The sequence below is a fragment of the Lactobacillus juensis genome (genome assembly GCF_036246285.1).
Lineage (GTDB): Bacteria > Bacillota > Bacilli > Lactobacillales > Lactobacillaceae > Lactobacillus > Lactobacillus juensis.
The window spans coordinates 1-57671 of record NZ_BTTS01000001.1; the positions used below are offsets into that span (position 1 = coordinate 1).

Here is a 57671-nt window from a genome sequence, read left to right on the forward strand (position 1 = left end):
AGAAAAAGTACGGTGGCAAGAGCAAGAAGGAAACACCTGTAACCATGCCGAACACAGCAGTTAAGCTTCTTCACGCCGAGAGTAGTTGGTGGGAGACTGCCTGCGAGGGTAGGACGCTGCCGTGCTTTTTAGTATTCCGGCTTAGCTCAGTTGGTAGAGCGCTTGACTGTTAATCAAGATGTCGTCAGTTCGAGTCTGACAGCCGGAGTTTAAACTGGAGTGTTGTCCGAGTGGCTTAAGGAGCATGATTGGAAATCATGTATATGGGTTAATCCTGTATCGAGAGTTCAAATCTCTCACACTCCGCTAATAGTAATAAGAAGCTTGTAATATCAATTGTTACAAGCTTTTATTATGCTTTCGCACGGCATAAAAGTATAAAAAATAAAAAGCTAAATATTTAATTCCCTAATTGAATTAGTGACATCAATTTTATTTTGATCATTTAGATGAGTATAAATGTCTAAAGTCATCTTAATATCTTCATGTCCCATTAGCATTTGAACTGTTTTTGGTTTTATGTCCTAAAACTAAGTCGAACTCCCAGTGGCCGAATTTGCGCCGCTGGCTAAGGCTCGACCTGCACAGGCATCAAGCGAGCAGCCTTGCTTGAAGAAGTGCGTTTCAACGTACTTAATGAAGCGGGTTTTAGCTAGAAAAGCTTGTTTACGGTCGCAGTTTAAGCGCCTTATCTGGTAGCGTCTTTGCGCTGCCTGGGCATCGTAGCGGTACCGTTTGCCGTGATACAAAGAAATTTGGCCGCGTTCAAGCTCGTACTTGACCCTGGTGGGCGAACAGTTGAGGGCACGGGCAATTTGACGCAGGGACTGGCCTTGGCTGCGTAAAACTTGGATAATTACGCGGTCTTGCAAAGCAAGATGTTGGCCCTTTTGGTGACTAGATATGGAAGAATTAAGCGAGTTCATTGGAGACTTCTTTCTAGAATTAGGTTGGTAATTACATTCTATCAGAGAAGTCCAATGGACTTTTTTCATTTTCTAATCAGCGCAAGTGTTCAACTTCATTTTACAATTTACCTTCAAGAAAAATAATAACTATGATTATGCAACACGAAGTAGGAAGGAAGCGGAGTAAAATTGAAGGCTAGTGAGAAAGAAGCAATTAATGTTTTAAAGAGAGCATTTAAATCTAAAGATCTTTATATATATACATTTACCATTCAAGATTATTTTGCAGATGAAACAGATCAACTAGCAATAGATAATCCTAGTATGGAAGACGATTTAAATGACGTAATTCCTGAATTTACAGAAGCATACGATGAGACGAAAAAAGATATCTGGCTCAACGATTTGAAAAAGATTATTAAAAAAGCAGAATTATTGATAAAAAATGAGTAGCAAATTTAATATTGCTATTAAAAGAATACAGATTTCAATTCTTCTGTGAATATTGAGTAAAATTGGTATTTTATTACAAGAAAATAATAGGAATATTTTTTCATTTAAAAACCTGGTAGCAGCTTTTCGATTAGATAAATTAGAGAGCATTGAGATTGCAAAACTTAAAACCAATTTTTTATAAAAAGGCTTGTTGATTTTTATTATTGCTTAATTTCATGTCCTTTAATTCCTACTTTTTCAAAAGGTAAAAAAGTATCACATATTAACAGATTTAGCTTTTGCCTAAACACTATATACTTGTTCCGTCCAAATAAACGGCATACATTTTGTGACATAGGCTGGAAATTTTATTTTATAAAAAGAAAAAAATTTTCTATCTATAAAATAAGCTAACAAGAAAGAATATAGATGCAGATTAAAATATTGTATTTTTTGCATAAACTGTATAAAAAATTCTATCGCAAATTTAACTAAATATTTCATGGAAAGTCTCTTTTGGGAGGAGCTATTTCATATTGAGTCTATTCAGAAATAACGTTATTCTGTGAATTTTTAAAAACGAAAATTGCAATTTTAAGTTGCACTTTCTTGCTTGTTTGACAGATTTCAAAAGAAAATAGAACTAAAATTATATAAAATCAATATGGAGGTTAATCATGGATCCGCACAAAATGACTTTACCAGAAATAATTGCCAATTTTCGTGCAAGAAATGTTACATTTACACTTAAAGATGGGAGTAAGAAAACTATTTTTGTTGAAGAAATCGAGAATGAAGATGATGACCAGCCGGAACTGATCTTTATGGCTGCAGGTGATAATCCTCAAGATATATGGATTTCAGATGTAGTAAGTGCAGAGCCGGAGTAGACTAAACATATAGTAACTGATTTGGATGAAATTAAATAATTTAAGTAAACCGTATTTGGTTTTATAGTGAGCTAAAGGAATTAAATCTTTTTAGGATAAAGTGAAGCCTTGCTTTAATAATAAAAATTAAATTACAGATAGTTGTTATTAAGTTCAAACTAATAAACCATTTTTAAATAACATATTTATAGGTATTAAAATTTTAATTATTGAACTAATCAAGCAAAAATTTCAAAAAAATGTAGACATAAATAGAAACTTATGCTAAATTATTAAGAGTGGTCGAGAGATGACAACAAAATGGAGGATTAGCTCAGCTGGGAGAGCATCTGCCTTACAAGCAGGAGGTCACAGGTTCGAGCCCTGTATCCTCCATAATGATGGTGGTGTGAAGGGAAGTTCGCGCCGCCATTATTTATTGATTTAATAAATTGAATCCTTGCATTTTCTTTCAGAATAGGTATACTATTGAATGTGCTTTGATTCAGAATAATGACCCGTTGGTCAAGTGGTTAAGACATCGCCCTTTCACGGCGGTAACATGGGTTCAAATCCCGTACGGGTCACTTTGGAGGATTAGCTCAGCTGGGAGAGCATCTGCCTTACAAGCAGGAGGTCACAGGTTCGAGCCCTGTATCCTCCATCGTTCTATGGCTACCGAACATGCGGTAGCTTTTTTTATTATCAATGTATATATAAGAACATAGAACGAAAATTTTAAAAAATCGGTTCAAGTCCTGAGAGGATCCTTAAGTGGAGATGCCTTGTAACCGAATAGCTATTGTCTATAGGGGGACTAATATGGAAAAACGTTTGTTTACTTCAGAATCTGTTTCTGAAGGTCATCCAGACAAGATTGCTGATCAGATTTCTGATGCAATTTTGGATGCTATTATTGCCAAAGACCCTCAAGCTCATGTAGCTTGTGAGACCATCGTCAATACTGGTATTGTCTATGTCTTTGGTGAAATATCAACTAGTGCTTATGTTGATATTCAAGGAATTGTTCGCAAGACAGTTTTGAGAATTGGCTATGATAAACCAGAACTTGGCTTTGATGGCAATAATTGCGCTGTCTTAATTGATATTGATGAACAATCACCTGATATTGCTCAAGGCGTTGATCATTCTCTTGAAACGCGTGAAAATCAATCTGACGAAGATCAGCTTGATCAAATCGGGGCGGGAGATCAAGGCTTAATGTTTGGTTTTGCAATCAATGAAACGCCTGAATTAATGCCTCTGCCTATTTCGCTTGCTCATCGCTTGATGAGACAGGTTGCTAAGCTACGCAAAGATGGTACTTTAACTTGGCTTAGACCCGATGCTAAGGCAGAAGTGACTGTTGAATATGATGAAAAACAAAAACCAACACGTGTAGATACCGTTGTTATTTCAACACAGACCGATGATCAGGTTTCAAACGAAGAGATTCGCCAAGCTATGATAGATTTGGCAATTAAAAAGGTAATACCTGCTAAATACCTTGATGAAAAGACCAAGTTTCTGATTAACCCATCAGGTCGCTTTGTTATTGGTGGACCTAAGGGTGATTCAGGACTGACTGGACGTAAAATTATTGTTGATACTTACGGTGGCTATGCTCGCCACGGTGGTGGTGCATTTTCTGGAAAGGATCCGACAAAGGTTGACCGCAGTGCCAGTTATGCTGCCAGATATGTGGCTAAAAATATTGTTGCTGCAGGCTTGGCTGATCGCTGTGAAGTTCAATTAGCTTATGCAATTGGTGTTGCTCATCCAGTTTCAGTTATGGTTGATACTGCCGGAACAGGTAAAGCAAGTGACGAACTCTTAACAAAAGCAGTACGTAAAGTCTTTGACTTGCGCCCCGCGGGAATAATTAAAATGCTTAATTTAAGGCGGCCAATTTATGAGCAAACAGCAGCTTACGGACACTTTGGCAGAACAGATATTGATTTACCATGGGAGAAAACTGATAAAGTTCAAGATCTTTTAAATTTTGTTCATGAAAATAAATAATTTTAGCAGCTAATGAAGGAGTTGTAATTGTGAAGAAGACAAATGTACGAGTAGTGATGATTGCGATTTTTATGACGACATTTATGACTGCCATCGAAGGTACAATCGTTTCTACTGCAATGCCGACAATTGTTTCTGATCTGAACGGATTGGAAATTATGAATTGGGTTGTTTCCATTTTTTTGTTTATGACTGCTGTATCAACTCCTTTATATGGCAAATTAGCTGACAGCTTTGGGCGTAAACCAATTTTTCTATTTGGAATAGCTCTTTTTGTGATTGGATCTGCTCTTTGCGGTCAGGCTCAGAATATGGTTGAATTAATTTTATTCCGTGTTATTCAGGGTCTGGGTTCTGGAGCCGTTCAACCGGTGGCTATGACCATAATTGCAGATTTATACAGTCTGGAAAAAAGAACAAAAATGCTGGGTCTAAATTCTGGTTTTTGGGGCGTAGCTTCAGTCATTGCTCCATTACTCGGTGGCTTTATCGTACAAAATCTTTCTTGGCATTGGGTTTTCTACATTAATGTGCCAATTGGTATCATTGCACTTTTATTAGTTGTCTTTTTCTTAAATGAACCAAAGAATAAGCAAAAGACAAAGCTTGATGTTAAAGGAACATTTTGGTTAGTTGTTTTGCTTTTAACCTTAATGTTTACACTACAAGATTTAGGTACTCTTAATCCTTTTATGCTTATTGCTTTAATTGTACTAATCATAGTCAGCGCAATTATCTTTTATCATGAAGAAAAGCGCGCGGATGATCCGATTATGCCACTGTCAATGCTCAAGGGCAAAGAGTTCTTGGCTGTTAATATGATTACCCTGCTTGTTGCCGGAGTAGTTATTGGCTTTGAATTTTATATTCCAACCTGGATGCAGGGGATTAATGGTACTTCTGCTACTATTGCAGGTTTTGCCGTAACTCCAAGCTCTGTTATGTGGGTTGTGGGTTCATTTTTGATCGGTGGCATGTTGAGTCGCTGGGGTGTAAGAAAAACCTTCTTTGGATTGCTTACAATCCTGCTGATTGCTGACTGCATGTTATTGCTTGTTCCTATTCATACTCCGTTTTGGGTCTTTTGTGTCATAGCAACTCTTAATGGCTTTTCCTTTGGTGGAGTTCTAACCGCTTCGCAAGTCAGGTCACAGGTTTTAGTTTCTAAAGAAAATATTGGTGTTGCCACTTCCTTTAACACTCTAATGAGGTATTTAGGTCAAACTATGATGGTTTCCATTTTTGGTATTACTTTTAATACTGTCGTGGCACATCAACTTGCAAAACATCCGAATTTGACACAAGGCATGATGAACAAAATAGTTTCATCAGCTAAAGCCCAAGAACTATCTGCGAACTTAATTCCACAATTGAGACAAGTACTTTTTAGTGCTTTAAAAGGCGTTTACTTCGTTTCGCTTGTTGCTATAATAATATCTGTTATTTTTAACTGTATTTATAAAAGCAAAGAGAATACTAATTAATATTTAAATTTATAACAGACCTGCCGGTTTATTTGCCAGCAGGTTTTTTATTTTAAAAATTTTTCATTAGTAGAAATATTTTGCCTTAAAAATTATAATAAGCAATATTAAACTTAATAAATAACTGGAGTAGAAAAATGGCAAGGGAAATTACTAATTGGCGTTCCTTAGGTGGTTACACTGGATTTGCAGAAAGAAAAGTAAAAGACGGTTTACTTTTTCGCTGTGGGCAATTGTATAACTTGACTCCTTATCAAAAAGAACAAGTACAAGATAAATATCAAATTAAGAGAGTTTTTGATTTTAGGGGCGAGGAAGAAAGAAAACAATTTCCGGATTATTTATGGTCCGGATTAGATTACGTTGTAATTGATGTTTTAAAAGATGCTCAGGTTAATCAAGCCAGTGTTGATGAAATTGTTTCTGGTAATAATCAGGCTGAAGAAGATATGCTTACCACCTATGAAGAATTAGCATTACAGAAATCTGCTCAAAATGGCTACCATCAATTTTTAATGACTATCGTAGATGATCCGGTTCCGACAGCATTTCATTGTTTTGCAGGCAAAGATCGCACAGGAGTGGCAGCAGCTTTAATTTTGAAAAGCCTGGGAGTAAGTAATGATCAAATCTTAACGGATTATCTAAAAACTATTGAAGCGCGCAAGCAGGAAAATCAGGAAATTTTGGACTACCTAAGAGACCAATTAACAAGTTCACAATTAAAAGATGTTGCTGTAGCTTTAACGGTTCAAAAGTCATATTTAGAACGGTATTTTTCTGCCATTAGGCAAAATTATGGGGATTTTGATAATTACCTGATTAATGGACTGAATTTACCGAGTGATTTTAAGAGCAAAATGAGGCAAATTTATTTAGTCTAAAATTTAAATAAACAAAAAGATGATATGTTCCTTGAATTTTGGCACCATACCACTTTTTAAGTTTTAGACTTCCTTCACTACTAATTTTGAATAATAGTTTCATACCAATATAAAGAATGTACAATATTAGTTTCAATAGAGATTGTTTACGTATAAAAAATTTTAGCTGACAAGCTGACAATAAAGACAAAGTGAGCTAAATTTATAATAAAGGAATTTAATTATTCGACATTTATTAAGGAGAAAAAATGCAAAGAGACGACTATATCAAAAATTTAAATCTTGAACCTCATCAAGAAGGTGGCTGGTTCAGGCAAGTTTATACTAGTGATGAACAGTTTTATGATGAAGACAGCAATGGGAATCGATTTTATTACACTTCAATATACTTTTTGCTTGATGATACGAGTTGTTCTCATTTTCACCGACTGAACCATGATGAAATGTGGTATTACCACGATGGAGAAGCGATTACTATTCATTGTATTTCTCCAGATGGTAAATATTCAGCTGTTAAGTTAGGCAAAAATGTTTCAGCTGGAGAATGTATGCAGTTTAAAGTTCCCAAACACACCATTTTTGCATCTGAAGTTACTAAACCAAACAGTTTTTGTTTAGTAAGTTGTGTTGTTTCACCAGGATTTGATTATCATGACTTTGAGATGCTTAAAAAAGCAGACTTATTAAAACAGTACCCCGGATATCAAGAGGTCATTGATCGCTTAGCAATTGACTGAGCTAAATTCTAAATTGAGGTAGCAAAAAAGAGTTCGAATTATCACTAATTGATAAGAACTCTTTTTTACTTAATAAATAGTACTTTGTGCTCTTTGATTTTCTAAATAATAATGGTAAAGGAAGGAATAGCCAATTAAAAGAAATGCAATTCCTTCTAAAAACCCGCCAACTACGTCAGAGGGGTAGTGAACATGGTTGAAAATCCTTGTATAACCAATTAATATTGGAAAGCAGGCCCAAATGATGCACAATACAGTTTTTATGGCTTTATTTTTAATTAATAAAATTGTTAAAACAATTAAAATTCCAAATAATGTGGCACTGCCAACGGAATGTCCTGATGGAAAACTGTAGCCGTGAGCGGCCACAAGGTGTTGGGTAAGCGGTCTGTGACGAGCTATTGCGTGTTTGATGATCCAGTTGTAACCATTAGCCGCAATCATTGTTCCAGCAGTAAAAAATGCATAAGCAAATTTTTTGCAAAATGCCAAAACAATTACCAAGATGATCGTTTCAATCATAATCACGTTAGTATTACCTAAATTGGTAAATGTAGTTGCAAATTTGATTGCGGCAGGATTGTTGTTGCAAATAATATTTATGACAGTTTGATCAAATTTTTGGATAAACTGATTTTCGGAAGCAACCAAAATTGCCCACGCTGCATAAGTAATCAAGAAGATTGTAGCAGGTACTATGGTGTCTCTTTTTGTTTGAATTGTTTTGTTCAAAAACTTTCTCCCCTTGTTTTTTTTATTCATTGTGGTAAATTATAATCATTATTGGTCAAAAAATAAAGATCAGGAACTAGTAGCAATTTTGTTTTTCTATAGAGAAGAGTCGGAAGGTGCAAGACTTGAAAAATAGATTGTGAACTGAGCCTGGAACAAATCTAACGTTTGCTATCCGCGTTAAGGGGCAAGAGGTGTCGCATCTTTGGTGCGGAACTTAGGTGGTACCGCGATTATTCGTCCTATGAAAAAAATTTCATAGGACTTTTTTTATGAGGTAAAAATATGTACAATCACAAAGTTGTTGAAAAGAAATGGCAGGATTACTGGGAAAAAAATCAAACATTTAAAACCGGTAATGACCCGAAAAAGAAAAATTATTATGTTTTAGATATGTTTCCTTTTCCATCTGGTAAAGGACTGCATGTGGGACACCCAGAAGGATACACAGCAACCGATATTGTTGCACGAATGAAACGTAGTCAAGGCTATAATGTGCTTCATCCAATGGGCTGGGATGCTTTTGGTCTGCCAACCGAGCAATATGCTCTTCAAACTGGACAAGACCCCGCTGTTGTTACTACTGAAAATATTGCTAATTTTAAACGGCAGCTCAATACTTTGGGTTTCTCCTATGATTGGAACAGGGAACTTGCCACTTGTGATCCAAAATATTACAAATGGACGCAATGGACTTTTGAGCAAATGTATAAAAATGGTTTGGCCTATGAGGCGGAAGCACCGGTTAACTGGTCACCTGATTTAGGTACAGTTGTTGCCAATGAAGATATTGTTGACGGTAAGACTGAACGTGGCGGCTACCCAATATATCGCCGTAACATGAAACAATGGATGTTGAGAATTACCAAATATGCTGATCGTCTTCTTGCAGGCTTGGACAATCTTGATTGGCCAGAAAACATTAAGGAAATGCAGCGGAACTGGATTGGTCGTTCAGTAGGTGCACAAATTACTTTTAAGGTTAAGAATTCCAATGAGACTTTTGACGTCTTTAGTACACGGCCAGACACTTTATTTGGTGCTACCTATGCTGTTTTAGCGCCTGAAAATAAATTAGTTCAGAAAATAATGACTGACGGTCATAAAGATGAAGTTAACGCCTATATTAAGCAAATTGAATCTAAGTCCGACCTTGAAAGGACAGATTTAAATAAAACTAAAACTGGAGTCTTTACAGGTGCCTATGCCATTAACCCTGTAAACAACCAAGAAATTCCTATTTGGATTGCCGATTACGTTCTTGGCAGTTATGGTACTGGTGCCGTAATGGCTGTTCCAGCTCATGACACTCGTGATTATGAGTTCGCTCAGAAATTCAATTTACCAATTAAGGCTGTAATAAAGGGTGGAGACATCTCAAAAGAGGCATATACAGGTGATGGTCCACATATTGAATCAGAGTTTTTAAATGGACTCAATATTGCAGATGCTAAAGAGAAAATTGTTGCCTGGCTCACTGAGCATCATGCTGGAGAGAAAAAAGTTAATTACAAGTTACGTGATTGGGAATTTAGTCGGCAGCGCTATTGGGGGGAGCCAATTCCAGTAATTCACTGGGAAGATGGAGAAACTACTTTAGTTCCTGAAGATGAATTGCCACTGGTTTTACCACACGCAACTGATATTAAGCCGTCAGGCACACCTGAAAGTCCTTTAGTAAACTTGAAAGACTGGGTTAATGTAGTTGATAAAAACGGCCGTAAGGGTAAACGTGAAACTAATACTATGCCTAACTGGGCAGGTTCTTCATGGTACTTCCTGCGCTTTGTTGACCCGCACAATGATAATAAATTAGCCGATTATGAAATGCTAAAGAAATGGATGCCAGTTGATCTTTATATTGGTGGCGCAGAACATGCTGTGCGGCATCTGCTTTATGCTAGATTTTGGAATATGGTTCTGTATGACTTAGGCGTTGTTCCAAATGAAGAGCCGTTCCAAAGATTATTCAATCAGGGATTAATCCTGAAAGATCATGATAAAATGTCCAAGTCGAAGGGTAATGTGGTTAACCCAGATGACGTGATCGATGAATATGGTGCAGACAGTCTAAGAATGTACGAAATGTTCATGGGACCTCTTGATGCTTCTATTGACTGGGATGATAATGGCCCTGCTTCAACCAAGAAGTTTTTAGACAGAGTTTGGCGCTTATTTGTTAACGATCTGGATCTCAAAGCTATTCCTCAAGAAAACATCGTAGAGGAGAACGACGGTACTTTAGATAAAATTTATAATGAAACTGTTAAAAAAGTAACTGAAGATTTTGATGATTTACACTTTAATACCGCAATTTCTCAATTAATGGTCTTTGTTAATGCCGCACAAAAAGCTAAAACTATTCCAAGAAAATATGCAGAAGGTTTCATTACCCTCTTGGCTCCAATTGCTCCTCATATGATGGAAGAAATTTGGCAAATATTTGGTCATGATGAATCTGTGACGTTTGCAAAATGGCCAGCCTATGACCCAGCTAAATTAGTTGAGTCGACTGTTGAAATTATGGTACAAGTTAATGGCAAATTGCGTGGGAATTTCACAGCTGCTGTTGATTTGGATAAAGATGAAGTTCAAAAGCAGGCACTGGCTCTGCCACACGTACAGAAGTTTTTGCAAGGCAAAGATGTAAAAAAGGTCATTGTTGTACCGAATAAAATTGTCAATATTGTAGCTAAATAAAGTTAATTTTTCCTAAAGTGCAAAGTATATTTGTTGTTAATTGCCTTTTTTCATTCACAATAATATAGTTAGTAAACTAGATTTAGGGAATATTAATGAGAGAAAATAATTTATCTGAAAAAAATACACAAAATACCTTCATTAAGGGCAGTGCATGGATGACTTTTGGCTCTATTACGTCACGTATTTTAGGAGCACTCTATATTATTCCATGGTTTTATTGGATGTCACCTTACGGCAATATTGCCAATGCATTAACTGCTAGAAGTTATAATATCTATAGTATTTTTATTTTAATATCTACAGCAGGTATTCCTGGTGCCGTTGCGAAACAGGTGGCAAAATATAATGCGCTTAATGAGTATGGTGTAGGACGTAAACTTTTTCATCGTGGTCTGATTTTGATGGTAATTTTGGGCATAATTTCTGCGACAATTATGTACTTTGCTTCGCCTTTTTTGGCTTCTAACGGCTCACAGATTGATCCCAGGCAGGTAAAAGTGATGCGTAGTCTGTCCTATGCTATCTTGATTATTCCTGTGTTAAGCATCATGAGAGGATATTTTCAGGGCTATGAGGATATGATGCCATCGGCCATGTCTCAGTTTGTGGAACAGTTGGCGCGAGTTATCTGGATGTTGTTAACTGCTTATGTAATTATGCAGGTGCAACACGGTAACTTTGTTGATGCTGTTGTGCAGTCAAATTTAGCTGCAGCCATCGGAGCAGTTTTTGGTATAGGTATTCTAGCCTGGTTCTTATTTTCAAGGCGTAACAAGCTTAATGAATTAGTTGAAAATTCTAATAATGAAATACAAGTTTCAACATCTGCACTTTTTGCAGAAATTATTGCTCAAGCAGTTCCGTTTATTATTATTGATGCTGGTATCCAGCTTTTTTATCTGGTGGATCAATATACCTTTCATCCTATGATTGCTAATTTAATTAATGCCTCTAATAATACAATTGAGACTTGGTATGCACTTTTTGCTCTTAATGCTAACAAACTGATTATGATTATTGTTTCTCTTGCCAGCGCGATGGCAGTGACAGCAATTCCTTTATTATCAGCAGCCCACACGAAGCACGACTTTAAAGGTATTTCTGATCAAATAGGCAATACTTTAGATCTATTTCTATTTGTCATGATTCCTGCCTCCTTTGGTATGGCAGCAATTTCTACACCAGTTTATACCATTTTTTATGGTTACGATAAATTAGGTTCAAATGTTTTATACCTTTCATCATTTACAGCAATTAGTTTAGGTTTATTCACTGTATTGATGGCGATTTTACAAGGCCTATCAGAAAATGGTCTTGCAATTAAATATTTAGTATTAGGACTAATTATTAAAATTTTGATGCAATATCCAATGATCTATTTGTTTAAGGTTTTTGGGCCCCTGATTGCTACTAATTTAGGGATGTTCGTTATTATCTTTATGGCCTTAAAACACCTTAAAGTTGGCTATAATTTCAACCAAGATCGAACAAGAAGACGTTTTATCGGAATTACTGCGTTTTCTGTAACCATGTTTTTAATTGTTTTGGCAGTAGAAAAAGGACTTGAATTGTTCTTGAATCCTGCAAGTAGTTTGCAGTCGCTAGTAATCGTTATTGTTGCTGTTGTTATAGGCTGTTTGTTCTACGGTTTTGCAGCAATTAAATCTGACCTGGCACAAAAGATACTGGGCGATAAAATTATTCCTATCTTAGAAAAATTGCATATTCATGCATAAGCAAAAAGCTAATACTAAAACTTGGTACCGTAGTAAAAACGGTATCAAGTTTTTTCTTTGGGCAAAATACATTTAGAACAATTTTATTAATGAACTTAAAAGTTAAATAAAAAACTCTTCGCTAACGGAATTAAAACTCAGTAAGCAAAGAGTTTATTAATTTAAACCTAAATATAATATTTATTTTATTGGCTTGAATTTTAGGCATGCAATTATTTATAATTCAAAGTATAGTCTACACAGTCAATAATCTTCTGCATACCTTCAAATAAAGCATCTTTTTCGGTAGATAGGGAAATTCTAAAGTATCTGTCTGAGTATTCCAAATCACTACCTTTGGCGACAATTACATGAAAGTGGTCTTCTAATAGCTTATAGTATAAATCAACATCTTTGATTTCATCGGGAATTTTAATAAAGATATACAGGCCTCCCAGATACTTAGAGGAAGCAAAATACTTACTTGTAGAAAGCAAATTAGTTAGTTTTTTACCTCTTTTTCCAATCTCTTCAATATGACGGGTATATTGATCTGGTTCTTCTAAAATTATTTCACCAATGAATTGACTAATAGTTGGGGCACTAAAAGTGATTCCCTCATTATAATAACCGTCACGCTCAATAATATCGGCAGGTGCAATCACATAGCCTAGACGTATTCCTGGGATAGCAAAAGTCTTGGAAAAACTGCTGACTAATATTTGATGAGAAATGTCAGTTGAGACTGGTTGATATTTGTAGGTGCTCGGATAGTCGCTATAAACATGATCATCAACTAGAAAAATGTTGTTTTCCTCACATAGTTTATTCAAGAAGTTACGGTCTGATTCTGATAAACTTGCGCCTGTAGGGTTATTAGGATAGTTAATGATAATAGCCTTAGTGTTTTGGTTTACTGCGTTTTTGATTTGGTCTTTTGGTAGTGCAAAATCGGGAGCCTCTGATTTCACTATCACTGGCTTTGCTCCCACTCCTGCAATTAAATTTAAATACGAAGGGAAAAAGGGGGCAATGACTATAATTTCATCACTTTGAGATTTGATGATTGACTTTAAGGATAAAAATGCACCATGTAAGCATGACACTGTGATTTGGATGTTATCTACATCAATATCTTTTATACCGTAATTCTCTTTGTAATACGAAATAATTTCTTTTCTAAGTTTTGGCAGGCCCATACCCGGAGTGTATCCATTGCCTTCTTTTTCAACCCGTTTCACCAGTCTGTCAATTATTCTTTTGTTTATTCCAGAACGAAAATCCCCAATAGATAAGTCAATGTAATCCGATGGGAGTATATTAACGTCTAAGCTCATAATATATTAACCTTTCTTTAAGTAAATTATTGTATAAATCATATTATTTAATTCGAAAAAGGTCAAATTGCATAAAAAATTCAAGTTTAATTCAGGCACAAATATGTAACAAATTAAACTTGAATTTTGAACAACGCAAATAAATTTATATTTTTAAAATCTAGTACTTATGAAATTCACCGTCAGGAGTGTCATTACCGTGATCCTTTTCAGGCATAACAATTGCAGCAATAATATATAAAAGTATACCTGTAAAGAATGAAAACAATATTAAGGCTCCGCCGCCAATTCTGGTCCATGCTTTATCCCAGCCAAAATATTCTGCGACTCCGCCAAAGACACCGGAGACAATCTTATCCTCCGATTTTGTTAAACGTTTTTGCATGACAATACCTCCTTTTACTATAATTTTAATACAAAAAAATCATTTAAGTACAACTGAAAACATATTTTTAAAAATAATATGTAGTTAGATCTAAGATTTTTGTAAATCACTTGCATATTATTAAGGCATTTAACAAATTTCTAAAAAATACCATTGATACTATTTTAATATTAATATAAGCTGTTAATTTTTACTAATTCTTAATTAAATTAGCTGTTGCTGCCAAGAAATCACTGCCAGTGTCAATTAGTAAGTTTTGCATAATACACTAGTAATAAGGAAAAATAGAAAACAAAAATCGTAAAATAATTGAACAAGAGGAATTAAATAAATATTTAGGAAAAAGCAAAAGAGCTAGATCCTTAATGGACTAGCTCTTACTATCTTAATATGATGCCCCGAAAAAGATTCGAACTTTCACTTAGTTACCTAAACAGCGACCTGAACGCTGCGCGTCTGCCAATTCCGCCATCGGGGCTTATTATTTTTAGCACAGTAATAATCATACCAAAAATTTGGTAAAATGTAAGCATAAAACGTAAAATAATCCAAAAAATATCAGGGAAGGGAGAATCATACTTGAAAAAGAAAGCAAAAACCATCATTCTATTTTTTATCAGCTTTTTATTACTGGCACTTCCAGTTGATGTGAATGCTGCTTCAAAATTGCCTGATAATTTTGATCAAGATAAAGTAGCTATCGATGCTAAAGCAGCAATAGCAATTGATAGTGAGACTGGCCAATTATTGTATGGCAAAAATATTAATCAGCCATTGCCCATAGCTTCAATGACAAAGCTGGTAACCGCATATTTAACCCTGAAGGCAATTGATCAGGAAAAAATCAATTGGAACACTAAGGTTACGCCTACCCGGCAAATTTTTGCCGTTGCCAGTAACAGAGAGTATTCAAACGTTCCCTTGCGTATGAAGCACACGTATACGATTAGACAATTGTATCAAGCAACTTTAATTGAATCTGCTAACGGAGCCGCAATGATGTTAGCAGAAGCAATTAGTGGTTCTCAGGTTGCGTTCGTTAAGCAAATGAGACAGCAGTTGCAAAAATGGGGCATCAAAGATGCTCGTATTTATACGACTTGTGGTTTGCCTAATAAAAGCGTAGGTAAAGATGCTTATCCTGGGGCAGGTAGAAATGATGAGAACATGTTGTCTGCCAAGGATATGGCTATTGTAGGTCAGAAATTAATACAGGATTATCCTGATGTACTTAAGACGACCAAAATTGCTAAAATGGACTTTATTGATCAAAATATGGCAACACCAATGAGCAATTTTAACTGGATGCTAAAAGGGATGCCGCAATATCATAAAAATCTAAAAATCGATGGTTTGAAAACAGGAACTACTGACGCTGCAGGTGCTTGTTTTATTGCAACAGCTCCTCACCGTGGTGGAAGAATCATCACTGTAATCATGGGAGCAAAACATGTTACTAACACTGATCCTGCCCGTTTTATTCAAACAGCTAAACTGCTCAATTATGTTTATCAAAAATACGAGCCCTTAGTTTTTCAGCGTAATGAAGTAATTATTGGTCACACTAATATGGCAGTTCATAATGGACAAGCAAGGCAGATAAATATTGGCATCAAAAATAAAAGTTTAATTTGGATACCACGAAATAGTTCTAAATTTCAGGTGGGTTTAACAGCTGAAACTGTTGAAGCTCCTGTAGAAAAAGGGCAAAAAATTAACTCTTATTACTTTAAGACTGGTAAAAATAAAATTATTTCATTGCAAAGTCCTAATGGCCTATTGTTGACCGCCCAGGCTTTAGAATCAACTAATAGAGTAAACATTTTTGTAAGGTTTTGGCGCTGGCTATTTGGAGGCTAATATGGCGGTAATTACAGAAGATATTTTGAGAAAAGTAATTAAAAAAAGACCAAGTGACTCCCATAAGGGCAATTACGGCAGGGTCTTATTAATAGGTGGCAGTGAAAACTACGGTGGTGCAATTATCATGGCAGCCGAGGCTGCACTTAATAGTGGTGCTGGACTTATTTCAGTGGCTACCCATGCAGTGAACCTTGATGCACTGCATGCTCGTAATCCTGAGATCATGTTTATTGACTGGCGTGACCGGAATTTGGTAGATTTAATGAAAAAGATGGATGTTATTGTATGTGGACCAGGTTTAGGGACTGGCACTGTTGCTCAGCAATTGTTAGCAACAGTTAGTCAAAATGTTTCTCACAATCAAATCTTAATATTAGATGCAAGTGCTTTGGACATGATGGGTCAAGATAAAAATTTGATTCCCAAACATGCCAGTTTAGTTATTTTAACTCCGCATCAAATGGAGTGGCAGCGTTTGAGTCAGATTAGAATCCCATTTCAGACTGACAGTGCGAATTTAGATGCTTTAAAAAAGATTTTCCCTACACAAAATGCTATTTTGGTTTTAAAATCAAATCACACTCATATTTATACTAGTGCCGATCAGATTTTTGTGAATCCTCTAGGCAATCCTGGCATGGCCACGGGTGGCATGGGAGATACATTAGCAGGTATTATTGGCGGCTTTACAGCTCAATTTGGTGATAATTTAGATTCTGTTCTGGCTGCGGTTTTTATTCATTCTTTGGCAGGTGATAAAATTGCTGAAAATAATTATGTGGTGCGACCGACAAAAATTAGCGCTTTGCTACCACAGCTGATGAAAGAATTTGCCAGTTGATAATTTTTAGTCGAGTTTAAATCTTTTGGGAGAAGAATAATTTTATGAAAAATAGTTTGTTAAAAACCCTTACTGCTTTTTGTGTTTTATTAATTTGTGCAATCAGTTTAGCGCGGGTTTCTATGCCTTCTCAGCAAAAAGAAGTGAATAAAACTAAAGATGCTAGAAAAACAGCTGTTATTAAAACAGCTGCTTCATACCGCCCATATCGAGATCCAAAAGATTTGCGCGCTCCTTTTAATTGGAAAAAGCCAAGTGAGACAATGCCTTATCCTAAAATTAAGCATCTCGAAAATGACTTAACAATTAGAGTCTCCCTCAAGGGTAATAGAGTTTACATCTTGCGGGGTAATAAACGAGTGTACACCATGCTGGCAAGTGCTGGTTTGTTTAAAAAAGGCAAGTCATTGACACCAACAGGAAATTATAAAATTAAAAATGGTCGTGGTGACTCTTTTTATAATCCTGAATTAAATGAAGGTGCTAATAACTGGACTAGCTGGGATCAAGAAAATGTTTATCTTTTCCATTCTGTTCCTACGAAAGGTAATGGCAAATACAATATTAAAGAGGCTGAAAAGCTAGGCGTCAAGCCTGCCTCTCATGGCTGTATCAGATTAAGCGTACCTGATTCACGCTGGTTGGCTGAAAATATTCCAGTAGGTACCAAAGTAATTATCAAAAATAACTAAAAAATTTGGCTCAGCTTTCATTTCCTGTTATAATCATTTGATGAAAGTGGTTAGAAGTAGTAAACATTTTTTCAAAAAAGCGAGCTTGAGTTGGTGTAAGTCAGGCTGAAGAAATGGATGAAAGCGTGTCTAACTAAAAATTTAGCAAATTTAATAAGCGGATACTTTGTATCAAATAGAGTGGTACCGCGGGTTATAACTCGTCTCTTCTTCAAATAATGAGGAAGAGACTTTTTTTGGCATTTAGGAGGAAAAATGGATTTTAAAGATAAGGTAGTTGACTTAATCGCTAGTCAGGTTGACCTTCCCAAAGATCAAATCAATTCATTAATTGAAAGACCAAAAAATGAAAAAATGGGTGACTATGCTTTTCCAGCCTTTGCATTGGCAAAAGTGCTGCATCAAAATCCTGTAGTTATTGCGCAAAATATTGCAGACAAACTAAAAAGCAGCGATTTTGCTTTAATTAAAGCTGTTGGACCCTACGTTAATTTTTCTATTAATCATAGCAAGTTGATTTCACAAACTCTCGCAGAAATCTTGCAACAAAAAGAACATTATGGTGACCAAAAATTGGGAGAGGGGAATGTTCCTATTGATATGTCTAGCCCCAACATTGCAAAACCAATGTCGATGGGGCACTTAAGGTCAACAGTAATTGGCAATTCAATTGCCAAGACCCTGCAAAAAGTTGGTTACACACCAATTAAAATCAACTATTTAGGTGATTACGGCACACAATTTGGTAAATTAATAGCGGCCTACAAGCACTGGGGTGTGGAAGAAGACGTTAAAAAAGACCCGATCATGAATTTATTTAAATATTACGTCAAGTTCCATAAAGAAGCTGAAAAGCACCCTGAGCTTGAAGATGAAGGTCGCGCGTGGTTTAAGAAATTAGAAGAGGGTGATCCAGAAGCAGTTAAATTATGGCAATGGTTCCGGGATGTTTCCTTGGCTGATTTCAACCGTATTTACAAAGAATTGGGTGTCACTTTTGATTCGTATAAAGGTGAGGCTTTCTTTAACGATAAAATGCAACCCGTAATTGATGAGCTGAAAGAAAAAGGACTTTTGCATGAGTCTCGTGGTGCACAAGTGGTTGACATGGGTGAAGATGAAAATCCAGCTTTGATTGTTAAATCAGATGGTACTAGCATCTACTTGACACGTGATCTGGCAGCTGCGATTTATCGTATGAAGACTTATCATTTTGTCAAAATGCTTTACGTAGTTGGTAATGAGCAGGCTCAGCACTTTGTGGAATTAAAAACTGTTTTGAAAAAAATGGGTTATGATTGGGCTGACGAGATTTACCATGTTCCTTTTGGCTTGATTACTCAAAATGGTAAAAAGCTATCTACTAGAAAAGGCAATGTGGTTTTTCTTGATCAAGTTTTACAAGATGCCGTTAAACTAGCACAAAAACAAATTGAAGAGAAGAATCCTGATTTGGCCAATAAAGATCAAGTTGCTCATGACGTTGGTGTTGGTGCAGTTATTTTTCATGATTTAAAGAATGAAAGAACCGAAAACTTTGACTTTGACCTGGATGAAGTTGTCCGTTTTGAAGGTGACACTGGTCCATATGTGCAGTATACAAATGCACGGGCTCAAAGTGTTTTGCGCAAGGCTGCTGCTCAAGGTCACGAACCGCAATTAACAGATATAAATATTGATGATGATTGGTCCTTTGGCGTTGCCAAGTCTTTAGCAGATTTCCCACGGATTATTGCACGCAGTAGTGCTAAATTCGAACCATCTGTTATTGCAAAGTATGCTCTTGATTTAGCAAAGAAGTTTAATAAATATTATGCTAATGTCAAAGTTTTAGTTGAAGATGATCAAATAGGCTCTCGGTTAGCACTAGTCCAAGCAACTTCAATCGTTTTAACCGAGGGTTTGCGACTTTTGGGTGTCAATGCTCCTAAAGAAATGTAAAAATTTTAAATAATAACGTTTACATCAAATAAAAGATTGTTCAATGTTTAATTAATACGATACAATATGACTGTAAGTTTAATAGGAGGTATATTTAATGGCATATTTAGATAATGGTAATCAAATCTTTAGAGATGCTCGTAAAAACCATTATGCAGTAGGTGCTTATAACACTAACAACTTGGAATGGACACGTGCAATTTTGCAAGCAGCTGAGGAAACAAGAACCCCAGTTTTAATTCAGGTGTCAATGGGTGCGGCTAAGTATATGGGTGGCTATAAAGTTGCCAAGGACTTAGTTGAAGACGAAATTGATGCAATGGATATCTCTGTTCCAGTTGTATTGAACTTAGATCATGGTAGCTTTGAAGCTGCTAAAGAATGTATTGCTCTTGGTTATTCATCAGTTATGTTTGATGGACATGCTTTACCAACTGAAGAGAACTTAGCTCAAACTAAGGAAATTGTTAAGTTAGCCCATGAACGCGGTATTTCAGTTGAGGCCGAAATCGGTAAAATTGGTGAAAATCAAGGCGCTGACGGCGGTGAACTTGCATCTGTCGAAGATGCAAAGACTTTCGTAGCCGCAGGTGTTGACAAACTTGCTTGTGGTATTGGTAATATCCATGGTGTTTACCCAGAAGGCTGGAAAGGCTTAAACTTTGATCGTTTGAAGGAAATTGCTGATGCAGTTTCTGTTCCATTGGTATTACACGGTGGTTCAGGTATTCCTGAAGACCAAGTTAAGAAGGCTATTTCTCTTGGAATTTCTAAAGTTAACATTAACACTGAATTCCAATTAGCTTTCCAAGCTGCTACTCGTAAGTACTTTGAAGCCCACAAGGATGAAGACAAGGACAACAAGGGTTACGATCCTCGTAAGCTTCTTCTTCCGGGTACAGAAGCAATTACAGCTTCAATGAAGGAAATGATCACTTGGCTTGGTACCCCATCAATTGATGACAAGATTAAGTCAGCTGGTTTTGACAAGAGTTCATTGAATTTAGAATAAATTGAAAATTATGTAAAAGGGAGATCAACTTTTTAGGCTGATCTCCCTTTTTGTTTTAGCAGCTAGGATTAAATATTGACTGCAAATGAAAAATGCCATCGTCATATTCGTACTTTAAGACTGCACAATTTTTAATGTGATCTTTGCGTTTAAACGTATTATATTTTTCCCATTTCCTATAAAAATTAGCTATAGCACCACCATGGGAAACGATTAAAATTTGTTTATGAGAGGAAGCTTCTGCAATATCTGTAATCGCTTTATTGATTCTTGCGACTACCTGTTTTTGAGATTCGCCACCAAATTGAACAAAAAAGTCGTTATAAGGTAGTGGCGGATTTAAGTGTTCACCTTCTCCTTCGTATGCGCCGAAATTCCACTCACGTAAATCTTTATGCGTTTCAAAAGGTAGATCGGTCACTATTTTTAAAGTATCTATTGCCCTTTCAGAAGTTGAACAATGCGCCTCTTCTAGATTGATTTTCTCATGTTCAAAATATTCTTTTTTCGTTGCTTTTGCTTGTTTAATTCCTAATGAAGTTAAAGGTGAATCACAAAATCCCTGGATCTTATGTTGGACATTAAACAAAGTTTGTCCGTGACGCATTAGATAAATATATTTCATATTTTTACCTTCTTTGATATATGTACATTTAATTGTAAACAAAAAGATCATAAAAATCTAAATGAAATAAATTGACTTAAAGTCCAATTTAAGCGTTATACTCAAGAAAAGAAGTATGGAGGGATAAACATGATTTTTGAAGAAACATTTACACTTAATAATGGGGTAAAAATCCCTAAACTAGCATTAGGAACCTGGAAAATTCCAGATACCGAAGTGGCTTCACCAGTCGCAACCGCCTTAAAGATGGGATATCGGCATCTTGATACTGCTCAAGCCTACCATAACGAAAGAGGAGTGGGTCAGGGCATCAAAGATTCTGGTATTAGCCGTGACCAGATTTTTGTTAACTCAAAAGTAGAGGCCGAAATTAAAGACTATCAAAAAGCTAAAAAATCTATTGATGAAACCCTTGCTCGCATGGATTTGGATTATTTAGACATGATGATTATTCATAATCCTCAACCCTGGAATGAAGTTAACCAGTCAGACGATCGCCATTTTGAAGGCAATCTTGAAACTTGGCGCGCTTTAGAAGATGCTATGAGAGAAGGGAAATTACGCGCAATTGGCGTTTCCAGTTTTCAGCCGGAAGATTTGCAGAATTTAATTGACAATAGTGATGTTAAACCAATGGTAAATCAAATTTTGTGTCATATTGGTGCAACACCAAAAAAGTTGATTGATTTTTGTCAAGAACATGACATTGTAGTGGAGTCATTTTCGCCAGTTGCTCATGGTGAGGCTTTAACGAATACCACTATTAAGAGTATGGCAAAAAAATATCACGTTTCAGTTGCCCAGTTATGTATTCGCTATGATTGGCAGCTTAATACAGTGGTTTTACCAAAGTCAGTCAATCCAAAACACATGAAGCAAAATGCAGAATTGAACTTTGAAATAAGTGATGTTGACATGGCTAATTTGGAAGAAATTAATAGTTTTAATTATGGGTCTTCTAGTCATTTTCCTGTATTTGGTGGAAAAAGATAAAATTATATGAGGGTATAGATCCTTGGCGAGCAGATAAAATCTAGCTAAAAACTAAATTGTTACATAAAAAGTTGTAGACTTTTTATATACAATTCAACACTCAATATATTGTATTGGTGTACAAACGTAAAGTTAACAGTATAATGTATCTTGTAACGGATGAATAATAATATATTTTTGAGGTGATATTAAAATTGCGCGAAGAAATAAAATTTTTAAAATGTGTTGATCATGAGGTGCCAATGCAAATTGATCTTCCAGATGAACGTGGCAAATTTCCGGCCGTTTTAATGATTCATGGCTTCATGTCTTCTAAGAACAATGATAATCATATGTTAGCCAGAATTAGCAAAAAAATTGTAGAAGCCGGAATCGTTACGGCAAGAATTGACTTATGCAGCATGGGTGAAAACCTTTATTCAAGAGAAAATTATGGCATGAAAGTAATGACTGATGAGGTTAAAGCGAGTTTTAAATATTTGCAGTCTTTACCATATGTTGAAGAAAATAATGTTGGACTTTTAGGTCATAGCCTTGGTGGACGTTTAGCGTTTACTTGTTCGACCTTACCTGCAAAGATTATAGTTTCTTTAAATGGCGCTATTAATACATCTGAGCCTCTTGAAATGACCTATGATAAATTTGAAATGGCTAATTTAGGTTACTGCATTGTTCATACTAGTAGCGGCGGTGTTGAACTGGTTTACCGCAGATTCTTTGATGAGTTGCAGACAACTTTGAATGACAACATTAAAAACTTTAAAAATCCGATTTTAGTTGAAGTATGTACCAGCGATCCTACTTTGGATCCAAATATCAGTTTGAATTTTATTAAAAACTGTCACATGGATAACGTAGATTCGTTTACCGTTGAAAATGCGAACCATACTTACAATGTTGAAACTGGTGATTTTACCAAACTTAATGAAGTTATTAGTAAAGTCGTTCCTTGGATTAATTCACACATCAAATAAAAACCAGCTTAATTAAAGCCGGTTTTATAAATATTATTTTGAGCTTAGCTTTAATCATAAAAGCTAAGTTTTTTATTATAACTTTGTAAAGGTAGTTGCTTCTTTAAGTGCACGCTCTGTCCAAAGCAAAACTTGATTTTGATGAATTTCAATTGGTAAAAGCTCATGCTGATATAATCTTTCTTCCACAAACATTTTACCTTGTTCATTAACAATAACTGGGTAATCCCATTTGCCAATTGTAACTGTTAAATTACCATCTTTTTCATTTAGCGTAATCAAGCCGTAACCTGGGTTTTGGTAATCACCCAAAAGGTTATCCTTAGCCGCAACATTTTGGGGTGAATTTCCTTTAAGTTCAGCAATTTTTGCTTCTCGTGTTGCTGCTTTTTGATCAACAATCTGTTTGATTTTACTTGTCCAATCAGTATCTGAAATGCCCATAGCTTCATCAATGGTCTGGTAGGCTAAAGCGAATATTGCATCTGTTGAATCCATGTTTGTGGTTGAAACGAATGCTAAATCAAGATCTGGAACAAAGCCCATGAAAGAGCAGTAGCCAATGTATGAACCACTGTGGTAGAAGTATTTATGTCCGCGGTAGTCTTCCATCATCATGCCTAAACCATAAGCGCCAAAATTAGCGCCACCGTATGCACGACTTGGAGGCATGATAGATTGAGGCAAAAAGTGTTCAGCCATGGCATTGCCTTGGTTTTCTTTTTGCAATTTTAACTGGTATTTGGCCCAAGTGAGCAAATCCGAAATACTTGCGAGCATACTGCTGGCTCCGCCAACTTTACCTGGTGCAATAAAGGGAACTTCTTTAGTGACTTCATTGTCCCTGATATAAGGCTTAACTATTTTCTCTCTTGGTGCTTCATGGTGGTTAATATAAGTGTTTTTTAAGTTAAGTGGTTCTAGTAAGTGTTGGCGTTCATAAGTACCATACTCTGCACCAATTGCTTGTTCAAAAGCATAAGTGGCTAATGCAAAAACTAGGTTACTGTATTGCATTTTATAACGCAGTTCATGGTTGGGTTTTAAATACCCCACGTGCTCTGCTTTTTCTTTTAAAGAAAGGTCATGCTTATTCATATTAGTAAAGCGCATCAGATCGTGAGCTGGTAAGCCACTTTGATGACTAAGAGCATCCCGCCATGTTAAATGGTCTTCGGCATACTTATCTTCAAGTTTAAGTTCAGGCCAGTATTTTTTTAAAGGATCATCTAAATTTATTTTACCTGCATCAGCTAATTGACAAACAGCAGTAGCAAAAAATGTTTTGGAAATTGATGCTAAAGGATAAAGATTATCCTGTTCAGCTTGACCAAAAACGTGGCTGTAGCTTTCTCCTTTACGATAAACACCAATTCCTAAACTGGGTAAATTAAAAGTAGCAATAGCTTTTTGAGCTAAATCGGCAATTTTTTGCTTGTTCATATTCACTTTCTAACTCTTTCTATATTTTTTTCCATAATAAAATTATACAGAAGCACTTGCTATTTTACACTAAATAAAAATCTTTTTAAATGCTCCTTTAAAATATATGATGATACTATTTGACATAAATGGCAAATTTATTAATAATATGAGTAAAACATAATGAAATGAGTGATTTTTATGAAAAAAAGAAGTAAGCTTGCTTCTGCTGGCATTTTGAGTCTAGCCGCTCTAACACTGGCAGCCTGTGGTAAAAGTGCTAACAGCAGTGATGACACTAAGACAGTAAAAAAGTTTCCTGTTGAAACTCCTGAAAAGAATGTGAAAAATGGTGGAACTGTGAAAGTTGCAGTTGTCACTGATACTCCATTTTCAGGTATTTTTTCACAAGAACTTTCATCTGAAGATGTAGACTCTATGGTTGCAGCTCCCGGTCAAGAGACTCTATTTGATAGTGATGATCAGTATGGTGTCACTGATAAAGGGCCAGCCACACGTAAATTAGACCCTAAGAAAAAGACGATCACTATCAATATTAAAAAGGGCGTTAGATGGTCTGACGGTAAACAGGTCGTTGCCAAAGATTTCGAATATGCGTATGAGATTTTAGCTAACAAAGATACAGCTTGTCCGCGGTATAGCAGTCAGTTTGAAGTCATAAAGGGCTTAAAAGAATATCACGAAGGTAAAGCTAAAACTATCTCCGGCATTGAAATGCCTGATGGAGAAAATGGCCGTAAAATTGTTTTGCATTGCTCAGCTTTAAATCCAAGTATGTCAAATGCAGGCAGTCGTTCACTTTGGGAAGCAGTTGAACCCTATCATTATTTGAAAGATATTCCTTTTGCAAAGTTAAAATCTTCTGATAGGATCAGGAAAAATCCGTTATTTTTCGGACCGTTTAAGATTGAAAAACTAGTTAGAGGACAATCTGCAACTTGGGTACCGAACAAATATTATTGGCGAGGGAAACCAAAATTAGATAAAGTTGTTATTTCTGTGGTATCTCCTAATTCTGCTTCTCAAGCAATAAAAAGTCATAAATTTGACATTATTCCTGTAATTAATACTCAGTGGCCACAAGTTAAAAATACTAAAAATGTGAACTTTATTGCCCAAATTCCAATCGCATATCATTATTTGGGTTTTAAAGTAGGAAAATGGGATGCTGACAAGAGCAAGAATGTTATGAATCCTAATGCTAAGATGAATAATAAGGCTTTAAGGCAGGCAATAGGTTATGCCATGAATGTTGATGCGGTTAATAAGCGTTATACATATGGTTTAACGTTTAGGGTAAAAACTTTGGTTCCAGAAAAGTTTGGTGACTACTTTGATAAAACTGAAAAAGGATATAATTACAACTTAAAAAAGGCAAATCAGATTCTGGATAAAGCGGGTTACAAGAAGAAAGGAAAGTGGCGCGTTCAGCCAAATGGCAAACCTTTGGTAATTCATTTTGCAGCTATGAGTGGAGATACTACTCAGGAGCCAATTGTGCAAAATTACTTGCAACAATGGCACAAAGTTGGACTTAATGTCCAATTAGCCACGGGGCGTTTAATTGAACACAATTCTTTCTATGATAAATTGCAACATGATAATAAAGGCGTCGACATGTATCTGGCCGGTTGGTCAACACCTACTGAACCTTCGCCACACCCATATTATAGTGAATCAGCGCCGTTTAACATGACCAGATTTGTAACTGCAAAAAACAATCAGCTTTTGGATGAAATAAATTCACAAAAGGCTTTTAATCATGATTATCGGGTAAAAAAATTTCATGAATGGCAAAGATATATGAATGAGGAAGCTTATGTTATCCCAGTTGATAATTCCTATCAGATCTTTGCCGTTAATAACAAGATTTCCGGCTATTCGCTTAAGCCGTCAAAACAAAACAATAATCATCCTTTATGGAATGAAGTAGGTTTTACTAAATAGAAAGAAGCTGTAAATTTTTAATGAGAACTGGAACAAAAATTATAACTTTAGATAATGGCTATCATTTGTGGACAAGTACCCAAGGTGAAGGTGATATTCATTTATTGGCACTTCATGGAGGTCCAGGAGGAAATCACGAATATTGGGAAGACGCTGCCGATCAATTAGCAAAGCAGGGGCTACATGTTCAAGTTACTATGTATGATCAATTAGGCTCTCTTTATTCAGATCAACCGGATTATGATGATCCTGAAATTGCGGCCAAATACTTAACTTATGAATACTTTCTCGACGAAGTTGATGAGGTTCGCGCTAAGCTTGGTCTTGATAATTGCTACTTGATTGGACAAAGTTGGGGTGGCTTGCTTGCACAAGAATATGCGGTGAAATATGGTCAACACTTAAAAGGAACTATTATTTCTTCCATGGTTGATGATACTGATGACTATATTGAGTCAATTAATCGTCGCAGACAAGAAATTTTCCCACAATCAGAAATTGACTTTATGCGTGCATGTGAAGAAAACAATGACTATGACAATAAACGCTACCAAGAGGATATTCAAATATTAAATATTAACTTTCTTGATCGGCGACAGCCATGCAAGCTATATCATATTAAGCGTATCGGTGGTTTGCCTGTTTACCATGCCTTTCAAGGTGATAATGAATTTGTAGTAACAGGCAAATTAAAAGATTGGCATTTTAGAAAGTACTTAAAGCAAATAAAAATGCCGACCCTTTTGACTTTTGGTGAAGAAGATACCATGCCTTTAGAGACTGCAAAGATTATGCAACGTGAAATTCCTAATTCACGCTTAGTTACTACACCGAATGCAGGACATCACCATATGGTTGATAATCCTGATGTTTACTATAAGCATGTAGCTGATTTTATCCGTGAAGTAGAAGCTGGTACTTTCGTGGGTGATTAACTGCTTGTACAAACGATGAAATAAATGTAGTTAAACAAAAAAACGTGAGTCGATTGATTCACGTTTTTAACTTTTTGTTTAACTTCTACCTATCTTTTGGCTCATTTTTATTTACCAATTATTCCGAGGCCACCTAAAATAATTCCGACTATTAAAACTGTAATAATTAGTTTTGTTGAAGTCATTTTCTTCTTGCCGAGAAGCCAATAGCATACCACAACTAATAACACTGGAACAAGGGACGGCATAATTTGGTCTAAAATTGTTTGTGCTTTTAAAATAACCCTTCCTGATTTAAAGACTATTGGTACATTTGCATTAACAACTGTTGGAATCAAGGCTCCCACAACTGTTACTCCAAGCAAAATGGCTGCATCAGTTAGTCTGTTTAATTTATTACCTGCTGCATAAATTAATTTTTCACCTTGCGAATACCCCAAAGGAAGGAATGTAAAACGTAAAAAAAGAACAATAAAGTTTACTATTAGCCAAATGATTGCACCTATTGGGTTTCCTTTTAACCCCATATATGCGCCAATTGAACCGAAAATTGTTGGTAGAATGACGCCGAAAATTGTATCGCCAACGCCAGCAAATGAACCCATTAAACCAGCTTTTAAACCAGCAATTGCTTCTTCGGCTTTTCGACCTTCTTTTTCTTCAATTGCCATGTCCATACCAATTATAAAGCCACCAACATATGCATTCGTGTTAAAGAACTGGTTATGAAGTTTCATAATTGAAACTCGATCATTTTTTTCAGGATATAATTTTTGGATTGTTGGTAACATTGTGTAAAGATATCCTGTTGACATCATTCGTTCATAGTTCCAACAGATTTGACTACTCCACAACCAACGCCAGTTTGCGCGGAATAAATCTTTTTTAGTTAATTTTTTGATGTCAGTCTTCGTATTCACCGAGTTCATTTTCATGTCCTCCTTCAGTTTGAGTAGATGGTGTTTCATTAGTTTCACTTTGTTTGTAATAGATTATTGCCATAGCGACACCGATAATTGCAACACCTAGTATTGGAACTTTGATGTATGCTGCTAAAAAGAATCCAATGAATAGGTATGCGATGAAACGCTTTGTAGGTAAAAATCTAAGCAGGATTGCAATTCCGACTATTGGTAAAATTCCTCCAGCTGCTGATAAGCCAGCGGTTAACCAATGAGGCATAGAGTTAACTACGACTTGAATTGTGTTTTTTCCAACTAATAACATTAAAAGTACAGGCAATGCACGTGATAATCCCCAAGGAAACATCCCGTAAATAATGTTATGGGCAACGCCTTTTTCATTATCTTCTTCTATCATCTTGTCTACTCGATGTAAAAAGAATGTATTAGTGAAACGGGCCAGAACATCTAGTTGAACCATTAAAAGACCGACAGGAACTGCTAGACCAATTGCAAAGCTAACACCTTTGTTACTCATAACTGCATAGGCAGTACCGACAATAGCCCCAGTCATGAAGTCTGGCATGCTGGCGCCACCATAAGTACCAACACCTAGCACCATTAACTGAAGCGTTGCTCCCACAACTAAACCTGTTTTTATATCACCCATAATAAGTCCAGCTACAAGACCAATTAAAAGCGGATAATTACATAATATTGCAACTGTCAGTTGGTCAATAATCATCCAAAAAGCAAGTGCTGTTAATAGTAAAATTTGCCACCATGTGATTGCCATTTTAGTTCTCCTTCTGATTTAACATTGAAATAAATGGCTCTTGTTTATCGTTTGGAACCATTTGATGATAAAATTCAATTCCTTTTTCTGCCATCTGATTAAAGATAGCAGTGTCTTCGTCAGTAACAGCAACACTTTTAGCAACTTGACGCGCTCCCTGAGACATTGACATGTTACCAACATTTATCACCGGAAGCTTAACTCCAGCAGATAATAGCTGTGCCAAGATTTGCGGCTTTTTAACGAGTAAAAGAACTCTTTGACCATTGTATTGTCCACTATTGATTCGTTCTGCAGCTCCCTTAGATGTAAGAATACTTAAGTGAACCCCAGCTGGAACAGCTGTTTTTAATGTTGCCTTTTGCACCTTACTGGTAACGATTTGATCGTCAACGACCATGATTCTTGTTATATTAAGACTTCTAGTCCACATAGTAGCAACTTGACCATGAATTAAGCGCGAATCAATTCTTACATTGACTAGGGGGTTACCAGTGTTTACAGGAGCAGTTTCTTTATTTGGCGCTGCGGGCTGCTTTTTAGGTTTCTTTTTGATGTTTGACGCCATTAATTCAATCGTTTGACTGATTGCCTCTTCGGCAGGAGTTCCTGTTGCCAGTGATAAGGTCAACATAAGGGAAAGACCGGAATATAGTTTGACCTCAGGATGTTCTGCAATAAAAGTACTTGCTGCGTTTGCTGGTGTACCATTTGGAATATCAACAATAATTACGACTTCCTCAGCAGAATCTTGCCTGTTCTGATAAATATCTTCATAGCATTTGACGACATTATCAATGCCCATCGGATCTTTAAAAGAAACTGTTGCGAAATTAGTTAATTTGCCTGTAATCATTTCACAGCTCTTAAGCGTTTGTTTTGCATAGTCACCATGACTTGCTAAGATATACATATAAAAATCACTCTCCTTTAACTTAATGCGTTAACTTGGCTACGAGATAAATACTAATTCTAAATGAAAGCAATTGCAATAGCTTAGTAACAATATTTTATAAAAAGAAGTTATGGACTTTTATATTCCTTAGTGTTTAACTTAATGTGTTAAATATTGAAATGGGAGGAATAAATATGGTAGAAGCTTTGACTAGAATCAAACAATATGAAGACTTGGGGTTAGGCTTATTTATTCATTGGGGATTATATTCGCAATTAGAAGTCGGAGAGTGGACAGAATATATCCATCATCGAGATAAAGCAGAGTATGAACACTTAATTAACAATTTTTCTGCTAAAGATTTTGTTGCAGAGCAAATTGTTCTGTCTGCTAAAAAAATGGGTGCTAAGTATATTGTTTTAACAACTAAGCACCACGAAGGCTTTTTCTTGTATGATACCCAAGGACTATCTGAGTTTGATGCAATGCACAGTCCTGCCCATAGAGACTTGATTCGAGAATTTATTGATGCTTGCCATAAACTTAATGTTCAACCTTTTTTATACATGGCGACATATGATTGGCATAGTAATCTGTACCAATCTAACTTCAATAAGTATTTAGATTATCTATTAAAATCCGTTGAAATTTTGTGCAAGAATTACGGCTCAATTGGAGGGTTTTGGTTTGATGGTGATTGGAATAAAAAAGAGGCTGATTGGAAATTAGATCGTTTATATGGAACAATCAGAAAATATCAGCCTAACGCAATAATTGTTAACAATACAGGTTTAAAAAACAGAGGAAAGATAAGTAATCCTGAAATTGATGTTGTGACATATGAGCGAAAAACGCCAGATCAAGTTAATCATGGTTTCCAAGATAAATATGTTGCTGGGGAAGCCTCAGTAACAATGAATAAACATTGGGGCTATGCAAGAGATGACTTAAACTTCAAATCTACAAAAGAGCTAATTGAAAATATTGTTCATGCACGTGGTATTGGAGCCAACATTTTACTTAATATTGGATTAACAGGAACAGGACAAATCCCATTAATGAATCAGGCCATTATGGAACAAATAGGTAAATGGACGAAGATGGCTGGCAAAAGCATATATACGGCACGACCTTCTACTGAAATCAGGGCAAGTGGAAATGATAAAGATATCGCCCTTGTAGATGGAAAAAATTTATATTTGTTCTTACATGATTTAGAAATTGTTGGTAATGATAATGTGGTTTTAGGCGGAGAGGGTATTAATTTACGGTCATTTAGTGGTATATTCAAACAGATAGAAAAAATAACTTGGCTGGATGATGGAAAGGAGCTTCCCTTTATGCATGATGTTGCTAGAGGCACCCTTACTGTAGACATAGGTGGATATACTTACGGTACAGATTGGTGTGTAAGAATAGCTAAGGTTTACTTCAAATGAAGTTGGTGAAATAAATGTCAAAATATCAAGATATTGTCTTAAAATTGGTTGAAAGGTTAGATCATGGTTGGTTAAATCCAGGCGATCGTTTTTATAGTGAAGCAGAAATTAGTCAGATTTATCATGTTAGCTCTACTACTGCGGTAAAAGTTTTAAATACTCTAGAACAGCAAAATAAGGTAACTCGTATCCAAGGAAGCGGTACTTTTGTAGCAAAAGAAGCACATAAACAAGTGGCGATGCTTACAGATTTAAATTTAGCTGAGGGACAAACCGAAAGTGTTAAGGTTCTTTTAGCTAAAATCGGTACCGAAAAAGAAGTATTACGGAAACTTCATCTTAAAGCAATTAACAATTATCTTGAAGTAAGGCGTTTGCGGTATATTGGAAAAAAGATAAGTCAATATTCGATTAGCTATCTAAATCCAAATTATTTAAATATTGACCATGTGGATAATTTGTCATCATTTAATTCAATCTACCAAAAAGTTAGAGATGATTCAAAAATTGATCCTTTTGAATTACCATTTAAGCAAAAAAACTGTGCTAAAACTGTTACAAATAAAGAAATTTTGAAGTATTTTACCCAAAAACCAACTCAACTCTTTATTTATCAGGAACGTGAGACTTATTTACCATTAGTTTCTGGTGAATTACTTGAATATGCAATTAGCTATAAGCTACCTGAATATTGGGGTTATGAGGCAACAGCAACAGCTTATCGTCAGTAAGTTAAATCTAAATCAATTAGAAAGAACTAAATCAAAATGATTTAGTTCTTTCTTTAAGCAAAGGTATTTTTTTGTCTAGTAATTTGACATTTATTTTATCTAATGTGAAAGGCTTTTGTAGTGAAATTTGGTAAGCAGTTAGGTGCAAAAATTGTTCATTTTTAAAGTTGGGGTTATACAGTGGATCTCCTACAATTGGGCAGTCAATCGCAGCCAAATGAACCCGAATTTGGTGCGTCCTTCCTGTTTCTAGTTCTAATTTAACTAAAGCAGTATTATTGTCTAAATACCTTAAAATCTGATAATGTGTGATTGACTTTTGACCGTTACTTATTATCTTGCGTTTGCGCTGATCAAGTGGGTCATGGCCAATTGGCAAATCGATTGTTCCTCTGTTGGCTATTGGCTTATTAACATTAATCACAGCTAAATATTCGCGGTGAAAAATTTTGGCTGTTAATTCCCGGTTTAAAATAGGGACAACGGCAGGATTTTTGGCTACCAATAGCAGACCACTGGTTAGCATATCTAGTCGATGTACAATAAAAGGGGAAAATCCTAAATAGGTAGCACAATCATTCAGAGCTGTATCAGTTTCCATTAAATTCGGGTGCGTTTTTTGCCCTGCAGGTTTATTTATAATTAAAAGACTGTCATCTTCGTAAATAACTTCCGGATTTTTACCACTAGCTGGATAATTATGCTGCTTACTTTCAACGTGATTGAGCAAAAGTTCAACTTTATCATTTGGCTTTACATTTTGATTAAAATGATAATATTTACCGTTAATCTGTACTTTTCGTTCGACACGTAAAAAGTGACGCCATTTTCTCGGAATGAGTAATTGACGTAATAAATCATTTACAGAACACGGATTGAGATTTTGAGGAAAGTTAAAGGTAAAATAATAGCTCATAAATATTTGTTAAATCTTTTTGAAAATAAAGGTAAATTCCTTTAATATGATACAATTTTAGTTGTTTCTAAAGGAGCAGATAAAATGGAAAACAATGAACCAAAGAAAAACGGTAAGGGCGGCTTATGGCACCGTTTTGACAACCGTTTTTTCATCGGTCGCTGGATCATTTTGATTTTGCTTACCGGGATGTTATTGGTTTGTACTTATTATACCGTTAAAGTTAAAACTTCAAATATATCAAATTTAAAGGCATCATTATCAGCTACAACCGGAATTTACGATTATAAGAGTCAAAAGTCTGGCTCATTATATTCGCAAAAAGGTACTTATGTAAGTTATAACAAAATTTCGCCTAATGTGAAAAATGCTGTAATTTCAACAGAAGATCGTACTTTTTGGAAAAATCCGGGTTTTAGCATCAAAGGAATGGGCAGAGCTGCTTTAGGCTTGATTCTTAACCGCGGTCAAATATCTGGTGGTGGTTCGACCATCACGCAACAACTGGCTAAAAATGCTTTGTTGACGCAGAAGCAAACTTTCTCTCGTAAAGTTGAAGAACTTTTCTTTGCTATTGAAATAAACCATGTTTATTCTAAAAAAGACATATTGACTATGTACCTTAATAAAGCTTATTTTGGCAATGGTGTATGGGGAGTTGAAGATGCCAGTCAAAAATATTTTGGTAAAAATGCCAGTCAGTTGACAATCGGAGAAGGAGCAACTTTAGCCGGTATTTTGCGTAATCCAAGTAAATATAACCCAATTGACCATATGTCTTATGCTTTGTCTCGGAGAAACCTGATATTAAATCTAATGGTTGATAATAAAAAATTATCAAATTCCAGGGCGAAAAGTGAGCAAAAAATTGGTTTAACTTTACGTGACACCTACCATAATAAAGATGGGTATCGTTACCCTTATTTCTTCGATGCAGTCGTTGACGAGGCAATTAATCGCTACGGGCTAAAAGAAGAAGATGTAATGAATAAGGGCTTGAAAATATACACAACCCTTAATCAAAATTATCAAAGTCAGCTGCAGCAAAAATTTGACCAAGGTTATCTGTTTCCGCAAAATGCGACTGATGGTACGAAACCTCAAGGCGCAACGGTGGTAATGGATCCTGCAACTGGCGCAGTGCGAGCTGTAGTAGGTGGTCGAGGCAAACATGTTTTTCGTGGTTATAACCGTGCTACTCAAATGAAGAGACAACCAGGCTCTTCAATTAAACCGCTAGTTTCTTATGCTCCAGCGCTTCAACAAGGTTATCACTATGATTCGCAGCTTTCTAACAAGCTGCAGCGTTTTGGTAAAAATGGTTATCAACCGCATAACGTTGACAACGGCTATTCTGATAAAATCCCGATGTATTCCGCCTTGGCCCAGAGTAAAAATGTCCCTGCAGTTTGGTTACTAGATCGCATTGGGGTATCAAAGGGCGTTCAATCAGCTAATAATTTTGGTATCAAGGTGCCAAAAGAAGACCAAAATCTTGCTTTAGCTTTAGGTGGACTATCAACAGGTGTTTCACCTATTCAAATGGCACGAGCATATTCAGCTTTTGCCAATAAAGGGAATTTGCCTAATAATTCTTATTTCATCACTAAAATTACTGATGCTAGTGGGAATGTAATCGCTGAAAATCATGATACTGGTACGCATCGCATTATCTCGGAAAATACGGCTAAAGAAATGACTACCATGTTATTGGGGGTGTTTGCAGGTGGAACTGGAACATCCGCTCAACCAGCTGGTTATCGAGTTGCAGGTAAAACTGGGTCAACTGAAGTACCAAACTCTTATGGCTTTGGTACTAAAGATCAGTGGATCGTCGGTTATACACCAGACGTTGTGGTTGCTACTTGGGTTGGCTTCGATCGCACTAATCAGCAGCACTTCATGCATGGTGTTTCAGAAACTGGTATTACTAGGCTATATAAGGCTGAAATGGAAAGTATTTTGCCATATACAGCTCAAAATCAATTTAAAGAACAGGCCCCAAAGCAAATTATTCAAAATAACGGTGCAGGTTCAGATTGGACAAAGGGCTTTGGAGATAAAATCGAAAAAGGCATAGGTTCAGCAGGAGAAAAAATTAATGAATGGTATAATGACATTAAAGGACTTTTCGGTCATTAATTAGGAGGAAAAAGATGATTAATATTTATGATTCAGCAAATCAAGTAGCAACAGATTTGCAAAAGCTTGATGAATTTAAGGCTTTAAGTGCTGCTATTGCTGCGGTTAAAAACAATGAAGAAAGTACAGCTTTGTTCAAACAGATGGATGAGATGCAGACAAAAATTATTAATTCACAGTCTGAAGGAAGAGATTTTCCAAAGGATTTAGAAGAGGATTATAAAAAATTAAATGAAAAGGTGCAAAAAGATGCCCAAATATTAAAGCTCTTGCAAGCTGAGCAAAATATGTATAAAACTATTGATGATGTTCAAAAAGCAATTGCTAAGCCAATTAATGACCTTTATGACGGTCTTAGGAATAAAAAATAATGAAATTCATCCATTTTGCTGACGCACATTTAGATAGTCCATTTTTGGGGCTATCTTTTTTACCATCTGAGAGTTTTAAGCAGATTCAAAATGCTCCAATGCAATCTTTAACTAAAATTGTAGATTTGGCACTGAAAGAAAAGGTTGATTTAGTATTAATTGCTGGGGATACTTTTGATAGTTTCAAGCCAACTCCCAGTGTACAAATTTTTTTCGCTCATGAAATTGAGCGACTAGTCAATGCGCAGATTCAGGTAATAATGATTTTGGGTAATCATGATCATATGGCAAAAGAAGACTTGCTGGTCGCTGAAAGTCCCTATTTCAAGTTACTGGGTAACGGAGAAAAAGTAGAAACTGTCTCTTATAAAACAAAAAACGGTTTTGAATATGACGTGAGCGGCTTTTCATATTTGGCCAATCATATTACTGATGATATGGCGGCGCAATTTCCTGCTAAAAGCAATCGTTATACTTTTGGCATTATGCACGCACAGGAAAGAACAGGTGCCAGTGCACAAAATGTTTATGCGCCTTTTAGTTTGAGTGAGCTGCAAAATCTCAATTACAATTATTTTGCCTTGGGTCATATTCATTTAAGACAAGTCTTGTCCGAAACGCCATTAATCGTCTATCCAGGAAACATCCAGGGTCGTCACATTAATGAAACCGGTCCTAAAGGTTGCTATTTAGGAACTATTGATGAGCAAACAAAACAAACTAAGATCCATTTTATGCGGACCAATTCTATTACTTGGAGTAAAAAAGAGCTTGAATTAACAAAACCAGTGGCAAAAACAGAATTGGAAAATATGATTATTGATTGTCTGTCAGCAATATCAACTACTTATTTTTGTCTGCAAATTAAGGGAGCTGATTTTTTGAATGAAAAAGAAAAAGAATTGGTCCAAGACAGTGATTTTTGGCAAATGATTTCTAGAAGACTGACTCATGACTCACAGTTAGTAGATGTGCGGTTTATTAGTGGGGCCAATTTAGAAATCGCCTTTAATGATCAAAAGTACTTTAAACAGGCTGAAAAAGAAGTTTTTGGTCCTGATCAATTTGCTCAAATCAGTAAAAGCTGGGCTTTAAAAACTGAGTATACTGATAGTTTGGCTCAAGACCCTGAATTCGTTCAGGAAATAAAACAACTCTCTGAAGTCAAGTTAAATAGTAAATTGAAAGGAGTTAATGATGAAATTAATTAAACTTCAAATAGTTAATTTTGGTCAATTTTCAAACTTTACTTTTGATTTATCAAATTCAAACATTGATGTTTTTTACGGAGTTAATGAAGCAGGAAAGAGTACCATCGTTGCCTTTATTAAACAGATTTTATTTGGCTTTCACCTTGCTAACCATAGTTCGGATTTTTTTGAGGACTACACGCCTTTAGCACAGGTTAGTCCAATGGGCGGGTCTTTATTTTTTGAAAATGAAAATGGTCAGCATTATCAGTTAGAAAGACTTTACGCACATGGTAAAGGGTCAAAAGCTGGTACTCTGACTGTGAAATGTGACAACCAAGTGGTACCAGAAAGTGTTTTTTTTGATCAAATAAAAAATATTGATGGTGAATTTTACACTGACAGTTTTATTTTTAATCAGGATATGCTGGCAAAAGTTGATCAGATCAAGCAGAAAGATTTACTGGAACGTATCTATTATTTGGGTGCAGCTAATAGTGATAGCTTAATAACTTTACGTGATGATTTTGCTAAAAGTGCTGACGGTTTATTTAAAAAGACTGGCAGAAAGCCGCCTATTAATCAGTTGCTGGTAGAAGTTAAAGATGAAGAAAGCAAAGTCAGTAACTCTGAAAATGAATTTTCTGTTTACCAAGAACTTAATGACAGTTTTAAAAAGCAAAAAAGTTTGCAACATCAAGAAGAGAACAAAGAACTTGCATTACAAAAAGAATATGACAAGTTAGAAAAGATGCAAAAACTTGTTCCCAGCTACGAAAAATTGCAAGATTTACAAAATCAAGTTAAAACAGTCAACTTTGATTCAGAGCAGTTTCAATCTGCACAAACCTTAACAATGCAGGTTGATTCTTTGCATAAAAAGCAGCAGAAAATCACAGCAAAGTTAAGTGAATATTCTCATGACCAGGAAGAAAATAAGGCTGCTTCAGTGCTTGTTCAAAAAAAGCCGGAAGTATTACAATGGCAATCTGAGTATCATAACTGCTTACAAAAAGATGAACAAATTAAGGAAGAGCAGAAACAACTTATTGCACTCGATCCAAATCTGAATAAAATTGTGGGAATGGAGCAAAAGGAAATTATTAAACTGCAAGATGACTATCAAAAGCTGCCCCAAAAGGAATTAAAGATTGAGCAGAGTAAGAATGGCAATTCTAAGCAGTATTTTTTGTTTGGTGGCGTTATTTTTCTTGTCGGTTTAATTTTATTGTTTATTGCACGAGCTTTTGGCTTTTTAGCTGTTGGTATTGGGCTGGCTCTAGTGTTATTTGGTTTTTATCAGCAGAAGCAAACACAAAAAGCAGTAGAAACTATAACAGAGCAAAATGAAAAAATAAGGAAGCAAAGACAGTCTTTTGAAAAGCGCTATGCTATTAATCCCATCAATTTAGATATAAATAATTTAATTAATGAATGGAGACAATATCAAGTATTAATTCAAAACTTAAAAAGAAATAATCAGCGAAAAAATGAGTTAATAGGATTAGTCACACCGATAGCAGTCCAATTAGGTGATGAACTGAATCAAACTGTAAGTACTTTTGAAGATGTATTGAATGGACTGGACCAACTGACCAAGAAAATAAATTTAGAAAAATTACGCCGAGAAAAGCAAACTAGCTTAGAAAACAGTTTGGCTGAAAATAAAGATGAACTAACTGAAACTGAAACCAAGCTAAAAATGATTCTGGCAAAGGCGCAAGTTACTAGCTTAGCTGAATATGAGCAAATACAAAAACAAAAGCTAAAACAGGATAAAATACAAAACCAGATTGATGCTCTTGAAACGAATTTGCAAAATGATTTGAGCGAGTTAAAAAGTTATGCCCAAAATAAAACAGAAAATCAAACTGAACTCGCAAATTTAAGGTCAAAAATTTCTTCAGTTCATGAAAATATTAATCACATACAGGGAAAAGCAGCTGAAATAAAAGTCAAAATGGAAAATTTGGCAAATTCAACGGCTGTTTTCGAGGAAAAACAAAAACTGGCTAACTTAAAGGCAAAATTGAAAAATTTGAGCATTGAATATTTAGCTGACCTATTTACTGCAAAATGGATTAGTCGTGCTCTTGATTTAGCTTCGAATGAACGATTTCCCAAAATGCTGGTTACTGCTAAAGAATATTTGCGACTATTAACGGATAACCGTTATAATGATATTGAAATTGGTAAAAAAATAACGGTTACTCGTTTTGATGGTAAAAAAATAGAAGTGCAATATCTTTCTAGAGGAACTTCTGAGCAATTATACTTTGCGTTAAAACTGGCTTTTGTTCAACAAATACGAGATGAAATAAATTTACCCATATTAATAGACGACTCTTTTGTTAATTTTGATGATCACAGAGTTGATGAAATTGAAAAGCTGCTTCAAGCAATTGCTAGAAACAATCAGGTATTAATTTTTACTGCGCAAACAAGTCTTGTTGATAAATTGCGAATACAACCGCTAACTTTTAAGAGAGGAACTAAAAATGTATAAACGTTTGCTGGATTATAATGATGGCGAAGAACTAGAGTTGGTTGTGCTAATTAAGAATTCTCAATTAAGACATACGAAAAAAGGCAAACTTTATCTAGCAATGTCATTTAGTGATTCTTCTGGTGAGATTCGTGGCAACTTTTGGGATGCTAATGATCAAGATGCTGCAACTTTTAATGCAGGAACAATAGTAGAGCTTGATGGCAAGCGCGAAGAATATCAGGGTCAGCCACAAATAAAGATTTATAGCTTACGTGTTGTGGGCCCGGAAGAAGGGTATGATCTTAGGCAATTTATCAAATCAGCTCCAGAGAAAATTGCTGATATGAAAGAAGAAATAAACCAGTATGTTTTTGAAATACTGAATCCTACTTGGAACAGAATTGTACGATTCTTATTAAAAAAATGGGATAAACGATTTTTTGATTTTCCAGCGGGAAAAAGTAATCATCACGCAGTGCGTGGCGGACTGGCCTACCATACTGTATCGATGCTGCGTGATGCAAAAGGTTTGGCGGACAATTATTCACAAATTAACCGTTCTTTGTTATATGCCGGCTGTATCCTCCATGATATGGGCAAAGTACTTGAATTAACAGGTCCGGCAGCGACACAATATACCACTGAAGGTAATTTGATTGGGCATTTGGTTTTGATTGATGAACAAATCATGCTGGCGGCTCAACAACTTAAAATTGATTTAGAATCCGAAGACTTATTGTTGCTAAGGCATATGGTTTTATCTCATCATGGTAAATTTGAATATGGCTCACCTAAATTACCTGCTCTTCTTGAAGCCGAGTTATTGCACCGCATTGATGATCTGGACGCATCTGTTTATGCTATCACCAATGCTTTACAGCACACTCGTCCTGGCAACTTTACCGATAATATAATGAGTCAAGGCGGCCGAAAATTTTATAGACCTAAAACAGATGAATCATTAGGAAAGGCCCGTAAATTAGAGTAAAAAAAGAGTTCAAGCATGCTTGAACTCTTTTAATATATTTTAATATAATTATTTTTTATCAGTAGATGTAGAAACATAAGAAGCTAAGACATCTTTTAGATCTTTATCTTTTATGTCAACTCCAGCCTTTTTAATAACTTTGGCTAGAACATCATGCATAGTTTGTTGGTCTTGTGACATTGTCTGATAGATTTGGTCATCAATCTCTTTTTTGTGTGAAGCAAATGATCCTTTAGCAGGGTGCTTAATCATTCTGATTACGTGATAACCTGATTGAGATTTAACTGGGCTCTTTGTTGTTTCGCCAGTCTTTAATTTAAAAGCAGCTTTTTTAAACGCAGGGTCTAAACTAGAATCGGTAGAATCAAAAGCAGGCAGCTTTCCTTCATTGTTTTTAGTTCCTGGATCTAAAGAATACTTTTTCACCAAACTCTTAAAACTTTTACCATTTTTAAGTTCATTAGTAATTTCTTCTGCTTTAGATTTTTTAGAAACTAAAATATGTTGCACTTTAACTTTTGGTTGATAATCTTTCCAAACTTTGTCTTCCTGACTCTTTGAAATCTTCTTGATGTCCTTTAAAGCAGCTTCAGTAAGCAAGTTTGTTTTCAAGTTTTGTTTGAAACTTGAAGCAGTCATGCCATTTTGTTGCAAAACGGCATCAAATTGACTACCGTATTGCTTTTTGTAATTATTGTATTGTTTATCAACTTGCTTTTTTGAAACTTTGTTGCCATATTGTTGCTCTAAAACACGATTGATAATCATGTTTGCCAGGGCGGTTTTACCAGACTGAGACTTTTTCATTTCGTCATAGTATTCTTGCTGGGTAATCTTGCCGCCTTTATAAGAAGCAACGGTTTTACCGCCATTGGAACAAGCCGCTGTTGATAATGCCATACTTGCTACGGCAATGACAGCTGCTGCTTTTCTGATATATTTTTTCATAAAATAAATTCTCCACATCCTTAATAAATTAAGTCACCGACAACTAATATAACATAAACTGGCAAATCTAGTTTTTATTTTTAAGTTTTTTGTCAAAAATTGCCAGTTTCTTTACTAATTTTTAGAATTATCAGCTTCATTTTCAATATTACGATTAATCGCTGAAGCTTTGCTTTTTAATTTGGCAATAATCCGATTAATGCCTATTTGATAATATTCTACTTCTTTTTCTAATTCAGAAATTGCTTTTTTAGCTTGTGGCAAAGATTCTTTTAACTCTTGCTTGGCAGTCTTTAACTTTTTGCTAGAGTCGGTAAGATCACTAATGTCTTCTTTCACTGAATTAATTGGTTTTTGCACCGATGGAAATAAACGATTACCGTTTTTATCTTTAAATAGTGAAAGAACAACGCCAAAACCCGCTCCCACTGCTAGACCTAAACTAAAATGTTTCATCATGTCACCTTAGAACTCGGCTCTAATTGCAGCTGCAACTTTTTGATAATCTTCTTCAGTATATTTTTCAGCGTTATTGCGCGTTGCAATCTTTAAACCGTCTCCCTCAAATCGTGGTATAAAGTGAATATGTGAGTGCATTACTACTTGGCTGGCACTGGCGCCATTATTGCTACTGATGTTCATACCAGTAATTCTAGGGTCAAACTTTTTAATTGCATTGGCAATTGTTGGAATATACTGCAAGTACCTTTGAGCATCTTCAGGCGTGTAATCAAAAAAGTTAGTGATGTGCTTTTTAGGTACCATTAAAGTGTGACCTGGGTTGACTTGAGATAAGTCTAAAAAGGCTTTGACGTCATCATTTTCGAAAACTGTGTAGCTGTTGGCTTCACCCGTGATAATTTTACAAAATAAGCAATCTTTATCTAATTCTTCCATTTTAAAACCTCTTCATTTCAAAATTTAGTTTCTTTTAATATCATGCTATCATATTAAATGAGTAAATTCATTAAAAGAAAGATAGGAATTATGACTTTAAAAATTGAACATTTGACTGGTGGATACATTGGTGTGCCGGTCATTAAAGATATTAACTTAGAAATTATCCCGGGAGAAGTTTTAGGGCTAATTGGACTAAATGGCGCAGGCAAATCGACGACAATTAAACATATCTTGGGGCTATTACGACCACAAAAAGGGAAAATTACTCTCAATGGTGTTGACTTAGCAGCTCAACCTACTAAGTTTAAAAGAGAAGTCGCATATATTCCCGAAACCCCAGTTTTATATTCAGAATTGACTTTAAAAGAACACCTGCAATTAACGATTCTCAGCTATCAGTTAAACGAAAAACAGGCCTGGGCAAAAGCTCATGAGTTGCTGCAGATGTTTAGGTTGGATGACAAGCTCGATTGGCTGCCAATTCACTTTTCTAAAGGTATGAAGCAAAAGGTGATGATTGTGTGTGCCTTTTTGGCAAATACAGAACTACTTGTAATTGACGAGCCGTTTACTGGACTAGATCCTTTAGCAGTGGCTAATTTAGTGCAATTAATCAAAGATGCTGCTGGTCAGGGCAAAATGGTTTTAATGTCAACACATATTTTAGCTAACAGTGTTCAGGCCGTTTCACGCTATGCGGTCTTAAACAACGGTAAAATTGCTTCTACTGGTACTTTGACTGAAATTCGAATGCACTACGGCTTAAAGGAAGCAGATTCATTTGACCAAATTTACCAAATTTTAAGTCAGGAGCAACAAAATGCGTGATTTGGCTAAAAGAAGGTTGCGGGAAAATTTAAGCCAATCTTTAAAATATCTAGTATTGGTTTTTAATGATTTCTTTATCTTAGCTCTGATTTTCCTTTTTGGAGCGCTTATGTTCTGGTACGCACAGGCAATGAAGACTATGCCTGAAAGTCAGTGGTACTACCGTCCACTAGTTGGTATTTTGCTCTGGCTGCCACTTTTAATAGGGAAATTGGTAACTTTGTTAAAACCAGCTGATTTACAATTTTTACTGCCCGAAGACGAAAATTTAGCTTCATATTTAAAACCAATGTTAAATTACAGTTTAATTGTACCGACAATTTGCTTGGTTTTAATGGCGGGAATTATATTTCCTTTTGCAACGATTAAGGCAAAGATTGAACCGTTAAATTATGTTTTCGCTGTTTTGACCGTTTTTTTAGCTAAGATGATGCAGCTTAAAGTTATGGAATATAATTTATATTTTAACCGTAAAATTTCCATCATAATTTTAAATATCCTTTTCCTGCTTTTGTTTGGCTTGGGAATGTTTAAACCCCAGATCATGATCATAATCGCAATCTTGCTAGCGGCTGCTGTCTTTATTTTAGTTTTGAAGCCGCAACATGCCCCACTGTTTGACTGGCAATATGCCGTGGAGCAAGAAAAAAAGCGCAAAAATGTTGTTTATAACGCTTTTAGTATGTTCACAGACGTTAAAGAAAGACAGACTAATATTAAAAGACGGAAATATTTGGACTTTTTATTGCCTAAAAATTTATCGTCAGAAAATCCGCATAAATTTTTGTATCGCCGTTCAGTGCTTAGAAACCCTGAAAATATTAATTTAATAGTGCGCATGACTGCTTTTGCAGTTTTAATTTCCTGGTTGGTACAAAATTGGGTTTGGGCATTATGTTTATCATGCTTAGTAGTCTTTTTAACTATTTATCAGTTGCTGCCAATGGTCGATGAATTCGATACCAATGTCATGTATCGGGTTTATCCAATTGAGCGTACCAATCGGGGTCTAGATTTAGTATCCGCATTAGCAGGAATATTATTAGCTCAATGGGTTATAATTAGTGTTTCGTGGCTGATCACTTTATCAATTAATTTACACCTGCTGGTGGCAATGGGATGTTTAGGTGTTTTCAGCTGGGGCATGTTAAGGTTATACTTACCTGCAAAAGTAAAGAAAAGGAAGTAGCAGAATAGATGAGATTACGTAACAAACCGTGGGCTGTAAAGCTGGTACAAGAGCATCCAGAAAGTGTGATTGATCGACCAGATCCAAGTCTGAAAATTGATTGGTCAAAGCGGTTTGCTGATATTTCAAAACCATTAGAGATAGAAGTAGGACCCGGTAAAGGAAAATTTATTACTACAATGGCAGAAAAGCATCCGGAAAAGAATTTTGTTGCTTTGGAATTGCAAATAACAGCAGCTGGCATGATTTTACGGACTAAACTAGCAAAAGATTTGTCTAATTTACAAATTTTATGTGCTGATGCTGCTAATATTGATACTTTTTTTGATGCTCACAGAGCAAGTAAAATATATTTGAATTTTAGTGATCCCTGGCCAAAAACTAGGCATGAGAAAAGGCGGTTAACTTATAAGTCTTTTTTACAAAAATATCGGACTGTTTTGCAGGAAAACGGGCAAATAGAATTTAAAACTGATAATGCAGGACTTTTTGCTTATTCTGTGCAAAGTATGAATAATTTTGGGATGCACTTTGATTTTGTATCAGTTGATCTTCATAATGAAAAAGATGAAATAGTCAGTGCCAATATTGAAACGGAATATGAACACAAATTTGCAGCTCAGGGCAATCCAATTTATGCTTTGCATGCAGATTTTGGGGTAAAATAATTAAATAAGAGTAAGGATTGAGAGGTTTTTCAAAATGGAACAAATAAAAGAATTGAATAAAGATAAATTAGACTCGATTACTAAAAATGGACGAGTAGTTTTAGAATTTTCAGCAGGTTGGTGCCCGGATTGTCGTTTTTTAGACCCCTTCATGCCAGAAATAGAAAAAGATTTTGCCGATAGCAAATTTTATCAAATTGATCGTGATGGCTCAATTGACCTGGCTAAGGAAATGAACATCATGGGTATTCCTTCCTTTGTGGTCTACCAAGATGGTCAAGAAATTGGTAGACTAGTTAATAAGGATCGTAAAACTAAAGATGAGGTTGAAAGCTTTTTACGGTCACTTGACTAAGTGAAAGAGGATTATTGATTCATGATTACTAGTATTAATAAAAGAAGTTATCCCAATACCTTGATTGTAATTTTAGGTCAGGATAAGGGCAATAGTGAATACGATGAAAAAGGTGATATCACACGCATTACTGATGAAGAGGGTAATGTTACCGGTTATAACTTTTTTAACGTTGATCAGCTAATTGACTACGATAAATTACCAGATGGACAAGTTAAGCTGTCAAATGATGATTTGACTGCTTTAAATAAAAAACTGGCAGAAGTTGGTTTTACTGATAAACTTGCTTATGGCAAGCCAACGCTTATTTATGGCTATGTCAAAAGCTGTGATAAGCATCCCGATTCTGATCATTTGCACGTTACACAAGTTGATGTGGGCAATGGTGAAGAACATCAAATTGTCTGTGGTGCGCCTAACATTGCACAGGGACAAAAAGTGGTTGTTGCTTTACCAGGTACTTTGATGCCTAATGGTCAAGTAATTTGGCCAGGTCAACTGCGTCACGTGGATTCCTATGGCATGATTTGTTCTGCTCGTGAATTGGGACTTGAGCACGCTCCTCAAAAGCGCGGAATTATGGTGGTTCCTAATGAATTTACTGTTGGAGAAGCCTTTGATCCCGAAAAGTGTGACGAACTATTAGCAAACGGGCAGATTACTTTATAGCACTGAGGACTTTATCAAGCTTTGGTAAGGTCTTTTTTGTTACGAAAAGAATGTCAATTGCTTTAGTATTTTTTGCCATACTGCGAAAATTTGATTGCAATTTCTTGATGGTCCTGCTTTTTGGACTCAGTAATGGTAAAATAAAATGCAATGATATAATTTTGGAGTTCAGTAAATGTTAGATAAAAATAAGCAAATTTGGTTTATCGGAATTAAAGGAACTGGCATGGCTTCTTTAGCTTTAGTGCTAAATGATCTAGGCTTTAATGTAGCTGGCAGCGATATTAAAAAGTATACTTTTACCCAAGAGCCGCTAAAAAAAGCTGGTATTGAAGTTAGAGAATTTAGTGCGAATAATATTAAGGATTCGGGACAAGTCATCGTTAAAGGAAACGCGTTTAAAGATGACAACATAGAAGTAAAAACTTGTGAAAATAAGAACATTTCCTGGCAAAGTTATCCTGATACAGTAGAAGAAATTATCAAAATGCATACGAGCATTGGTGTTTCAGGAACTCATGGCAAAACGTCTACTACTGGCCTTTTAGCCCATGTATTAGGTGAAGCTGCACCCACTTCTTATTTAATAGGTGACGGTGAGGGCAAGGGTGTTAAGAATTCTCGCTTCTTCGTCTATGAGGCAGATGAATACCGACGTCATTTCTTAGCCTATCATCCAGACTATCAAATTATGACTAACATTGATTTTGATCATCCGGATTATTTCAAGGATCAGGCTGATTACACTTCGGCTTTTCAAACTGCAGCCGATCAAACTCAAAAAGGACTATTTGTCTGGGGTGGTAATGAAAGACTAAGAAAATTGCATTCTAATATTCCTAAATATACTTATGGTTTTGAAGATAATGATGATTTTCAAGCAGTCAATATTAAAAGAACAACAAAAGGTTCAAGCTTCACGGTCGTAAATCATGGTAAAAATATTGGTGAATTTCAAATACATCTTTTTGGGGACCACAATATTTTAAATACGACAGCTGTGATTGCTGTTGCCTACACTGAAAAAATTCCTATAGTAGATATTAAAAAAGGTCTGCTTACGTATAAGGGAGCAAAACGGCGCTTTTCTGAAAAAGATTTCGGTGATATCAACATTATTGATGATTACGCTCATCATCCAACTGAAATGAAAGCAACAATTCAGGCTGCACGACAAAAGTTTCCACAGAAGAAATTAGTTGTCGTTTTTCAACCACATACTTTTTCCAGAACAAAGAAATATGCTAAAGATTTTGAAAAAATATTGCGCGATGTAGACAAGGCTTATGTTACCCCGATTTATGCTTCTGCCAGGGAGGCAAGTGGAGATATTTCAAGTGATGATTTAGTTGCTAAAATTCCTGGCTCAGAAGTAATTGATCTTGATAACATTGCAGATCTTGCTCAAAACGAGAATAGCGTAATTGTCTTTATGGGAGCTGGCGATATTCAGAAATATGAAGATGCTTTAGAAGAGTTACTGTGATTTAATTTTTTAGCTTTACTAGAATTCTAGTAAAGCTATTTTTGTGCCCAAAATTTGTATTCTTTTTGAAAACATTTGAAATATTATTAAAATTAATGAAAAATAATGGTTGATTAATGAAAAATAATGAAATATAATAAAAATGTAAACGATAACAAATGAAAAGAGGACGAATTGATGAAAGAGATAAAAACAGCAACAAGGTTAAATGCATACCTGCCACATTATGATAATAAGATTGATAAGGTTTTTGGTGAACTGAAAAAAGTTGGAATTAATTATGTAGATATTAATTTTCCCCAACAGACTATTGGAATTCCGGCAAGAGACATGAAGAAAATGTTAGACGAAAATGGTTTGCGTCCTAACGGAATGGAAATGAGATTTGAAGGTCATTATCTTAACGGAGATCTCGGAAATTTAAACGATAAAATCTATCAGGATGCAATTGAAATGTGTAAACAAGCAGTAGATTATTGCCGAGAAATTGGTGGATCAATGATTAATATCTGGAGTGCTCATGATGGTTTTGACTATAGCTTTCAAATTGATTATTTAAAAGTTTGGCATAGGATTGTCCAAGCTTGTCAAGAAATTGCTGATTATGCTCCTGATATTAAATTTAGTATTGAATATAAACCCTATGAGCCTCGTGCCTATGCTTTCGTAGACAGTATGGGAACCTTAGGAATGATTTTAAAAGATATCAACCGTAAAAACTTCGGTGTGCTTTTAGATTATTGTCATATGCTAATGAAACATGAAAATCCGGCCATGGGATCTGAAATTTTTGCTAGTCGTGGCGAGTTATTTGGGGTTCATATTAATGACGGCTATGGCGTCCATGATGATGGTTTAATGGTCGGCACTGTCACTCCATTTAAAACCTTAGAATTTCTTTATTATATGAAAAAATATCACTTTGATGGCATGTATTATTTTGATACAGCACCGGTAATAGAAGATCCTAGTCAAGAAACCCGTAAGAATATCGAGATGTTGAAATACCTTTTAAATCTCCTTGACCGAGTAGGCATGGAGAATATAGACAAAGTGATTAATGAGAATGATGCAATTAAAGCAAGAGATCTATTGTTGGATTTTATAAAAAAATAACTACTTTAATTTGGAAATTGTTTTTTTGGAGGCAAAAAAATGGATTACAGAGAAACAGCACGAGGTATTTTGGATGCCGTTGGCGGACCAAGTAATATATCCAATATGACACATTGTGCAACTAGGTTAAGATTAAATTTAAAAAATGAAAATATTGATGATGCCAAAGTGAAGGCAGTAGATGGCGTAATTAATGTTTCAAAGGGCGGTGGTCAATATCAGGTATTAATTGGACTTGAAGTACCGAAAGTATTTGATGAATTTGAAAAGCTTGTCAATGGTAGTACTGATAATGAAGTTAGTACGCAAATCAAACCTCATGGATTTAAAGGATATGTCAATGCCTTATTTGCGGCAATTGCAGGTATTTTTTCACCACTGCTTCCCGCTCTTGCAGGGTCGGGAATTTTATATGGCTTACTTTTGTTCTGCAGCCAAGTAGGCTGGATAAGTCAGAAAAGCGGTACTTTTGTCATCTTGACTGCAGCCTCAAAAGCCGTATTTTACTTTTTGCCCATTCTGTTAGCTTTTTCGGCTGCACGAAGATTTAAAGTCAGCCCTTACATTGCTGCACTAATCGCTGGCGCACTTTTATATCCAGATTTCATTCAATTAATGGGTACCCATGGAAATGGTGCAATGACTTCATTCTTGGGTATTCCAGTTGTTTTAATGAATTACAATTCAACAGTAGTTCCAATTTTAATTTCTATCTGGGCTTATTCATATTTGTATAAGTGGTTAGATAAACACGTCAGCAAAGATTTGGAGCTTGTGGTTGTGCCACTTGTTTGTCTTTTAGTTATGGTGCCTCTGACCGTAATTGTTATCGGCCCACTCGGTGTATATGGTGGTCAATTTGTTGCAGATGTTGTTAATTGGTTAATTAAAAATGTACCACTGCTTGCTGGAGTAGTCGTTGGTGGTGGATGGAGTTTCCTTGTATCTTTTGGAATTCATTGGGCTGTAAATCCAATAATGATTAATAATATTGCTACACAAGGCTTTGATTTTATTTGTCCATTAACCTTTGCCTGCAATTTTGGTGTTATTGGAGCTGCTATAGGAGTTTGGCTTAAAACACGTAATAAAGAGCTAAAGAGTTTTTCTTTAACTGGAGTAATAACGATTTGCCTTTCTGCAATAATAGAACCAACATTATTTGGTTTACTGGTAAAAAACAGAAAAATATGGGCAGCACAAATGATTGCTGGTGCAGTTGGCGGAGCTTATTTAGGACTAACAAAAGTATTTACAAACGCATTTGTTTTTGGTTCAGTAACAACTTTTCCGGCTTTTGTAGCTAAAAATAGCAATAACTTCTTAAATGCGATGATAGGATTGGGTATTTCTGTAATTGTCGGAATCATTCTTGGCTTTATTGTTACCAAAAAAGATGAGCGTCTTGCTTAAAATAAAGTTAGATGGGTTATAATTAAGGAAGCAAAACACTTATGTATATAAGGAGAAGAGAATAAATTGCTTCCGATCGAAAGACAAAATCAAATCTTAAAAATTTTAGAAAACAAAAATTTGAGCAAACTGGATGAACTTCATAACCAAATACCCAATGTATCTATTTCAACTTTGAGAAGAGATATCAAAACATTAGAAGATGAAGGAAAAATTGAGTATTTATTCGGCGGGGCTGTTAGGCTAAGTGACGGTTCTGGAGAAGTCGAATTCACAAAAAAGGAACATAAATACCAAAAAGAGAAAAAGCAAATTGCTGTTTTAGCTGCCCAAGAGATTCACGATAGCAATGCAATATATGTGGATTCAGGTACAACATGTACTCTGTTGCTTGATAAAATAAAAAATAAACGGATCACAATTTATACTACGAATACACAAGTATGCCATATTGTTGGTAATTTTAAAGCTGAAATAGTTTTAATAGGTGGCAATTATAACGGCGTCACTTCTTCACTTACTGGCGCATTGACTAACGATTTACTATCCAGGCTTCGTTTTGATAAAGCATTTTTTGGAATGAATGGTGTTGACATTAATAATGGATACACAACACCACAATTTGATGAAGCAATAAAAAAGCAACTGATTGCAAAAAGAACTTCACAATCTTTTATATTAGCTGATTCTAGCAAATTTGGCGTATCTTCAAATGTTCAGGCTCTAGAATTAAAAGATGCAATCCTAATTTCTAATGAAAATGACTCTCAAATTGCTAAAGAAACAAAAATTATTTGTCCGTAACAAAAATAAAAAAGTTAATTAAATATAGAAACATCAAACCTAACAGGAGTTTGATGTTTTTTGTTTAAAGAAAGTTCTAAAAATCCTATACAAAAAGCGTAATAAGCAAAAACTAAATTATTATTTAAAGTAGATAAATGATATTTAACCTGTTTGTTATAAAAACAGTATTGTGCAAGATCCGTGCAAAAACTGTTAAAATGGTAGTTGAATAAAGAAAATTGGTTTAATTGTAAGGAGATCTAATGGCTGATAAAAAATTACTTTTAATTGATGGTAATTCAGTTGCCTTCCGTGCCTTTTACGCACTATATCGCCAACTTGAAAATTTCAGAAATCCTGAAGGATTGCATACTAACGCCATTTATACATTTAAAAACATGCTTGATGTCGTCTTAAATGATGTCGAACCTGATCATGTTTTGGTTGCTTTTGATGCAGGTAAAACTACCTTTAGAAATAAGATGTACGCTGACTACAAAGGTGGCAGACAAAAGACTCCCTCAGAATTATCTGAACAACTGCCATACATTCAGGAGCTTTTGCATGACTTGGGTTTGTCTACATATGAGCTTGATAACTATGAAGCCGATGACATTATAGGAACTTTCGTAACTATTGGTGAAAAAGAAGGCTTTAAAGTTACGGTAGTTACAGGTGATAAAGATTTAACACAACTAGCTTCACCGCAAACAACAGTAATGGTCACTAAATCCGGTGTGTTGAACTTGGAAGCTTATACACCTGAACACATGAAAAAAGTTAATGGTGTTACACCAACTGAATTTATTGATATGAAGGCATTAATGGGTGACAATTCTGATAATTACCCCGGTGTAACTAAAATTGGACCTAAAAAGGCATCACAGCTTATCCAAGAATATGGTTCAGTAGAAAATTTGTATGATCATATCGATGAAATGAAACCTTCTAAAATGAAGGAAAATTTGATTAATGATAAAGATAAGGCTCTTTTAGGCAAAAAATTAGCTACTATTGATCGTCATACTCCTTTAACCATTGGGATTGATGATGTTAAAAGGCGTCCTATTAACTATCAAAAATTGCGCAAATTCTATGAAAAGATGAACTTTCGTAAATTCTTGAGTGAATTAAATCCGGACGGAGAAAATCAAACACAAGATCAATCGGAAAAAACATATGATAATGATAAAGTAGTTGATTTTACTGAACTTAAAGAAAATGACATCAATAATTTTGCTGTTACTGATGGACAAACTATTACTTTTTATCTGGGAATGCTGGGTGCTAACTATCATTTAGCCGAGTTTGTTGGCTTTGCTTTAAAAATTGATCAAAAAATATATGTTAGCCGCAACATCGAGCTTTTAAAGGAAAATAAACTTAAAAACATACTTGAGAGTGATAAAGTTTCCAAAAATGTGTTCGACCTTAAAAGGACAACTGTAGGTTTGAACCGATTAGGTATTCATGCTCGCGGCATTGACTATGACATGCTTCTTGCTTCGTATTTGATTAATAATGAAAATAATTCAGACGATATGGGTGAAATATGCCGGATGTATGGCGATAATTCGGTTAAAAGTGATTACGACGTTTATGGTAAAGGTAAAAGTGCCCACATTCCAGAAGACGATCAGGTGTTATTTAACCATTTGGCTGGCAAGATAGAAGCAATTGAAAACTTAAAAGAGACATTGTTAGCTAAACTAAAAGAGCACGAGCAGGATGATCTTTATGCCAACATTGAAATACCAGTTGCACGAGTCTTGTCTGTCATGGAGATAAATGGTATCAAAGTCCAAGCTGATACCTTAACGCAGCTCCAGGATGAATTTGCGGTTGACCTTAAAAAAATGGAACAACAAATCTATGATGAGGCCGGTGAAGAATTTAATATTAATTCTCCTAAGCAATTGGGTCATATTTTGTTTGAAAAGATGGGCTTGAAGCCAATTAAAAAGACCAAGACTGGCTATTCAACTTCTGTTGATGTTTTAAACCAGTTAAAGGATGAGAACCCTATTATTGAGCACATTTTGACTTACCGGCAAATTGCAAAAATACAATCTACCTATGTTAATGGCCTGCTAGATGTTATTCAAAAAGATGGTCGCGTTCACACGAGGTATTTACAAACTCTGACCGCAACCGGTCGTTTGTCCTCCGTTGACCCTAATTTACAAAACATCCCAACTAGAACAGAAGAGGGTAAACAAATTCGAAAAGCTTTTGTGCCTAGTGAACCAGACGGTTACATTTTCTCGTGTGATTATTCCCAAATTGAATTGCGGGTTTTGGCTCAGGTTTCCGGTGATGAACAAATGCAGGAAGCATTTAGAACGGGTTATGATATTCATGCTCATACTGCAATGCGGATTTTTCATCTCAAATCAACCGATGAAGTGACTCCTTTAATGCGGCGCAGGGCTAAGGCTGTTAATTTCGGTATTGTATACGGTATTTCTGATTATGGCTTGTCTAAGAATCTCAATATTAGCCGTAAAAAGGCTAAGGAATTTATTGATAATTACTTTGAACAATATCCGCAAGTTAAAGAATATATGAATAAAGCTGTGCAAGTGGCACGTGAAAAAGGCTATGCGGAAACAATTATGCATAGAAGACGTTATTTACCTGATATTCACGCCAAAAATTATAACGTCCGTTCATTTGCCGAAAGGACAGCTATCAATTCTCCTATTCAAGGTTCAGCTGCAGATATTATTAAAATAGCAATGATTAACATGCAGAAGAAATTGGATGACATGCATCTCAAGACAAAAATGGTAGTCCAGGTTCATGATGAATTGATTTTTGATGTGCCAAAAGATGAATTAGAAACAATCAAAAAAATTGTGCCTGAAGTTATGCAATCCGCTGTGAGACTTGATATACCTCTTGTAGCTGACTCTGGATATGGTCATAACTGGTTTGATGCGAAGTAAGGAGTAATTTTAATGCCCGAAATGCCGGAAGTTGAAACTGTCAGGCGAACACTTCTTCCTCTTATCAAAGGAAAAACAATCAAAGAAGTAACTGTATGGTACCCAAAAATTATTACCGGAGATGCTAAAGAATTTGCAAGACAATTAACTGGAAAAAAGATAGAAAATATAGATCGGTACGCTAAATATCTGCTAATTCGTCTCAGTGACAATTTAACAATAGTGTCACATTTACGCATGGAAGGTAAGTATCGCTTAGTCAAAATAAATACTAAAAAAGACAAGCATGATCACGTGCAGATCATTTTTAGCGATAACTCGGCCTTACGTTATAATGACGTGCGTAAGTTTGGCCGGATGCAGCTGATAAAAACCGGAACAGAAAAAGAAAAAACTGGTATTGGCAAATTAGGTGCTGAACCCAACTCGGCAGCTTTTACCGTTTCTTATTTACAAAAAGGCTTAGCCCGTAAAAAGAAAAATATTAAAAATACATTGCTTGATCAATCAGTAGTGGCCGGTCTGGGTAACATTTACGTGGATGAGGTTTTGTGGGAAACAAAAATTCACCCACTAAGTATGGCCAATAGTATCCCAGATACAAAAGTTGCAGAACTGCATGATAACATTAATTCGCTGATAGAATTAGCCATAGCAGAAAGGGGTACTACAGTTCATACCTATCTAGATGCAAATGGCAAGACAGGTGGTTTTCAAAAAATGTTGCAGGTATATGGTCACAAGGGTGAACCTTGCATGCGTTGTGGTACGCCTCTTGAAAAAATTAAAGTAAACGGACGAGGTACAACATTTTGTCCTAAGTGTCAGGTGATTTACAAATGACAAAGATTTTAGGCTTAACCGGCGGGATAGCCAGTGGTAAAAGCACTGCTGATGTTTTTTTTAGAGAAAAACAAATACCGGTTATAGACTGCGATCAAATAGCTCACGATATCTTAAATAAAGGCGAGAAGGGTTATGAACTAGTATTAAAACAGTTTGGAAAAAGAATACTTAAGTCAGACCAATCTATCAATCGTTCAGCGTTAGGACAGATTGTTTTTGATGATGAAAAGCAGCTTGAAGCTTTAAATGAAATTACCCATCCGTTGATTTTTCAAGAAATACAGGCTAAAATTGCGCTAAACAACCGGAACAAAAATTCTTTGGTTGTTGTCGATGCACCAGTTTTATTTGAATCAAAGGGTCAAAAATATTGCGATTTTACCTTATTGATTGCAATACCAGAATCTCTGCAAATGAAGCGGTTAATGTTAAGGGATAATTTAAGTAAAGGTGCTGCTTTGAAGCGAATTCGTAGTCAGATGCCCTTGTCCCAGAAAGAAAAATTGGCTGATTTTGTGATTAATAATACTGGTACAAAGCAAGATCTGAAATCCAAATTAGAACAGTTGCTTCTTGAAATAAAAGGGGAGGACTTATATGGAATGTCCTAATTGTCATAAAAATGCATCAAAAGTCATTGATTCACGTCCCAGTGATGAAAATCGTGCAATTAGACGTCGCCGTGAATGCGAAAACTGTGGCTTTCGGTTTACCACGTTTGAAAGAGTTGAAACTACTCCTTTATTAGTGATTAAGAATGATGGTACTCGTGAACCTTTTAATCGTAAAAAAATTTTGCATGGCGTAATGGCGGCTGGTCAAAAGCGGCCGATATCAAGTACACAATTTGAAGAACTAGTCGACCATGTAGAAAACAAAGTCAGACAACAGGGGGTTAGCGAGATTTCTTCGAAAAAGATTGGTCAACTGGTAATGGATGAGCTGGCAAAAATTGACGATGTGGCCTATATTCGTTTTGCTTCCATTTATCGGGAATTTAAAGATATGTCCAGCTTTATGAAAACAATGGAAGATATGATTGCAAAAAGGGAAAAGGGTAATTAATTATGTTTGAGACAAATGATCCCAAACAGCCGTTTTTCATTACCAACAGAGTGGATATTTTTCCTAAAGATTTGCACATATTAATTAAATTGTATCAACCTCTTATTGGCTCCCTTGCTTTAGCTGTCTACTTAAGTCTAAATGAAGATTATAGTGCACAGGCAATGCTTTCTGATGCTAAGGGAATTTATACACTGCAAGAACAAACAGATTGTGATATAAAAAAGTTGTTTGGTGCACTGCACAAGCTTGAAGCCGTTGGATTGATTCAAACGAGACTGCTCGATAACCAAATTATGGGTCAGGTTTTGTGTTTCAAAATTAAGAGAGTTCCAGCAAGCAGTGAATTTTTTACAACTGCACTTTTAGCTAGTTTATTAAAAGAAAAAGTTGGAGTAACTGCCTTTAACAAATTGAGTCACGAGTTTGCCAGAGAAGCTAAACAAAATAAGAGTGAATTAAGTGGCATCAAAGAGGCACCTAATATTTCTGCTTCATTTATGGATGTTTTCCATTTATCCGATCAAGAAGCAATAGATCCTTCAATTGAGGTTAAAAAAGCTGCTCGAGAGAATAATTATTCTGCAAGCAATTATGCTGCTGTTAATAATCAAGATAATATTGACTGGGATTTTATGAAACAGCAATTCGAAATTTATCAAATAGCTGGCAGTGAAATTGATCAGAACAAAGAAGCTATTCGCGCAGTAATGCGCATATATGGGCTGACAGAGCAGGAATTTGTTGACGAGGCAATTCCTTGTTTGCATGGTGACTATCATTTAAATATGAAAGAAATTAAGCAAACTATTGCTAACAGCATTCATGGTAGTGCTACTCGCAGACATTTGCAAAGCAAGGCTAAAATACCTGAGAAATTTGATAATAATAGCCAATTAAATCAGGAAGAGCAAAAATTATTGCAAAAAGCACAGACTGATACTCCAGCACAGTTTTTATATCATTTAAAAGCTGAGAAAAATGATTATGTCGATGCGAGTGAATATCAAGTGTTAGACAGCCTATATAATGATAAGGGAATATCAGCGGAATTACTTAATGTTCTGACATATGCTTGTTTAAAAAGTGGCCCCAACATTTCTTTTCGTTTAGCAAACAAAATTTTGCATGATTGGCTGCAACATGGTGTTAAAACGGGTGCTCAGGCCTTGGATTACATGGACAAGAGGAAAAAAGCACAAGAACAAAGGCGAAGCAAGAGGTATAACCGCTTTGCTCCCAGAAAAACGGTTGAAAAGGGCACTGATTGGAACAAGCAAAAGCCAAAAGTAAAATCTGATGTCTCAAGTGCGGAGCTAAAAGAATTTTTCAAGAATTTTGAAGATAAAAATGGCATGAAGTAGGTGAAATAAAATGCAACCCATTAAAAAATTTATGGTTAAAGGACAAACTGCTAAAGCAGAAGACGAGAGTACCGCTAAAATTAAGCAAAAAGTTTTGGCTGAGCCCAAAGTGCAACAATTTATCAGTCAGCACCGAGCACAACTTAATGACAGTATAATTGATAAAAGCCTTCCGAGTCTTTTTGAATTTTATCTGAGCCAACATAAAAAAGATCCGGTGACCAAAGGATATTATCCGGATTTGATAATGAATAAAAATGCCATTAGTCTTAAATTTGTTCCTGAAGACAATAAACTGATTCATGACCAGGAAATTAATATTAAAAAGCACTTGCGTTTAATTAACTTACCCGAGGGTTTGCATGATGTTCGTTTAAGTAAAATTGAAATGACACCAGAAAGAACAGAAGTAATGACTGCTATTCAGCGCTTTTTGTATCGGTATTCACAAGATATTCACCAAAAGGGTCTTTATTTATCAGGTAATTTTGGTATTGGTAAAACGTATATTTTAGCAGGACTGGCAAATCAGGTAGCTGCAATGGAAAAATATGTCGTTTTTCTGCACGTTCCAACCTTCATTGCTAGTTTGTCCAGTCATTTTAATGACAATAGTTTACAAACTGAAGTACAAAAAATTGCTAATTCTGACTTGTTAATATTGGATGATATCGGTGCGGAAAATTTAAGTCAATGGTCACGAGACGAGGTCTTGGCAGTAATTTTACAGGCTCGAATGGACAATATTTTGCCAA

General features: G+C 35.6%; 52 protein-coding genes, 6 tRNA genes, 1 rRNA gene, 1 pseudogene, 1 riboswitch and 1 other annotated feature (1 of these 62 running past the window's edge). Of the genes and pseudogenes, 45 read left to right on the forward strand and 15 right to left on the reverse strand.

Annotated features, from left to right (window positions below; all coding sequences use genetic code 11):
• Nucleotides 1-8 precede the first annotated feature (8 nt).
• From rrf to AAA926_RS00015, 3 genes are all read left to right on the forward strand, one after another.
• Nucleotides 9-125: ribosomal RNA gene (gene rrf / locus AAA926_RS00005) — 5S ribosomal RNA — on the forward strand.
• A 10-nt stretch (nt 126-135) separates the two neighbouring features.
• Nucleotides 136-208: transfer RNA gene (locus AAA926_RS00010), tRNA-Asn, on the forward strand.
• 8 nt (nt 209-216) lie between these two features.
• A tRNA-Ser gene (locus tag AAA926_RS00015) sits at nt 217-306 on the forward strand.
• A gap of 86 nt (nt 307-392) precedes the next feature.
• Here AAA926_RS00015 and AAA926_RS00020 read toward each other — a convergent pair.
• Together AAA926_RS00020 and AAA926_RS00025 are read right to left on the reverse strand one after the other, a co-directional pair.
• A pseudogene (locus AAA926_RS00020) lies at nt 393-524 on the reverse strand (site-specific integrase); the annotation flags it as partial.
• 6 nt (nt 525-530) lie between these two features.
• Complete coding sequence (locus AAA926_RS00025; RefSeq protein ID WP_338211638.1) at nt 531-926, reverse strand: helix-turn-helix domain-containing protein; 396 nt, start codon at nt 924-926, stop codon at nt 531-533.
• A 171-nt stretch (nt 927-1097) separates the two neighbouring features.
• Here AAA926_RS00025 and AAA926_RS00030 point away from each other — a divergent pair, with 171 nt between their 5' ends.
• From AAA926_RS00030 to AAA926_RS00070, 9 genes are all read left to right on the forward strand, one after another.
• The gene (locus tag AAA926_RS00030; RefSeq protein ID WP_232347674.1) at nt 1098-1361 is read left to right on the forward strand and encodes a hypothetical protein; all 264 of its coding nucleotides are present in this window, start codon (nt 1098-1100) and stop codon (nt 1359-1361) included.
• Nucleotides 1362-2020: 659 nt separating this feature from the next.
• Nucleotides 2021-2233 carry a hypothetical protein gene (locus AAA926_RS00035; protein WP_198178754.1) on the forward strand — a complete coding sequence of 71 codons (213 nt, stop codon included), beginning with the start codon at nt 2021-2023 and terminating at the stop codon, nt 2231-2233.
• Nucleotides 2234-2535: 302 nt separating this feature from the next.
• Nucleotides 2536-2608: transfer RNA gene (locus tag AAA926_RS00040), tRNA-Val, on the forward strand.
• Between the two features lie 119 nt (nt 2609-2727).
• Nucleotides 2728-2799: transfer RNA gene (locus AAA926_RS00045), tRNA-Glu, on the forward strand.
• Between the two features lie 4 nt (nt 2800-2803).
• A tRNA-Val gene (locus tag AAA926_RS00050) sits at nt 2804-2876 on the forward strand.
• An 80-nt stretch (nt 2877-2956) separates the two neighbouring features.
• Nucleotides 2957-3037: riboswitch (SMK box riboswitch) on the forward strand.
• Nucleotides 3035-4234, forward strand: coding sequence for a methionine adenosyltransferase (gene metK / locus AAA926_RS00055; RefSeq protein ID WP_198178756.1), 1200 nt, complete (start codon nt 3035-3037; stop codon nt 4232-4234). (Overlaps the previous riboswitch by 3 nt.)
• Nucleotides 4235-4263: 29 nt before the next feature.
• Nucleotides 4264-5718, forward strand: a complete 1455-nt coding sequence (locus AAA926_RS00060) for an MFS transporter (RefSeq protein WP_198178758.1) — start codon at nt 4264-4266, stop codon at nt 5716-5718.
• Between the two features lie 137 nt (nt 5719-5855).
• Nucleotides 5856-6602: a tyrosine-protein phosphatase gene (locus tag AAA926_RS00065; protein ID WP_338211640.1), complete on the forward strand. Its 747-nt coding sequence runs from the start codon at nt 5856-5858 to the stop codon at nt 6600-6602.
• Nucleotides 6603-6850: 248 nt separating this feature from the next.
• On the forward strand, nt 6851-7339 hold the full coding sequence (locus tag AAA926_RS00070; RefSeq protein ID WP_198178763.1) for a cupin domain-containing protein: 489 nt from the start codon (nt 6851-6853) through the stop codon (nt 7337-7339).
• A gap of 69 nt (nt 7340-7408) precedes the next feature.
• Here the strand turns inward: AAA926_RS00070 and AAA926_RS00075 are convergent, their stop codons facing one another.
• Nucleotides 7409-8101, reverse strand: coding sequence for a phosphatase PAP2 family protein (locus AAA926_RS00075; protein WP_198178765.1), 693 nt, complete (start codon nt 8099-8101; stop codon nt 7409-7411).
• 26 nt (nt 8102-8127) lie between these two features.
• Nucleotides 8128-8319: a binding site (T-box leader), on the forward strand.
• Nucleotides 8320-8356: 37 nt separating this feature from the next.
• On the opposite strand from AAA926_RS00075, the gene leuS reads away from it, so the two are divergent.
• A complete protein-coding gene (leuS, locus tag AAA926_RS00080; protein ID WP_198178767.1) occupies nt 8357-10771 on the forward strand; it encodes a leucine--tRNA ligase in 2415 nt (804 codons plus the stop codon).
• 95 nt (nt 10772-10866) lie between these two features.
• Nucleotides 10867-12510 (forward strand): putative polysaccharide biosynthesis protein, encoded by a 1644-nt coding sequence (locus tag AAA926_RS00085; RefSeq protein ID WP_198178769.1) that lies wholly within the window; start codon nt 10867-10869, stop codon nt 12508-12510.
• 212 nt (nt 12511-12722) lie between these two features.
• Here AAA926_RS00085 and AAA926_RS00090 read toward each other — a convergent pair whose 3' ends face one another.
• From AAA926_RS00090 to AAA926_RS00100, 3 genes are all read right to left on the reverse strand, one after another.
• Nucleotides 12723-13826: a pyridoxal phosphate-dependent aminotransferase gene (locus tag AAA926_RS00090; protein WP_338211641.1), complete on the reverse strand. Its 1104-nt coding sequence runs from the start codon at nt 13824-13826 to the stop codon at nt 12723-12725.
• Nucleotides 13827-13986: 160 nt separating this feature from the next.
• The gene (locus AAA926_RS00095; protein WP_198178774.1) at nt 13987-14211 is read right to left on the reverse strand and encodes a PspC domain-containing protein; all 225 of its coding nucleotides are present in this window, start codon (nt 14209-14211) and stop codon (nt 13987-13989) included.
• A 394-nt stretch (nt 14212-14605) separates the two neighbouring features.
• A tRNA-Leu gene (locus AAA926_RS00100) sits at nt 14606-14689 on the reverse strand.
• Nucleotides 14690-14790: 101 nt separating this feature from the next.
• On the opposite strand from AAA926_RS00100, the gene AAA926_RS00105 reads away from it, so the two are divergent.
• The 5 genes from AAA926_RS00105 (at nt 14791) to fba (ending at nt 20560) form a co-directional block, all read left to right on the forward strand.
• Nucleotides 14791-16071 carry a serine hydrolase gene (locus AAA926_RS00105; RefSeq protein WP_198178776.1) on the forward strand — a complete coding sequence of 427 codons (1281 nt, stop codon included), beginning with the start codon at nt 14791-14793 and terminating at the stop codon, nt 16069-16071.
• Nucleotide 16072: 1 nt separating this feature from the next.
• Nucleotides 16073-16915 carry an NAD(P)H-hydrate dehydratase gene (locus AAA926_RS00110; RefSeq protein ID WP_198178778.1) on the forward strand — a complete coding sequence of 281 codons (843 nt, stop codon included), beginning with the start codon at nt 16073-16075 and terminating at the stop codon, nt 16913-16915.
• A gap of 44 nt (nt 16916-16959) precedes the next feature.
• A complete protein-coding gene (locus AAA926_RS00115) occupies nt 16960-17607 on the forward strand; it encodes a L,D-transpeptidase (protein ID WP_198178780.1) in 648 nt (215 codons plus the stop codon).
• 255 nt (nt 17608-17862) lie between these two features.
• Nucleotides 17863-19548, forward strand: a complete 1686-nt coding sequence (gene argS / locus AAA926_RS00120; protein ID WP_198178781.1) for an arginine--tRNA ligase — start codon at nt 17863-17865, stop codon at nt 19546-19548.
• Between the two features lie 97 nt (nt 19549-19645).
• Nucleotides 19646-20560 (forward strand): class II fructose-1,6-bisphosphate aldolase, encoded by a 915-nt coding sequence (fba, locus tag AAA926_RS00125; protein ID WP_198178782.1) that lies wholly within the window; start codon nt 19646-19648, stop codon nt 20558-20560.
• A 55-nt stretch (nt 20561-20615) separates the two neighbouring features.
• On the opposite strand, the gene AAA926_RS00130 is transcribed toward fba, so the two are convergent.
• The gene (locus AAA926_RS00130) at nt 20616-21185 is read right to left on the reverse strand and encodes a histidine phosphatase family protein (RefSeq protein ID WP_198178783.1); all 570 of its coding nucleotides are present in this window, start codon (nt 21183-21185) and stop codon (nt 20616-20618) included.
• Between the two features lie 129 nt (nt 21186-21314).
• On the opposite strand from AAA926_RS00130, the gene AAA926_RS00135 reads away from it, so the two are divergent.
• A complete protein-coding gene (locus AAA926_RS00135; RefSeq protein WP_198178784.1) occupies nt 21315-22178 on the forward strand; it encodes an aldo/keto reductase in 864 nt (287 codons plus the stop codon).
• Nucleotides 22179-22420: 242 nt separating this feature from the next.
• Complete coding sequence (locus AAA926_RS00140) at nt 22421-23152, forward strand: alpha/beta hydrolase family protein (RefSeq protein ID WP_198178785.1); 732 nt, start codon at nt 22421-22423, stop codon at nt 23150-23152.
• Between the two features lie 75 nt (nt 23153-23227).
• Here AAA926_RS00140 and AAA926_RS00145 read toward each other — a convergent pair whose 3' ends face one another.
• Complete coding sequence (locus tag AAA926_RS00145) at nt 23228-24595, reverse strand: serine hydrolase domain-containing protein (RefSeq protein WP_338211643.1); 1368 nt, start codon at nt 24593-24595, stop codon at nt 23228-23230.
• Between the two features lie 180 nt (nt 24596-24775).
• Here AAA926_RS00145 and AAA926_RS00150 point away from each other — a divergent pair, with 180 nt between their 5' ends.
• Both AAA926_RS00150 and AAA926_RS00155 read left to right on the forward strand, forming a co-directional pair.
• Nucleotides 24776-26542 (forward strand): oligopeptide ABC transporter substrate-binding protein, encoded by a 1767-nt coding sequence (locus AAA926_RS00150; RefSeq protein WP_338211644.1) that lies wholly within the window; start codon nt 24776-24778, stop codon nt 26540-26542.
• A gap of 20 nt (nt 26543-26562) precedes the next feature.
• Nucleotides 26563-27477, forward strand: coding sequence for a proline-specific peptidase family protein (locus tag AAA926_RS00155; protein WP_265892430.1), 915 nt, complete (start codon nt 26563-26565; stop codon nt 27475-27477).
• 107 nt (nt 27478-27584) lie between these two features.
• On the opposite strand, the gene AAA926_RS00160 is transcribed toward AAA926_RS00155, so the two are convergent.
• Genes AAA926_RS00160 through AAA926_RS00170 form a run of 3 tightly spaced genes read right to left on the reverse strand, consistent with a single transcriptional unit; the run spans nt 27585 to nt 30088 of the window.
• On the reverse strand, nt 27585-28406 hold the full coding sequence (locus tag AAA926_RS00160) for a PTS system mannose/fructose/sorbose family transporter subunit IID (RefSeq protein ID WP_338211646.1): 822 nt from the start codon (nt 28404-28406) through the stop codon (nt 27585-27587).
• Nucleotides 28381-29175: a PTS mannose/fructose/sorbose/N-acetylgalactosamine transporter subunit IIC gene (locus AAA926_RS00165; RefSeq protein WP_338211647.1), complete on the reverse strand. Its 795-nt coding sequence runs from the start codon at nt 29173-29175 to the stop codon at nt 28381-28383. The genes AAA926_RS00160 and AAA926_RS00165 overlap by 26 nt, the downstream gene beginning before the upstream one ends.
• A gap of 1 nt (nt 29176) precedes the next feature.
• On the reverse strand, nt 29177-30088 hold the full coding sequence (locus AAA926_RS00170) for a PTS sugar transporter subunit IIAB (RefSeq protein WP_338211648.1): 912 nt from the start codon (nt 30086-30088) through the stop codon (nt 29177-29179).
• A gap of 176 nt (nt 30089-30264) precedes the next feature.
• Here AAA926_RS00170 and AAA926_RS00175 point away from each other — a divergent pair, with 176 nt between their 5' ends.
• Nucleotides 30265-31509 carry an alpha-L-fucosidase gene (locus AAA926_RS00175; RefSeq protein ID WP_338211649.1) on the forward strand — a complete coding sequence of 415 codons (1245 nt, stop codon included), beginning with the start codon at nt 30265-30267 and terminating at the stop codon, nt 31507-31509.
• 14 nt (nt 31510-31523) lie between these two features.
• Nucleotides 31524-32240 (forward strand): GntR family transcriptional regulator, encoded by a 717-nt coding sequence (locus tag AAA926_RS00180; protein WP_338211650.1) that lies wholly within the window; start codon nt 31524-31526, stop codon nt 32238-32240.
• A 31-nt stretch (nt 32241-32271) separates the two neighbouring features.
• Here AAA926_RS00180 and AAA926_RS00185 read toward each other — a convergent pair whose 3' ends face one another.
• Entirely contained in the window at nt 32272-33156 is an 885-nt protein-coding gene (locus AAA926_RS00185) for an RluA family pseudouridine synthase (protein WP_338211651.1), read from the reverse strand.
• Between the two features lie 84 nt (nt 33157-33240).
• Between AAA926_RS00185 and AAA926_RS00190 the strand changes: the two genes are divergently transcribed.
• The 5 genes from AAA926_RS00190 to AAA926_RS00210 are packed head-to-tail and all read left to right on the forward strand — an operon-like array spanning nt 33241 to nt 40335.
• Entirely contained in the window at nt 33241-35298 is a 2058-nt protein-coding gene (locus tag AAA926_RS00190) for a PBP1A family penicillin-binding protein (protein WP_265892432.1), read from the forward strand.
• 14 nt (nt 35299-35312) lie between these two features.
• On the forward strand, nt 35313-35669 hold the full coding sequence (locus AAA926_RS00195) for a YlbF family regulator (RefSeq protein WP_198178807.1): 357 nt from the start codon (nt 35313-35315) through the stop codon (nt 35667-35669).
• The gene (locus tag AAA926_RS00200; protein ID WP_338211653.1) at nt 35669-36880 is read left to right on the forward strand and encodes a metallophosphoesterase family protein; all 1212 of its coding nucleotides are present in this window, start codon (nt 35669-35671) and stop codon (nt 36878-36880) included. The genes AAA926_RS00195 and AAA926_RS00200 overlap by 1 nt, the downstream gene beginning before the upstream one ends.
• Nucleotides 36867-39365, forward strand: a complete 2499-nt coding sequence (locus tag AAA926_RS00205) for an ATP-binding protein (RefSeq protein ID WP_338211655.1) — start codon at nt 36867-36869, stop codon at nt 39363-39365. The genes AAA926_RS00200 and AAA926_RS00205 overlap by 14 nt, the downstream gene beginning before the upstream one ends.
• The gene (locus tag AAA926_RS00210) at nt 39358-40335 is read left to right on the forward strand and encodes a 3'-5' exoribonuclease YhaM family protein (RefSeq protein ID WP_198178813.1); all 978 of its coding nucleotides are present in this window, start codon (nt 39358-39360) and stop codon (nt 40333-40335) included. The genes AAA926_RS00205 and AAA926_RS00210 overlap by 8 nt, the downstream gene beginning before the upstream one ends.
• Before the next feature lie 48 nt (nt 40336-40383).
• Here the strand turns inward: AAA926_RS00210 and AAA926_RS00215 are convergent, their stop codons facing one another.
• From AAA926_RS00215 to AAA926_RS00225, 3 genes are all read right to left on the reverse strand, one after another.
• Nucleotides 40384-41283 (reverse strand): peptidylprolyl isomerase PrsA, encoded by a 900-nt coding sequence (locus AAA926_RS00215; protein ID WP_265892435.1) that lies wholly within the window; start codon nt 41281-41283, stop codon nt 40384-40386.
• Between the two features lie 114 nt (nt 41284-41397).
• A complete protein-coding gene (locus AAA926_RS00220; RefSeq protein ID WP_338206356.1) occupies nt 41398-41739 on the reverse strand; it encodes a hypothetical protein in 342 nt (113 codons plus the stop codon).
• Nucleotides 41740-41748: 9 nt separating this feature from the next.
• Nucleotides 41749-42180, reverse strand: coding sequence for an HIT family protein (locus AAA926_RS00225; protein ID WP_046332337.1), 432 nt, complete (start codon nt 42178-42180; stop codon nt 41749-41751).
• A gap of 90 nt (nt 42181-42270) precedes the next feature.
• Between AAA926_RS00225 and AAA926_RS00230 the strand changes: the two genes are divergently transcribed.
• The 15 genes from AAA926_RS00230 to dnaI all read left to right on the forward strand — a co-directional run.
• Entirely contained in the window at nt 42271-43011 is a 741-nt protein-coding gene (locus tag AAA926_RS00230) for an ABC transporter ATP-binding protein (RefSeq protein WP_265892437.1), read from the forward strand.
• Entirely contained in the window at nt 43004-44200 is a 1197-nt protein-coding gene (locus AAA926_RS00235; RefSeq protein WP_265892438.1) for an ABC transporter permease, read from the forward strand. Before AAA926_RS00230 ends, AAA926_RS00235 begins: the two co-directional genes overlap by 8 nt.
• An 8-nt stretch (nt 44201-44208) precedes the next feature.
• Complete coding sequence (gene trmB / locus AAA926_RS00240; RefSeq protein ID WP_265892439.1) at nt 44209-44868, forward strand: tRNA (guanosine(46)-N7)-methyltransferase TrmB; 660 nt, start codon at nt 44209-44211, stop codon at nt 44866-44868.
• A 16-nt stretch (nt 44869-44884) separates the two neighbouring features.
• Nucleotides 44885-45223 (forward strand): thioredoxin family protein, encoded by a 339-nt coding sequence (locus tag AAA926_RS00245; protein ID WP_327059487.1) that lies wholly within the window; start codon nt 44885-44887, stop codon nt 45221-45223.
• Between the two features lie 21 nt (nt 45224-45244).
• A complete protein-coding gene (ytpR, locus tag AAA926_RS00250; protein WP_265892440.1) occupies nt 45245-45892 on the forward strand; it encodes a YtpR family tRNA-binding protein in 648 nt (215 codons plus the stop codon).
• Nucleotides 45893-46067: 175 nt separating this feature from the next.
• Nucleotides 46068-47378 carry a UDP-N-acetylmuramate--L-alanine ligase gene (murC, locus tag AAA926_RS00255; RefSeq protein WP_265892441.1) on the forward strand — a complete coding sequence of 437 codons (1311 nt, stop codon included), beginning with the start codon at nt 46068-46070 and terminating at the stop codon, nt 47376-47378.
• Nucleotides 47379-47564: 186 nt separating this feature from the next.
• Entirely contained in the window at nt 47565-48494 is a 930-nt protein-coding gene (locus tag AAA926_RS00260; RefSeq protein WP_265892931.1) for a sugar phosphate isomerase/epimerase family protein, read from the forward strand.
• 39 nt (nt 48495-48533) lie between these two features.
• Nucleotides 48534-49907, forward strand: a complete 1374-nt coding sequence (locus AAA926_RS00265; RefSeq protein WP_265892442.1) for a PTS transporter subunit EIIC — start codon at nt 48534-48536, stop codon at nt 49905-49907.
• Nucleotides 49908-49973: 66 nt separating this feature from the next.
• Nucleotides 49974-50711 (forward strand): DeoR/GlpR family DNA-binding transcription regulator, encoded by a 738-nt coding sequence (locus tag AAA926_RS00270; RefSeq protein ID WP_265892443.1) that lies wholly within the window; start codon nt 49974-49976, stop codon nt 50709-50711.
• Between the two features lie 245 nt (nt 50712-50956).
• Nucleotides 50957-53641, forward strand: coding sequence for a DNA polymerase I (polA, locus tag AAA926_RS00275; protein WP_265892444.1), 2685 nt, complete (start codon nt 50957-50959; stop codon nt 53639-53641).
• A 12-nt stretch (nt 53642-53653) separates the two neighbouring features.
• On the forward strand, nt 53654-54484 hold the full coding sequence (mutM, locus tag AAA926_RS00280; RefSeq protein ID WP_265892445.1) for a DNA-formamidopyrimidine glycosylase: 831 nt from the start codon (nt 53654-53656) through the stop codon (nt 54482-54484).
• The gene (coaE, locus tag AAA926_RS00285; RefSeq protein ID WP_265892446.1) at nt 54481-55098 is read left to right on the forward strand and encodes a dephospho-CoA kinase; all 618 of its coding nucleotides are present in this window, start codon (nt 54481-54483) and stop codon (nt 55096-55098) included. Before mutM ends, coaE begins: the two co-directional genes overlap by 4 nt.
• Nucleotides 55085-55552 carry a transcriptional regulator NrdR gene (gene nrdR, locus AAA926_RS00290; RefSeq protein ID WP_034980131.1) on the forward strand — a complete coding sequence of 156 codons (468 nt, stop codon included), beginning with the start codon at nt 55085-55087 and terminating at the stop codon, nt 55550-55552. Before coaE ends, nrdR begins: the two co-directional genes overlap by 14 nt.
• Before the next feature lie 2 nt (nt 55553-55554).
• Complete coding sequence (locus tag AAA926_RS00295) at nt 55555-56916, forward strand: DnaD domain protein (protein ID WP_338206360.1); 1362 nt, start codon at nt 55555-55557, stop codon at nt 56914-56916.
• A 10-nt stretch (nt 56917-56926) separates the two neighbouring features.
• On the forward strand, nt 56927-57671 hold the 5' portion of the coding sequence (gene dnaI, locus AAA926_RS00300; RefSeq protein ID WP_265892448.1) for a primosomal protein DnaI. It continues 155 nt past the right edge of the window; 745 of the gene's 900 nt are visible here — the first part of the coding sequence; its start codon is at nt 56927-56929; its stop codon lies off the right edge, out of view.

Excerpts from the sequence above, each read along its gene's own strand:
- AAA926_RS00070 (WP_198178763.1), top strand. The coding sequence starts at position 6,851 with ATGCAAAGAGACGACTATATCAAAAATTTAAATCTTGAACCTCATCAA.
- argS (WP_198178781.1), top strand. The coding sequence starts at position 17,863 with ATGGATTTTAAAGATAAGGTAGTTGACTTAATCGCTAGTCAGGTTGAC.
- leuS (WP_198178767.1), top strand. The coding sequence starts at position 8,357 with ATGTACAATCACAAAGTTGTTGAAAAGAAATGGCAGGATTACTGGGAA.
- AAA926_RS00265 (WP_265892442.1), top strand. The coding sequence starts at position 48,534 with ATGGATTACAGAGAAACAGCACGAGGTATTTTGGATGCCGTTGGCGGA.
- AAA926_RS00230 (WP_265892437.1), top strand. The coding sequence starts at position 42,271 with ATGACTTTAAAAATTGAACATTTGACTGGTGGATACATTGGTGTGCCG.
- AAA926_RS00090 (WP_338211641.1), bottom strand. The coding sequence starts at position 13,826 with ATGAGCTTAGACGTTAATATACTCCCATCGGATTACATTGACTTATCT.
- AAA926_RS00170 (WP_338211648.1), bottom strand. The coding sequence starts at position 30,088 with ATGTATATCTTAGCAAGTCATGGTGACTATGCAAAACAAACGCTTAAG.
- AAA926_RS00235 (WP_265892438.1), top strand. The coding sequence starts at position 43,004 with ATGCGTGATTTGGCTAAAAGAAGGTTGCGGGAAAATTTAAGCCAATCT.
- AAA926_RS00130 (WP_198178783.1), bottom strand. The coding sequence starts at position 21,185 with ATGAAATATATTTATCTAATGCGTCACGGACAAACTTTGTTTAATGTC.
- AAA926_RS00035 (WP_198178754.1), top strand. The coding sequence starts at position 2,021 with ATGGATCCGCACAAAATGACTTTACCAGAAATAATTGCCAATTTTCGT.
- AAA926_RS00195 (WP_198178807.1), top strand. The coding sequence starts at position 35,313 with ATGATTAATATTTATGATTCAGCAAATCAAGTAGCAACAGATTTGCAA.
- trmB (WP_265892439.1), top strand. The coding sequence starts at position 44,209 with ATGAGATTACGTAACAAACCGTGGGCTGTAAAGCTGGTACAAGAGCAT.
- AAA926_RS00110 (WP_198178778.1), top strand. The coding sequence starts at position 16,073 with ATGGCGGTAATTACAGAAGATATTTTGAGAAAAGTAATTAAAAAAAGA.
- AAA926_RS00075 (WP_198178765.1), bottom strand. The coding sequence starts at position 8,101 with ATGAATAAAAAAAACAAGGGGAGAAAGTTTTTGAACAAAACAATTCAA.
- AAA926_RS00115 (WP_198178780.1), top strand. The coding sequence starts at position 16,960 with ATGAAAAATAGTTTGTTAAAAACCCTTACTGCTTTTTGTGTTTTATTA.
- nrdR (WP_034980131.1), top strand. The coding sequence starts at position 55,085 with ATGGAATGTCCTAATTGTCATAAAAATGCATCAAAAGTCATTGATTCA.
- AAA926_RS00155 (WP_265892430.1), top strand. The coding sequence starts at position 26,563 with ATGAGAACTGGAACAAAAATTATAACTTTAGATAATGGCTATCATTTG.
- AAA926_RS00095 (WP_198178774.1), bottom strand. The coding sequence starts at position 14,211 with ATGCAAAAACGTTTAACAAAATCGGAGGATAAGATTGTCTCCGGTGTC.
- AAA926_RS00160 (WP_338211646.1), bottom strand. The coding sequence starts at position 28,406 with ATGAACTCGGTGAATACGAAGACTGACATCAAAAAATTAACTAAAAAA.
- polA (WP_265892444.1), top strand. The coding sequence starts at position 50,957 with ATGGCTGATAAAAAATTACTTTTAATTGATGGTAATTCAGTTGCCTTC.
- AAA926_RS00220 (WP_338206356.1), bottom strand. The coding sequence starts at position 41,739 with ATGAAACATTTTAGTTTAGGTCTAGCAGTGGGAGCGGGTTTTGGCGTT.
- AAA926_RS00150 (WP_338211644.1), top strand. The coding sequence starts at position 24,776 with ATGAAAAAAAGAAGTAAGCTTGCTTCTGCTGGCATTTTGAGTCTAGCC.
- AAA926_RS00295 (WP_338206360.1), top strand. The coding sequence starts at position 55,555 with ATGTTTGAGACAAATGATCCCAAACAGCCGTTTTTCATTACCAACAGA.
- AAA926_RS00145 (WP_338211643.1), bottom strand. The coding sequence starts at position 24,595 with ATGAACAAGCAAAAAATTGCCGATTTAGCTCAAAAAGCTATTGCTACT.
- AAA926_RS00165 (WP_338211647.1), bottom strand. The coding sequence starts at position 29,175 with ATGGCAATCACATGGTGGCAAATTTTACTATTAACAGCACTTGCTTTT.
- AAA926_RS00225 (WP_046332337.1), bottom strand. The coding sequence starts at position 42,180 with ATGGAAGAATTAGATAAAGATTGCTTATTTTGTAAAATTATCACGGGT.
- AAA926_RS00190 (WP_265892432.1), top strand. The coding sequence starts at position 33,241 with ATGGAAAACAATGAACCAAAGAAAAACGGTAAGGGCGGCTTATGGCAC.
- AAA926_RS00215 (WP_265892435.1), bottom strand. The coding sequence starts at position 41,283 with ATGAAAAAATATATCAGAAAAGCAGCAGCTGTCATTGCCGTAGCAAGT.
- AAA926_RS00140 (WP_198178785.1), top strand. The coding sequence starts at position 22,421 with ATGCAAATTGATCTTCCAGATGAACGTGGCAAATTTCCGGCCGTTTTA.
- mutM (WP_265892445.1), top strand. The coding sequence starts at position 53,654 with ATGCCCGAAATGCCGGAAGTTGAAACTGTCAGGCGAACACTTCTTCCT.
- AAA926_RS00210 (WP_198178813.1), top strand. The coding sequence starts at position 39,358 with ATGTATAAACGTTTGCTGGATTATAATGATGGCGAAGAACTAGAGTTG.
- AAA926_RS00185 (WP_338211651.1), bottom strand. The coding sequence starts at position 33,156 with ATGAGCTATTATTTTACCTTTAACTTTCCTCAAAATCTCAATCCGTGT.
- AAA926_RS00205 (WP_338211655.1), top strand. The coding sequence starts at position 36,867 with ATGAAATTAATTAAACTTCAAATAGTTAATTTTGGTCAATTTTCAAAC.
- AAA926_RS00200 (WP_338211653.1), top strand. The coding sequence starts at position 35,669 with ATGAAATTCATCCATTTTGCTGACGCACATTTAGATAGTCCATTTTTG.
- AAA926_RS00180 (WP_338211650.1), top strand. The coding sequence starts at position 31,524 with ATGTCAAAATATCAAGATATTGTCTTAAAATTGGTTGAAAGGTTAGAT.
- AAA926_RS00085 (WP_198178769.1), top strand. The coding sequence starts at position 10,867 with ATGAGAGAAAATAATTTATCTGAAAAAAATACACAAAATACCTTCATT.
- fba (WP_198178782.1), top strand. The coding sequence starts at position 19,646 with ATGGCATATTTAGATAATGGTAATCAAATCTTTAGAGATGCTCGTAAA.
- coaE (WP_265892446.1), top strand. The coding sequence starts at position 54,481 with ATGACAAAGATTTTAGGCTTAACCGGCGGGATAGCCAGTGGTAAAAGC.
- ytpR (WP_265892440.1), top strand. The coding sequence starts at position 45,245 with ATGATTACTAGTATTAATAAAAGAAGTTATCCCAATACCTTGATTGTA.
- AAA926_RS00135 (WP_198178784.1), top strand. The coding sequence starts at position 21,315 with ATGATTTTTGAAGAAACATTTACACTTAATAATGGGGTAAAAATCCCT.
- AAA926_RS00175 (WP_338211649.1), top strand. The coding sequence starts at position 30,265 with ATGGTAGAAGCTTTGACTAGAATCAAACAATATGAAGACTTGGGGTTA.
- AAA926_RS00065 (WP_338211640.1), top strand. The coding sequence starts at position 5,856 with ATGGCAAGGGAAATTACTAATTGGCGTTCCTTAGGTGGTTACACTGGA.
- AAA926_RS00025 (WP_338211638.1), bottom strand. The coding sequence starts at position 926 with ATGAACTCGCTTAATTCTTCCATATCTAGTCACCAAAAGGGCCAACAT.
- murC (WP_265892441.1), top strand. The coding sequence starts at position 46,068 with ATGTTAGATAAAAATAAGCAAATTTGGTTTATCGGAATTAAAGGAACT.
- metK (WP_198178756.1), top strand. The coding sequence starts at position 3,035 with ATGGAAAAACGTTTGTTTACTTCAGAATCTGTTTCTGAAGGTCATCCA.